Source organism: Carboxydothermus ferrireducens DSM 11255 (genome assembly GCF_000427565.1).
In the GTDB taxonomy this organism is placed as follows: Bacteria; Bacillota; Z-2901; order Carboxydothermales; family Carboxydothermaceae; genus Carboxydothermus; species Carboxydothermus hydrogenoformans.
The window spans coordinates 1-57,671 of sequence record NZ_ATYG01000019.1 but is presented as its reverse complement, the minus strand read 5'-3'; the positions used below and the strand labels follow the sequence as shown (position 1 = coordinate 57,671).

The window sequence follows — 57,671 nt, the reverse complement described above, 5'->3', positions numbered from 1 at the left end:
AATCTAAAGCTTCGGAAGCAAACACTTTGTTTATAGAATACTCAATAGCATATTCCTCAATGCCTTTAGCCACTTCAGCACCGGATTTGCCTTTAACATCACCTAAAATCTTATCCATCATTCCGGCAGTGCGATAAACCATACTTTCTGCAGCAAAAGTATAAGCTGCCATTCTGCCGATTTTGTTCTTAATTAAACCGAAGTTGGCAATTGGTTGACCAAATTGACTTCTTTCGGTTGCGTACTTAACAGCAGTACTTAGGGCTAATTTGCAGGAACCAGCACATCCAGCTCCAAGTTTAAACCGCCCGATATTTAAAATGTTAAAAGCAATTACATGACCTTTACCAACTTCGCCCAAAACGTTTTCCACCGGAACTTTGACATCTTCTAAAATAACCTGCCGGGTAGAAGACCCTTTAATACCCATCTTCTTTTCTTCCGGTCCGAAAGATACCCCGGGAAAATCCCGTTCCACGATAAAAGCTGTAAACTTATCTCCATCAACTTTGGCATAAACAATAAATACATCTGCAAAGCCCGCATTGGTTATAAACTGTTTGGTACCGTTTAAGATGTAGTATTTACCATCTTCACTTAACACAGCTTTAGTTTTTGCTGCCAGAGCATCGGAACCGGAACCAGGTTCGGTTAAACAGTAAGCTGCAAGTTTTTCACCGCTGGCAAGTCCGGGTAAGTACTTTTTCTTTTGTTCCTCAGTACCGAAATATACAATTGGTAAAGTACCTATACCGGTATGTGCCCCATGCGCTGTGGCAAAGCTACCCTGGCCAGAAACATTTTCTGTAACGATAACAGTACTTACTTTGTCCAGTTCCATACCACCATATGCTTCAGGAATATCTACCGACAAAAGTCCTAATTCCCCGGCTTTACGCAATAATGTTGGAACTACACCTTCAACTTGATTTTCTATTTCTTCACTCTTGGGCAATACTTCATTGTTAATAAAATCTTTAACCATTTTTGCCATCATGCGGTGCTCTTCGGTAAAATCTTCCGGTGTAAAAATCGATTGAGGCTCAGCATCTTTAATTAAAAATTCGCCACCTTTTAAAACTTCAGACATCATAAACCCCTCCCGTTTGAATTAAATTAATTCAAAGACTCCGGCAGCTCCCATACCGCCACCGATACACATTGAAACCACACCGTATTTTGCTTTACGCCGCTGCATTTCCGAAAGAAGAGTTGCCGTAAGTTTAGCACCGGTACAGCCCAGCGGGTGACCGAGGGCAATAGCACCGCCGTTGGGATTAACTTTCGCAGGGTCAATTTCTAAAGTTTTTATTACAGCCAGTGCTTGAGCCGCAAAAGCTTCATTTAACTCAAATACGTCCACCTGATCTAAGGTAATACCGGCTAATTTTAAGGCTTTAGGTATAGCTACCACAGGACCAATACCCATAATTTCCGGCTCCACTCCGCCTACGGCAAAGGAGCGAAATACAGCAATTGGTTTTAAGCCAAGCTCTTCGGCTTTTTCCGCCGACATTAATAAGGCTGCTGCAGCACCGTCACTGGTTTGCGAAGAATTCCCTGCTGTAACCGTGCCACCCTGCCGAAAAACCGGCTTTAACCGGGCCAGAGCCTCAAGGGTAGTATCAAAGCGCGGACCTTCATCTACTTCAAACATTTCGGTTTTCTCAATAACTTTCTTTCCGTCAAAGATTTTTTCAACTACCGGTACCGGAACAATTTCATCTTTAAATTTACCGCCCAATATTGCTTCCTTTGCTTTCATGTGGCTTTTATAGGCAAACTCGTCCTGCTCTTCCCGGGAAATATTATAGCGAGTAGCCACATTTTCAGCAGTAAGACCCATGCTGAGATAAGCATCGGGCATTACATTCATTAATTCCGGGTTGGGCAAAAGGTCATTTCCGCCCATCGGTACCATACTCATACTTTCGATACCGCCAGCTATTACCACATCGCTCATTCCGGTCATAATCTTCATTGCCGCATCGGCAATGGCATTTAAACCGGAAGAGCAAAAGCGGTTAACAGTAACACCGGGAACTGAGTAGGGCAAACCAGCTCTTAAAGCAACTACCCGTCCTAAATTCATCCCCTGTTCCGCTTCGGGAAAAGCACAACCAATGATAACATCTTCAATAATCTCCGGGTTAATTCCCGTCTGGTTGATAATTTCCTTTATAACCAATGCTCCCAGATCCTCCGGGCGAGTATTTCTTAGTTTTCCCCTGGGAGCTTTTCCTACCGGAGTTCTTAATGCTTTTACAATTACCGCTTCACGCATAGCATCACCTCCTAATTTCTAAGCGGTTTATTTTTAAGAAGCATATGGCGAATCCGTTCCTGTGTTTTCCGTTCGCCGGCTAAACTTAAAAACGCTTCCCTTTCCAAATCTAAGAGATACTGTTCAGTTACATAGGTTCCCGGATGGACATTTCCACCGGTTAAAACATAGGCAATCTTCTTGGCAATATGAGCATCGTATTCAGTGATGAAATTGCCTTCTTTCATATTGTGAATAACCGAAGCTAAAGCTGCATAACCAGAGGTGCCTAAAACTTTTACGGGCTTGGGAACCGGCGGACGGTAACCCATCTTCGACATATAAAGAACCCGTTCTTTGGCATCATGAATGAGATAATCCCGATTCATCGTGACACCATCACAGGGTCTCAAGAAGCCAAGTTTCTTAGCTTCCTGACCGCTGGTAGATACGCGTGCGGTTGCCGCCAGTTCAAAAGCTCTAAAGATAAACGGCTTGTAATCTACCGCTCCGGCTACTCTCCAGCCACCGGTATCGCTGGCGTATTCGGTCATGCGGTAGACCAACTCTTTAAGTCCGCCGCCAGCTGGTACCAGGCCTACTCCCACTTCAACTAAGCCCATGTACGTTTCCGCTGCCGCCTGAATACCATCGGAAGCCAAACAAACCTCGCAGCCACCACCCACAGTCATCCCAAAAGGTGCAGCTACCACCGGTTTGTCGCAGTACTTCAACGTTAAGAGGCTGTCCTGGAAGGTCTTTACCATGTAATCTAATTCATCCCAATCTTCATCTTCAATGGTCATGAGAATTAAAGCCAGGTTAGCACCCACGGAAAAGTTTTTGCCATCATTGCCAATAACCAGACCCCGCCAGTTCCTGCTGACCTCTTCGGTAGCTCTTCTAATCATGGAAAGTATGTCATCACCAATAGCGTTGCTCTTGGAATGGAATTCCAAGAGAGCCACATCATCCCCGATATCAATTAACGACGCTCCCTGATTTTCAAAAATAACTTTATTTTGAGCTTTTAAGTCCTTAATCACATAAAATTCTTTCGGCAGTTCAACTGGCTTATAATCTTCGGTAGCAAGATCAAAGTAGTAAGTCACGCCATTTTCATATTTGTAGAAACTCTTGTACCCTTTGGCCAGGAGCTTTTCCACAATCGGCGGAATTACTTCTCCTTCTTCCCTCATTCGGGCTACAGTTTTTTCTACCCCAATAGCATCCCAGGTTTCAAAGGGACCCAACTGCCAGTTAAAGCCCCAGCGCATGGCCCGGTCGATATTAACAATATCATCGGCAATTTCGGGAATCTTAGATGCAGCATACAGCAGGGTCTTTTTCATTATTCTCCAGACCAGAGCGGCCCCTTCATCTTTTCCAGAAATTAAGGTTTGCAGTTTGGCTTTTAACCCTTCCGCTGCTTTAGCCGCTTCTAACGATGGGTAATTAACTTTTTCCTGGGGCTTGTATTGGAGAGTTTTGACATCCAGGCTTAAGATTTCTTTACCTTCCTCGGTTTTAACTTTTTTGTAAAATCCCTGACCGGTCTTATCCCCTAAAAGCTTATTGGCAACCATTTTTTCTAAGAATTCCGGCACCCGGAAAAGTTCTTTTTCCGCAGGATCGGTAACATTATCATAAACGTTTTTCGCTACGTGAACTAATGTATCTAATCCAACCAAATCAGCGGTACGGAAAGTTGCACTCTTCGGCCGGCCCATGACAGGACCGGTAAGAGCATCGATTGCTTCTACAGTATAGCCTTCTTCTAAAGCTTTCATTATTTGTAAAATCCCGTAGACTCCAATGCGGTTACCGATAAAGTTCGGAGTATCCTTGGCAAAAACAATACCTTTGCCCAGTACCCGTTCGCCAAATTTAGCCATGAAATCCACTATTTCCGGTTTGGTCTCATTTCCCGGGATGATTTCTAATAGCTTCATGTAACGAGGAGGGTTAAAGAAGTGCGTTCCCAGGAACCGTTCCCGGAACTCTTTGGGCATGTGTTCAACCATTTTGTTCACGGAAATTCCGGAAGTATTGGTACTGATGATTGCCGTCGGCTTTAAATAGGGAGCAATCTTGGTAAATAAATTTTTCTTAATCTCAAGGTTTTCTACCACAACCTCGATAACCCAATCACAGTCCTTTAACAGGTGTAAATCATCTTCTAAATTACCAATAGTAATTAAATCAGCATTTTCCGGTACGGCAAAAGCCGCCGGGGATGCTTTTTTCGCCGCTTCCAATCCCCCTTTAACAATCCGGTACCGAACCTCAGGACTTTCTAAAGTAAGTCCCTTTTTTTCCTCTTCGGGGGTTAAATTAAACGGCACAATATCCAGCAAAACCACCGGGATACCGGCATTGGTTAAAAGTGCGGCAATACCACTTCCCATTATCCCGGAACCTATAACCCCTACTTTGTTAATCTTGTACACCCTCATCCCTCCTTGAGTTAAAATATGAATGAATACTCATTCATTATGCTGGTAAAAAAAGAAAACCTTCTTACTTTGTAATTATATTCTTAATTGCCGCAAAATTCAATATATTGTTCTAAAATTTTGATAATTTATTTCAAAAGTAAGTTACTTTAGTCTTTTATTATTCTACCTCAAGTATTTGGGGATCATAAGGTCCCATTGACGCAACAACGAAGCGGTCGTTAAATTTAGTAACCAAGATTATGTATTTATCATTTTTTTCGTTTTCATTTTCAAGTAAAAAATAAGTCCTATTTGAATCACCTCGAAGCTTAGATACATTAAAATCCTTTCCACCGCCAAAATTCAAATAATTACTTGCGGTAGGGTTACCGGTAGAGTCGGGAACCGGTAAATATTTATTTACCTTTTTTATATCGTTACTTTTTAATGCTTTGGCAAAAGCTTTTGCCAGTTCTTCCGGGGTTTGGGGATAAGAATTAAATGTAGTTTTGATTTTCATGGTTATATTATCAATAAAATTATTGTTGATGATTTTATCCAAAGGTGTATTTTCTAATAAACTACACCCACTTAAAGAAAAAAGGATAACCACTAATAGTATTACTCTTCCAGTACGATACATCATACTCACTCCTATAAAGTTTAAGAGCAGGGTCGGGTTTTACCCGACCCTGCAAATTATGCTTACGGCAACAAGTTGTTAGTTGCAGCATAAGTTGCTTCGTTAATAGTACCCATATCATCAAAGAGGTGATATGCGGTGGAATAGTAGCCAAGGAACTTCTCAGTATCTTCTCTGGTGAATACCGGAATATTACCGGTTGCCACACCTGCATCGTGACAGCTCATGCAGAGAGACTTAACCGGCAACTTAAGTTGATACTCGTACTTATCGCTGTGCGGATCGTGACAGACCATGCAGTCCATCTGGCCATTGACAAAGTGCTTGGACTTGTAGTAGAAGCCCTGGTGAGTATTGCTGTTATGGCAGCTACCGCAGGACTGAGCCTTGGTCGGTAAGCTAATACCGGTTAATGCACCATCCTTAGTTTGGAATGGCAAACCAACCCTTACAGCATAATTGTACTGCTTCCAGCCAGTGATGTTCTTGCTGCTGGGGGCTGCAACGTGGGCACTTCCGGGACCGTGGCAGGCCTCGCAGTTAATTTGTAATTCTACAACCCCAGTACCGTCTGATGCAGTAACAACGCCACCATTGGTAATAAGGGTGCGTAATGTAGCCTTTGGTGTTCCACCAGCATTGTAATAAAAGTCTGTTACGCCCTGTGGGAGTGAAATGTAAGGAATACCAACATTGTAAATCTGCTGGGCAACATCCGTTGTCAATGGAGTTGCTTTGGCAAAGGTATAGTTGTTAACTGAATGGCAGTTGATGCAGGTAAGCGTTCCACTCTTAGAAACTAATTCATACTTGCCTGTTGTCTTATTATATTCAAGTTCAGCTTTCCGTTGGTATGCACTTCCATCCCAAACCGCAACATAAGCTGCTTCATCCGGCTTACCCCAAAGGACAACATCAAAGGTTGATGTCTTTCCATTAATCGCATCCCAAATATAAACAAACGGAGCAGTGGTTTTTAAAGCCGGGTTATCGTTAAATACACTTAATAAAGCAACCGAACCCTTATACGCTCTCTCCGATGGAGCAGAATTCTTGTCAATATTGTAGTAGGTTGCCATATTGTTGTGGTAGGTTTCTTTAATACCTTCAGCATAAGCAGCGTGACATTCAACGCACTTAGCCGAGCCCACAAACTTGGCATTAGCTTGGGAAGTACCATCACTTACGTTAGCAGTTGGAGTTACAGCATTAGATTCGCCTGCATTGGCAGCATAACCTTCGTTAGCAGGACCTTTCCGGTGGCAGGTTTCGCAGGTTCCCATGTTGGGTGCCCGCTTTAACGCTGAAGAACCGGCAATCTCATCAATTACCTGACCGGACCAGTAATCATTGGTTAGTGTTCTTGTCCAGAAATCTTTAGATGTACCGTGAGCATAATGACAGGTGAGACAGGTCATGACATCGCCGTCACTCCGCTTTTCGTAGACCATGTTGGTTAACGGCAAGAAGGCTTTAAACTCGTCAACCTTAAAGCCAACCTGGTGCCGGTATGCTTCCGTATACTGACCGGTTAACTTATCCGAAGAACCGGTACTGGTAGCTATATTTCCGGTATCGGTGTTGTAATCGGTGTGACAAGCGCCGCAAAATTGATTGATTCCGTAAGTGTGCTGGACGAACTCGCTGGATTTTAGGTAGTCTTTTACTTCCATTTTGACCTTCAAAGCAGGATAGAAGTAAGCATACACTACTGTTACGCTTCCATTTTCCTGGAGTAATTTAATCTTGGTTTCGCCGCTGGTACCATCTAAAATATAGTCCACGCCTTCAGTTTTCAACTGCCCATTTACCCAAACCTGAGTCCCTTTGTTATATGGATAGCTTCTGACCCACTGGAATTTTTGGGCATTTTCATAATAACCTGTTACTTCATTATAAATGTACTCTATATTGGACTTATAGTTAAGGTAACTGTAAGCATTAACGTTGGGGTTTAAGATTCTGGCATTACCACCTAAGCCGTGGGGGCTGTGGCAGGATTCGCAACCAAAGGTAATGTCCCAGGCAGTTGCATTAGCTTTGTCCGGAGTATTGTTGATTTCATAATTACCGGTGGTATTTCCGCCAGGAGCTGCAAAAATTTGGACCGACCCAACCACGTTATGACGTGAAAGCGAAGATTCACTACCGGTTCCAAACATTCCCCCAAAAGTGGGATTTCCGGTATTAGCAATATAACCTTCTTCAACGTTATAGGTTGTACCAATAGTACCATCATGGCAGGCCATACAGGTATCATATACTGTTCCCCACTGCAAAAGGGTTTGGCCTACTGCGGTGTGAGTAGCATGGCAGGCTGCACAGGCGTCGGTATTTTTGGAGTAGTTGCTGTGAATGCGGTAACTGGCAGGATTTTGTTCATTGGGGAGGTAAATTTCATTGGGATAATAAGTTGTACCATCAGCATTAAATTTTGCTGGTGAATTATTATAGCCATAAACTGTTTTACTTGTAGGTGTAGGAATGTAACTTCCTGGGCCATAAACATCTTTATCGGTGGTTGGCACCAGCACCTGAGCGGCATAGGCCGTGGCGGTAAAAATAATTAGCATTAATACCGCCAGGATTAAAACAAGCCCTTTTCTCATGGTAAACCTCCTTGTTTTTATTACTACCCCAAGAAACCCGCTTCCTCTTCTCCTCTCCCCCCTTTCCGGAAGTAGACTGGGTCCCTCTGGGGCGGAATGCACCTCCTTGTGTAACTTTTCTCTTTTTAAACCCACTAATATATTTACGCCAATTGTAAATATTTTCCTCCTATTATTAAAAAAATTTTTAGTAAAACTATATTTAAAAAAACGACAAAACCCCTCACATCTTTTGACATGAGGGGAATAAAATAAACTATTTATTTGTATTTTCGCCACGCAATACCTTTTTCATTATTTTTCCGGTAGCATTTTTCGGGAGCTCCGGCAAAACCTCTACATAACGCGGAATTTTATAAGCAGCAAGTTTATCTCTTAAAAATTCGGAAAGTTCTTTGCGGGTAAGACTGTTATACCCTTCTTTCAAGGTTATAAAAGCTTTTACCGCTTCTCCCCGCACTCCATCCGGAACTCCCACCACCGCCACTTCCCTGACTGCAGGGTGATCAAGTATCGCCCTTTCCACTTCTGTAGGATAAACATTAAAGCCGCTTACTATTATTAAATCTTTTTTCCTATCCACAATATAGAGATATCCCTGTTCATCCTTTTTGCCCAGGTCACCGGTCAAAAGACCGCCATTTACCAGGACTTTTGCCGTTTCCTCGGGTTTATTATAATAGCCTTTCATGACGTTTTTACCAAAAACCATTAACTCGCCAACTTCTCCAGGAGGAAGCTCATTTAAGTTTTCATCTACTATTTTTACCTCCATCCCCGGCAGCACTTTGCCGATAGAGCCGGGAATTCGCGGCCCCCTTCTTGGATTCAATGTAACAATTGGAGATGCTTCGGTTAGCCCGTAGCCTTCGACAAGGGGAACCCCAAATTTTTCCTCAAAGGCATAAAAAAATTGCGGAGGCAGAGATGAGCCGCCTGATACGGCCAAATGTACTGAATTAAAGGCTTCCCTGGGTAAATATTCAAGAAGATATATAAACATCGAAGGTACACCCAAAAAAATCGTAATTTTTTCCGCTACCAGTACTTTCCCGATCTCCCGGGGATTAAAACCATCTTCAATGGTACAGGTTGCACCGGTATACAGGGGTGCCAGTAAACAGGCGGTCCAAGCAAAAGAATGGAATAAAGGCAGTACCGCCAGGTAGTTATCATTTTCATCAACTTCCGCAAAACGCGTAACCGAATCGGTATCAAAAATTAAATTTTCGTGGGTAAGCATGGCACCCTTGGGAAAGCCGGTAGTACCGGAAGTATACAGTATGGTACAAACATCATTATATGTTGGTTCAATAAACTTTGCCTCCAAGTTCATTATTTCCGAAGTCAAAGCTTCATTTAACACTATCACCATTTCTTCGGGTAACGGAAAACGCTCCTTTAATGTAAGCCAGATTTTTTCCTGAATTGCAACAAAACGGGCCTGAGCGTCACCAAAAATATATCTAATCTCTTCCGGAGCTAAACCCATGTTTACCGGTATGATAATACCCCCGGCTTTGACTACACCAAAATAAGTATAGACAAATTCCGGAGAATTACCTGAGACTAAGAGAACTTTATCTCCCGGCTTTAATCCTTTTTGCTGCCAAAAAACTGCATACTTTTCAATAATTTTCGCCATTTCCCGATAGGTTACTTTCCTTCCCCGATAACTTAAGGCCGGATGCTCTGGACGAAAATTATTTTTAAAAATTTCGTGCAAATACATTAACTTTACCTCCTTAGGATTTACATAATTTTTAAACGTGTAATCCCATCGCCAATAAATTTTGCTCCCAAAACAACTAAAAAAATGCCACAGATAAATATTATAAAAAGATAAGCCGTTTGTTTAAGATGTTTTCGACCGCGGGCAATCAAGTACGAAATAAAACCATACCAGCTAAAATCCGCAAGCAAGTGACCAAGTAAAAAGGCACCTACTCCAAAAACTCCAACAATCAGGGACCTGGTTAAATAGCTTAAACCAATCGTCGCCCACCAAAGGGACCAGTAGGGATTTGCCAAAGAAACCAAGGCCCCATTAAGCATTAACCGACCCGGCTTTTGGGGTATTGAACCACTTCCGGTTAAATCAAGGGAAATTTTTTTATAACCGGCATCTCTGGTCATGGTAAACCCAAAATAAATAAGCATCACCCCGCCCAATAGTCCAATGGCTCCAGAGACGTAAGAATTTGTAAGGATTTTCCCCAAACCCAAAAGTATTACCACCACAAGCGCCGTCTCTAATAGCGCATGTCCCAGGATTAAAAGCGGGCCTGCCCAAAATCCCCGCCGTAAACTCTCGTTGATGTTTACCGTTAGAAGCGGGCCCGGCATCATCGCCCCGGAAAAGCCAACAATAAACGCCGTAACAAACAGACCAAATACTTCCATCTCTTTTCCCCCTGTCTCTTAACATTAAATTTAATATTTATTATATTCTATATCTTATAAAAAACAGAGTTTTTCCGTCAAATCGTTTTTAAAAAACAAAAAAACCTGCATTGCTGCAGGCTTTTCTTTCAAGTGGTGCCGGAGACCGGAATCGAACCGGTACGGGCCTTTAAGGGCCCCCGGGATTTTAAGTCCCGTGCGTCTGCCAGTTCCGCCACCCCGGCGAATTTATAAAAAATTATTTGATTGTTTTCATTGTGGAGGCGGCACCCGGATTCGAACCGGGGAATAAAGGTTTTGCAGACCTCTGCCTTACCACTTGGCTATGCCGCCAGGTTAGATAAATAATGGAGCGGAAGACGGGATTCGAACCCGCGACCCTCGCCTTGGCAAGGCGATGCTCTACCCCTGAGCCACTTCCGCCCGTTTTTTGATGGTGCCACGGGACGGAATCGAACCGCCGACACGAGGATTTTCAGTCCTCTGCTCTACCAACTGAGCTACCGTGGCAAGCTTTATGGCGGAGCTGACGGGATTCGAACCCGCGATCTCCTGCGTGACAGGCAGGCATGTTAGGCCCCTACACCACAGCTCCGCATCTTTATCTGCCTGTCGGCCCAACCGACATTTATTATAATACATGACATTTACTTAGAAGTCAACTACTTTTTTTGAGTTTTTTATTTTTTCAATGTTTTGATATTACCTGGTAATATTAAAAGATAACAATGCCCGGCGCAAAATTTTGGCCGCCAAGAGCGATGTACGTTCCGAAGGATCATAGACGGGCAATACTTCAACTAAATCCATGCCAACAATATTTAAAGAACTAAGTTTTACAATGGCTTCCATTATCTCAATGCTGGTAGCTCCCCCCGGTTCCGGGGTTCCGGTTCCCGGGGCAAAGGCCGGATCTACCACATCAATATCCAGGGAAATAAACACCGGCTTTTGCCCAAGTTTTTCCAACGCTTTTTCTACACCCGCCAACACGTTTTGGCCAAGATAGTTTGATTTTTTTGTAATAAACTCCTTTTCCTCTTGGGTACCGGAACGGATACCGATATGATAAAGGTTTTGCGGCCCAATAATTTCCGCTACACGCCGCATAACCGTTGCATGGGAAAGTTTTTCTCCCTGATAATGATCCCGCAAATCCGCATGAGCATCAAAGTGAACTACAGCTAAATCGGGATACTTTTCGGCAAATTCCAGGATCACCGGATAAGTAATTAAATGTTCGCCACCGATAATTAGCGGAATTTTACCGTCACTCAACACTTTTTTCGTTACTGTCCGGATGCTGGTAAAGCTTTCTTCAATCCTGCCCAAAGTCAGCGCTACATCTCCCATATCGTAAAAGTTTACGTCATTAAGACTTTTTTCCAAATCCCAGTCATACTCCTCTAAACCAAAGGAAACCTGACGGATATGCTGGGGAGCCATGCGGGCACCTGGCCGAAAACTGACGGTAAAATCCATGGGAATACCAAATAAAACAAAGGCAGCACCTTCATAATTGTCGGAACTGCCCATAAAACCAGTAAATTTTTCAACAGGAAGCATTATCTCACCTTCTATTTGATTATCTCGGCAATAAAGTTTGGCAGCATAAAAGCCCCAAAGTGAACCTCAGCATTATAGTATTTATTGCTCGGATCAACAAATATATCTTCTTTTTTTACCGCCAGCGGGTCGTATTTCTTCGAACCTAAAGTAAAAGTCCAAACTCCGCTGGGATAGGTGGGAACAGTAGCAAAGTAAAGCCTGGTAATGGGAAAATTCTTTCCTATTCTTGTAAAAGAATTTTTAATTATATCTCGATTGAAAAAGGGGGATTCGGTCTGGGCCACCATAATCCCGTCATCTTTTAAGCTCTCATAAACTTTTTTATAAAAATCTTCACTAAAAAGTTCAACCGCCGGTCCTACCGGTTCGGTTGAATCAATGATTATGACATCATATTCCCCTTTATGTTCTTTTACATGTTTTATCCCATCCTCGACTCTTACTTCAACTTTAGGGTTCCCCATTAATGCAACGGCAATTTCCGGTAAATACTGCTTACTTACCTCAATTACTCTTTCATCAATTTCCACCAAAACTGCTTTTTTGACCTTAGGATGTTTTACTATTTCCCGAATAGTTCCGCCATCGCCGCCCCCAATTACCATAACCTTTTCAGGGTTGGGATGGGTATTTAAAGCCACGTGGGCAATCATTTCATGATAGACAAACTCATCTACAACCGTTGTTTGAACCATCCCATCTAAAACGAGCATTCGTCCAAACTGCAGAGTTTCAATTACAGCTAACTCCTGGAAAGGTGTTGTTTCCGTGTGCAATGTTCTGGTAATTTTACAGGTAATACCCACATTTGGAGTTTGTTTTTCGGTAAACCAGAGTTCCATCCTTATCCCCCTCTATTAGTACCAGAGCGGTACCGCGGCGAAAGCACAGCCGATTTTTTCAACCCTGTGTTCAGCAGACTTAATTATAGTTTTATTTAAAGCAATGCCCCTCACTTTAAAGGCTTCCTCTAACATTTGGGCAATTCTTTCTTCCGCCTCTTTGGCTGAACATTTACCCGAAAACTCCATAATTACCCCGAAATGATCAGCTTCTGAAATACCCACCCCTACAGCAGCAGCAATTAACTCACCGGGAGTGTCAGAAATTATTGCCCCATAAGCTGTTGGAACTAATGAACCCGGAGGAATCACAAGGTCATTATCCAGTTCGCAATTGGGCGGCAAAATTGAAGATACCCGCAGCAAGTTGACATTCCCAATCCGGGCTTTTAATAAGGCATTGTCAAAAGCATTTAATGCAGTTTCACCTTCCGCAGCGGCGGCTGTCACAAAGTATTTCTTTGGGGTTGGTAACATGTTTTTGCCTCCTTTTTTTAACTTTCCAAATTAAACAATGAATATTATAGCAAAAACCTGAAAAAAATAAACATCTTTTAACATTATTCTTAAAAATTTTTCGTAATGGCTTAATAACCCGTAAATCCGCTCCCGAATTGCCATAAAATGCACAGCTTTAACGCCTTTTCGTAAAACTCCCTGCCCCTTGCATCCATGTTTTGAGCCAGTTTAATAAACTCATTAATCTTAACCACCATAACGCTCCTGCTTTCCAATTGTATTGTCATAAAAAATTAGGGTACGAACCAGCTCTTCATGACTAAACCCCTGGGGGAAATTACCCCACTGTTCGCCAGTACGCGGGTCGTAATGCTCCGCCATTAATTTTAACGGACTTGCCGATTTTAAAGTCCTTTCCAAAAATTTCTCAGCTTTCTCCAAGCATCCCATTCTTAAATACTGACGGATTAACCAAAACGTACAAAGATAAAAGGGCAAAACTGCTCCTTCAAACCGCAAAACCGCGCCGTGAAAATTAAGCTTTTGCTCAATATACTTTACTGTATTTATCATTCTTTCGTCCATCGCAGGTAGCACACCAAACTCGGTTATTGCCAGAACCGAACTATCAGCAGGAGCATCAGGACCATAATGCTGGAGAAAAGCTTGCTTTTCTTCACTGTATCCCCGGGATAACAGATTTTCTTTTATTTCTCCGGCAATTTTTAGATATTCCCTGGCCCGGGGATAATCTTTTAATGCCGACGCAATTTTAGCCCCGGCGATCATTCCGGCATAACACATTACCTTGCCAAAAACCCACTGCCGTTTTTTATCCCTAAACTCCCAGATGCCGTGCTCCGGTTTATCCCAGTTGCGGGCAGTAAACTCTAAGGCTTTTTTTATTTTTGGATAGGCTTCGGCTAAAAAGTTCGCATCCCTGGTAAAAAGCCAGTGTTTCCACAAGCCATAAACGATATTCCCTTCATTATCGAGCTGCAGCTGTTCCGCCGCTTTGTTGCCAAAACGAATTGGTTTTTCCCCCTCGGGCCCCGATAACTCCGGCAAAATTATTTCGTAGGAACACAATCCTTCAATGGTATATAAGGGGTTTTCAAAGTGATCCGCTTTCTCTAAAAGTTTTAGAGAAAACTCATAAAACTTTCGGGATTCTTGATGAAATCCCGCCAGATCAAAGGCATAAGCGGTATAAAAACCGTCTCTTAACCAGCAAAAACGGTAGTCCCAATTATCCTCTCCATTGGGGTAGGCTGGAAACGAAGCGGTGGGAGCAGCAATAATAGCTCCCGTTGGTTCATAGGTTAAAAGTTTTAAAACCATTAAACTTCGCTCGTAAAACTCCTGCCAGGAAGCTGGAACATTTTTTAGCTCCTTTTTTGGTAAAAACCAGCGCTCCCAAAATGCCATTACCTCAAAAAGTTCTCTATCGCTTATCTTAACCAAAGCCTGATATGCCTGTTCCAAATTATTACCATAACTTAGCACAATCTGTAACCTGTCGTCGGAAATTTTCCTGAAATCAATAAAAAAACTCACTCCAGGCCCTTGCACCTGCCATTGCTGCTCAGTTTTTTTTACAGCAAACTCTAAGTGATTAAATTTTGTTAATTCTACCTCAACTTCAATTTTAGCCACGTCCCCAAAAACTTCGCGAACCAAGAGATTTTTTCCCCAGGGCATATAATCCACAACTCTATATTCCCCGGAATTAGAAACAATTATTGTTTCTAATACCGCTCCCTTTCCCAAATACCGTTGGTCTTTTGTAAAAGTCTTTTCCCCTAATTTAAGGGTTATTCCACCTCCAACTTGCGGCGATAGAGCTTTTGCAAATACTGGTAAGCCATCGAACTTAGGCAAGCAGAGCCAGCATATTTTGGCTTCGCTATCTATTAAAGCTGCTGTAATGCCATTACCGATAATTGCCCAACCCTTTTTCTCCATAAACCTCACCCTGCTTTCGCAAGCTTACCAGTAAATTAGTAAGTGGAGTCAGCCAAAGATAAAAAGCGTATAAAATGTAAGCTTTTGGGTTCACCTGTAAAGCCGCTCCTGATAAAATTGCTGCCATATTCCAGGGAATAAGTGGCGCTAAAACTACTGCCGAATCCGCTAAAATTCTTGAAAGTTCGTTAGCATTAGCCTTACGTTTAAACTCATCCCTAAGGGTCATTCCGGGAATCATTATAGCTAAAGCTTGGGTACAGGTCACCATTAAAAGCAATACTGCTAAAATCATTATGCCAAAGGTGAGGGAAAAATATGACTTAATATGAGCTAAAGGTCGAATTAACAAAGTAGTAAATACTCCCGTATTAATTAATATTCCTGCCATTGCTGATGCGACCAAAATAATCGAAACTAAAGATAAATACCTTAGCACGCCACCTCCCGCAAGGGCTTTAAGCCCCTTAGGAGCTTCAAAACCAGTAAATGACTCTAACAGAAGTTTTTGTATTGGAACCTTTTGATAAACAATTCCCAAAATAAAACTTAAAACTACATTTATAAAAAGGTTAATTTTTATGGAAACTCTAACCAACGCTAAAATAAGGAATAACAAAGGTAAGAGCAACAAAACCGGACTTAAGTAAAAGTTACTTTGTAACAGTTTTAAATAAGTAAAAGTTACTCCCGCTTCTTTAGTTGGATTTAACATGCCAAAAACAAAATAAAGAAAAATTGTAAGTACAAAAGGAAGGTAAGTAGTTTTTAACATAAGTTTTAGATTATCCTCAACCTTGGTGCCGGTAACTTCAGCCGTCAAATAAAGGCTGGTAGAAACCGGCGATATCCGGTCACCAAAAAATGCTCCAGCAACCACCGCACCGGCTATCATTTCCGGAGGCAAGTTAAGCCCCCGGCCAATTCCCATCAATACAACTCCTAAAGTACTAATGGTTCCAAGGGAAGTACCGATAACTAAAGATAAAAGAACACTTAATAAAAAAACCTCTACCAGGAAAAACTTTGGTTCAACCAACTGTAAACCATAATAAATCATGGTAGCAATGGTACCACCGGCTAACCAAAGAGCAATTAAAGCCCCAAGCAAGGTAAACATTACAATGATCGTCCAAACCGACTTAATTCCTTCTAACGCAGACCGATAAATAAATCGATAATCATAACCATCAATTAAAGCAAAAATTATTGTAAAGAAAAAAGCCAGTACCATCGGGTAAACCGGTGACAGGTTTAACACGGTTATCGCCAAGATTAAAGTAACAACTGCAATAAAAGGCGGTAAAAAAGTGAGTCGGGGTTTAATTGATGCTGTATCCGTCATTTTTAAGCTGCTCCTTAATTTTAAAACCGTTAGAAAATTGGTTAAGAGATATGTAAAAATTTTCTTGGGTAGTAGCAATTTTTAAACCTTCATATTTTCCATCTTTTAACAATATTATATTTTTAATCTCCTTTTTTGGAAAAACCTTTTTTCCTTCCTGGCTTTCATAAATTAACATTTCCGGAGTTACCTCAAAAGTTACTGAAAGTTTTTTAAAGTTTTTCCGAGAAACAAGCCAGACCGGAATATTTATGAGATATAAACTAAGCACAATTAAAACAAATGCAGATACCGAAATTAAGCCACTTTTAACCCCTTGAGAGTATAATACCCCGGCTAAAACCAAAGGTGTACCCAGTAATAATATTAACGATGACAAAAGGTATTTATCTATCCTACTCTTATTATCAAACTTCATCCTTACCCTCCTTTAACCTAAATATATCTTACTTCCGTTATCATTCCAATACCAAAAATATAAGAACGCAATTTAAAACCTCCCAGAGAACACGGGAGGCTAAAGGTACACCTAATAATTTACGCTTAAAGCTTTAATTAACATCGTGGCATAACTTCCCCGGGGTAAAAAGAATTTTAATTCTAATTTCAGCTTTCCCGGGTAAAGTTCATCTTTGGCAAGGTTTCCTACATGAAACCCTTCGGGAATTACCACCGCAGGTCTTAAAAACGATTTAAAATAAACCTTACGAATTTTTCTTAAATTAAAATCACCACTTTTCAGACCTTCCCGTTCCAGGACTTTAAAGTACTCCCGCCGCACTTCCTCGTTGGGGAAGGGAACTTTTTGGGCTGCTGTTGGCAGCATTAAACTTTTTAAATAATTAAAACTCTTTTTCGGCAGTGTTAAATAAAATAAATAGTCATCCACTACCCCCGGATACGCTCTTAGCTCAATTCCTTGATTTAAGAGGACTTCTTTTAATAAGTTATTGTAAAGGTAACCTTGATAAGCAGCAAAGTAAAGGGAAAGCTGTTCTTTAGGAATTAAATTTATCGCTCCCGCAAAGTTTTTTGGTTCCTTTTCTAATAAACTAAAAATTTCCCGTTCCACTCGAGTTTTAGAAGCTTCAAGACACATGGACCAATTACCCCAGTTAGCCATAAAAAACCTTTTTCTTTCTTTTGCTTCCTTTGATTCTTCGGGATAAATCGAGGTTAAATAAATCTTTAAAGCTCCATTAAGATGACCCAGCAATAATTTTTTGGCAAAAAAGCCTTGTTCTTTATCGTAACTTCCAAAGCGCTGGTCATCAAAGTAATTGGGAAAACCGTACTTTTTAACGTTTTCTCCCCTTTTTATCAGGTCGCGCCCCTCTTCTCCGGAAAGAGCCCGTAATGTTATCTCAAAATGATTTCCCGCGATTAATTCCGGGCTCATTGGAGAATTGAGATAACCCATTAAAGTCAACTTTAAATTTTTTTCCCGGGTCGTTAAATTTTTGGTAGCTCTGACTGTTATGTATTGAAAAGTATGGCCATAGCGGTCCTTCCTTCCGCCATAACCAATTTCCGAAAGCCTTAAACCGTTTTCGGCAGCAATTCTCTGCAAGGCATCTAAAGTATTCCAATAGCGTTTTTCTAAAAGATAAACTTTAAAATCTCCTTCTTTTAAGATTGGTGCCTTGATTTCCTCTTTGACGATAAAATCGTCAGGTTTGACTTTAAGCTTCATCCTGTGACCTCCTGTCTTCTTTCTAATTTTATCATAACCTGGCAATAAACAATTAAAAAATTGCTGTCCAAAGCAAAATTACATTGCAGCTTCCAATTATTGCCGTTAAAAACCAGCCCAAAATTAACAGATATTTATTGGCAATATTATTTAAAAACCAGAGGAGCACGATTAAAACAAACGGCAAAACAAAGCTCAAAACCACCTGACTTAAAAGCAAAAGCTCTATTTCACCTAGGCCTTTTAAAAAGAAATACAGCGCCGGGGTTATGATTATCATTTTTCTCGAAAGTGCCGAAAGATTTACGGGTAAAAACTTTTCTAAAAGATTTTGTCCCGCTATCGTACCCGTGAGGGATGAACTAAGGCCGCATAACACCAGAGCCAATCCAAAGATCAGTGCTGCCCAACCGTTTAACACCGGTTCAAGGGTATGATAGGCGAGCCTCAGGGAATCCACCGCTACTCCACAGTCATAGAACATATCTTTGGCCACAACAATCATCGCCGAATTAACCAAAAACGCCAGATTTAACGCAATTAAATTTTCTAAAAAAACCACTGGAAAATCTTTAGTAGTTATTATTCCCTGCTTTAGTTTTTCCGCTATCAAATCACTGTGCAAAAAAAGATTATGAGGCATAACGGTAGCCCCAAGCATACTCAGCACTACAAAAAGAAAATCACCATCCAGCTTGACACCTAAATTAATGAGATTATTAATCTTGGGTTTTAAAATTAACAGCTCCATAAGATAAGTAAAACCTATAGCAGCTAAAAAACCCATAATTAAAAACTCGACTTTGCGATTCCCCTGCCTTTCAAAAAAATAACCACAAACAACAAATACCACGGCGATTATAACGCTTTTTAAAAGATCCAACCCCAGAATTAAACTAAATCCCAGGGCTGCTCCTACGAACTCCGCCACATCGGTAGCCATTGCTCCGGTTACCGCCAACACTCCGTAGAAAGCGACCAGAGGTTTCGGTAATTTTTCCACAATATTTTCCGCCAGGCTTTTTCCGGTCTTTAAAGTTAAATAGGCAACCAACGATTGAAACAAAATAGCTAAAAAATTGCATAACAGCACCGTTATTAACATGATCGAACCATAACGCGAACCTCCAGCAAAATTTGCCGCCCAGTTTCCCGGATCAATATAACCAATGGAAACTAAAAAAGCCGGTCCCATAAAAGCGGTAAACTTGTAAAAAAACCTACTCCGGGCTTTTATCTCCAAAACCATTGTTCTCCCTCCAGTCGTCTACTATTTTATGACCGGAGGCTAAAAAAGGTTAAAGCCCGGCTTAAAGCCGGGCTATTAGCCTTTTACTTTTTTCTCCCCTTTCCATTCTAAGTTTCTTAGAACAAATTTTTGGATCTTACCTGTAGGGGTTTTGGGTAACGCATCAACAAACTCAATTTTCTTTGGAACCTTAAATCCAGCCATTTTCTCGCGACAATACGCTATTAATTCTTCGGGAGTAACCGAAGCCCCTTCCCTTAAAACTATAAACGCTTTAGGAACTTCACCCCAGCGCTCATCAGTAGATGCTACCACTGCTACTTCATATACCGCAGGATGGGAATATAAAACGTTTTCAACTTCAACCGAAGAGATATTTTCTCCACCAGAAATGATAATATCCTTGGAGCGATCCATTATTTCAATATACCCGTTAGGATGCATTACTGCTAAATCACCACTGTGGAACCAGCCGCCAGCAAAAGCTTTAGCCGTATCTTCGGGTGCTTTATAATATCCCGCCATCACACCGTTTCCTCGCATAACAATTTCTCCCATGGTTTTGCCATCAGCTGGTACATCATTCATTTCTGCATCCACAACTCTTACTTCACCGGTAGTAACCATAGGTACTCCCTGCCTTGCTTTGTAAATAGCCTTTTCCTCGGCGGATAAATTATCCCACTCGGGATGCCATTCGCACACGGTAAAGGGTCCATAGACCTCGGTTAAACCATAGACGTGGACAACCTCAACCCCGAGGCGTTCCATTTTACTAATAATTGTAGGTGAAGGAGCTGCACCAGCAATAAAGGCCCGAATTGGGTGGTTAAATTTTAAACCTTCCGCTTTTTTAGCAGCAGTCATAGCATTAAAAACAACCGGCGCCCCGCAGAAATTAGTTATTTTTTCCTTTTCGATAATTTCCAGGGCTGCTTCCGGTTCAAATTTTCTAAAGCAGTAATGAGTAGCACCTACTGCAGTTACGGCCCAGGTAAAACACCAGCCATTGCAGTGAAACATCGGTAAAATCCAGAGGTATTTAGAATACTGATTTAACCCCATCTCAATTACTTCTGAAAGACTGTTTAAATAAGCCCCCCGATGGGTATACTGTACTCCTTTGGGAAATCCGGTGGTCCCGGAAGTGTAATTTAAAGTTATAGGCTCAAACTCATCTTCAATAGGTATTGGTAAATCTTCCGGCTCTCCCTCCTGCAAAAATTCTTCATAATCCACCGCCGGAAGTTTAGTTTCCCTGGGAACCTGATTTATCATTATAATCTTTTGCACCGTTTCCAACTGGTCGTAAATAGGTTCAATTAAAGATGCAAGCTCCGAATCCACAATCAAGATTTTACTTTCGGAGTGATTTAAAATATACAGGATTTCATTGGATTTAAGCCGGGTATTAATGCTCACCAATACCCCACGTGCCAGCGGCACCCCATAATGTCCTTCCAAAAAGGGATGAATATTCGGGGCAAGATAGGCTACTTTATCCCACTTGCCAATACCATATTTTTTCAAAGCAGAGGCCAGGCGATTTACCCTTTCCTTAAACTCCCGGTAGGTAAATCTCCTCTCCCCATCCACAACGGCAGTTTTCTCCGGAAACACATAAGCTGCTCTTTTTAAAAACCAGAGCGGTGTTAAAAGTTGTCGATTAACTTCAATAGCCATAAATACTCCTCCCCCTTTTTTTAAAATATTTTTTGTTTTTTGAATATTTATATTATTTTATATTTTTATTTTTTTGTCAATAAATTCCTTAAGTGTATACAAAAAACCGGTACATTCGTACCGGTTAGAAAATAAACTTCCTTAATATTTGCCTTGCTTCCTTTAAACTTGTAGGTATTCCCAGTTTTCCTTCAAAATCCTCAAAAAGCTTTACCAGTAATGGTGCTTTTAACCCATTTTGTTCTAATAATTGGCGATTGGTTAAGATGCTTTTATCCCCTTCCGCCACCACACGTCCAGCATTCAAAACCACCACATAATCGGCCCATTCCAGTGCCCAGTCCAGGTCATGGGTGCTGACAATTACCGTTTTCCCCTCATTATTTAACCTGTTTAAAATAGCAGTAATTTCTTCCTGACCTCTTGGGTCAAGATAAGCCATGGGTTCATCTAATACCACAATGTCCGGCTCCATCGCTAAAACTCCCGCAATGGCAGCGCGCTTTTTCTGTCCCAAACTTAAATGATGGGGCGGTCTTTCTCTTAAATCCCACATATCCACGGCTTTCAGAGCTTCCTCAACCCGCCTTAAAATTTCCTTTTTATCAAGTTCAAGATTTTGCGGTCCAAACGCCACATCATCAAAAATGGTAGAAGCAAAAAGCTGGTCATCGGGGTCCTGAAAAACAAGCCCAACCTTTTTTCTAATCTCCCGGATATTTTCCTCATTAATAACTTTTCCGAAAATCTTCACTCGTCCTTTACTTGCGGTATAAAGGCCATTTAAATGCAAAAGTAAAGTTGATTTCCCCGCACCATTATGACCTAAAATAACCGTTTTTGACCTTTCCGGTATAACAAAAGATACTCCATCTAAAGCCTTATTTCCATCGGGATAAAAAAACGTTAAATTTTCTATTTCCACCGCTAAATTCATCCCAATAACCCCCAAATTAACCGCCAGGCAAGCCCATGATATTCAAAATCAAGTAACATTAAAACCCAAAACACTATCAACAAAAAAAACACAACATCCTTCCGCTTTATTCTTTTTTCCTCAAGTACCGGCCACCTGCCATTGAACCCCCGGGCCAGCATTGCCCGGTGAACCCTTTCACCTCTTAAATAAGCTCGATAAAAAAGCATGCCAATAGTCTGGCCCAAAATTTTAAAAGTTCTTTTATGCCATAAATTTTTACCTTCCTGAAAAAGCCGTGCCTTCCTTGCGGTTTGTGCTTTTTTCAACTCCTCGGAAAATAAAGCTAAATAACGTAACATAAACTCGATAGTACCTATGAACTCCTGGGGTAAACGTATCCGTGAAAGAGCCCACAGAAAATCCCGAAAACCAGTGCTTCCAAGCATTAAAGAAATAAACAACCAGATGGTAACAAGCCTAATTCCAATTACCGCTCCTTTTATAAGCCCGGTCTTGGAAAAAACAACCGGACCTAAAGTAAAAGCTACCTCTCCCGGAGTCACAAGCGGTAGCAGGATAAGAAAAATTCCAGCAAAAGCAAAAAAGTACAAAAACCGGGTAAGCAAAAAGTTTAAAGGCAAACGGGCAAGAAGCACCAAGGTAATTGCCAGCCATAAATTAAGAAATAGCGGTATAAAACTTTTTATGATGCTGCTTAAGACAATTAACAAAAAAAAGCCTGTAACTTTTATCCTTGGATCAAGTTTGTTAAAAATGCGACTTTGTTTTTTTATATCTTCCAGGTGCCAGTGACTTTTTTTCATTTTACACCCCTTTTCCATTATGACAAAAAAAAGAAAAATAGCCAATAAGCGAAGCTGCTTACCGGCCGGGAATTTTATCTAAAATGCCAAGGTTTAGATAATTTTACCGGCTTCCCAGCTTTTTCCCAATGAACCAGGCAACCCCAAAAGTCAGCAATGTACCAAAAACTCCGGCTACCCCTGTTGCCAACTTTTCGTTTTTAATACCAGGAAAAACATAATCGGCAGCCGGTGAAACTAAAATCGTCTTGCTCCTTTCTTCCAAACCAAAATCCTTAAGAACTCTATCTAAACCATCCGGATTAGCCGAAGCAAAAGGCGACAATAAAAGCGCCAGCAAAAGGGCAGTAACTAAACCAATTAATATTTTATTTTTCATTTATTGCTACCTCCTTTATCCCTTGAAAAAAGCCTACACCAAAAATCTTTTCCAGATACGTTACCGCTATTAAAGTAATAAACGCTTCGCCTAAACCAATAAAACTATGCCAGAAAAGCAAAGCCCCGGCAGCAACTTTAAAGGACAGCAACCCTGATAATGAAATTTCAACGGATGCTGCTAAAGCTCCAGCCACCACCGAAAGCCAGCTACCTCCAATTAACCCTAAAGTTTTCCCGGTTTTTCCTGGAATTATTCTCTGCAGCAATTGGTAAAACAAATACCCCGTAAAAACCCCTATTACCGCCATGTTAAAGACATTAGCTCCCAGAGCTGTAATGCCGCCATCCGAGAAAAATACCGCCTGAACAAATAATACCGTGGTAAGGGCTAAAACGGCATTCCAGGGACCAAGTAAAGCCGCTGCCAGCATTCCCCCCAGCAAATGACCTGAAGTACCACCAATAATCGGAAAGTTTAGCATTTGTGCGGCAAAGATAAACGCTGAAACCACCCCGAGCATGGGGATTTGCCGCTCTCCTAACTGCCCTTTGCTTTTCTTAAGCGAAAGCCCTACCACACCTGCTGAAACTCCCGCCGTAGTTATCAAAACTTCCGGGCTTAAAATTCCATCAGCAATATGCATAAAATCCCCTCCTGAATGTTTATAAAAACAAAAAGCCACCGAAACCGAGCTTCCTGCTCCCGGCCTTCGTGGCTTTTTTGTCCATTTATAAAATTGTCCTTTTTGTTAACAACAAATCGATGTTAAACCCTTCTGGGTTTTGTTTTCTAATGTAAATTATACTACATTTATTCCTTTTTTCCTTCTTAATATAAAAATATTTTTTTCACAAATTACCTTTCCACCAGTACCGCCATACCCATACCACCGCCAACACATAAGGTAGCGATGCCCCGTCTTAAATTCCTCCGTTTTAACTCATAAAGTAAAGTTACTATAATTCGGGCTCCGGTAGCTCCGACCGGGTGCCCAAGACCAATACCACTTCCCTTTACGTTTACCTTATTCCTATCTAACTCTAAAAGCTTTTCACAGGCAAGGTACTGGGCAGCAAATGCTTCATTTAACTCAATTAAATCAATATCCGTTAGAAGAAGCCCTGTCTTCTTTAAAAGTTTTTGAACCGCCGGCACCGGTCCATATCCCATTAACTCCGGCTCAACTCCCGCCCAGGCATAAGCTCTAATATAACCAAGCGGTTCCATACCATACTGCCTTGCCGTCTTCTCCCGCATCATTAAAACCGCCGCTGCCCCATCATTTAAACCGGAAGAATTCCCTGCGGTAACCGTGCCGTCTTTAACAAAAGTTGGAGGAAGAGCCGCTAATTTTTCTAAGGAAATATCCCGGCGCGGGTGTTCATCGGTCGTCACCAAGACTTTTTCTTTTTTGTTTTTAACTTCCACCGGCACAATTTCCTCGGTAAACCAACCATTATCTATAGCTTCAACGGCAAGTTTATGGCTCCTGTATGCAATTTCATCTTGTTCCTCCCGGGAAATATTATATTTACGGGCTAAATTTTCCGCCGTTACCCCCATTAAAATTTTATGCAGCGGATCAGTCAAAAGCTCCCAGAGAGCATCGGTCATCTCCCCGTGGGTAAGCCTCTGCCCCCAACGGGCGGTTTTTAACACAAAGGGAGCCGTACTCATACTTTCCACACCACCGGCAATAATTATGTCGTTATCGCCCAAAGCCAATTCCTGATACGCCGAAATAATCGCCTGCATCCCGGAACTGCACTGACGCTGCACGGAAAAACCGGTGGTTGTGTAGGGCAGTCCAGCCATCAAAGCCGCAGTCCGTCCCAAATTTGGCTCATCGGTATTCATCAGGCAGTTCCCCAGTATTACCTCGTCTACTTTTTCCAGCGGAAAGGGTAAATCCCTTATCAACTCCTTTATAACTGTCGCTGCTAAATTACCTGCAGATACATTTTTAAACTGTCCCCCAAAACTCCCGATAGGCGTCCGTTTAGCCCGGACAATCGCCACATCCACCAAGCCTAATCCCCCTTGTTTTAAATTTATGTCTCTTTTTATGTTAAATGACAATTTTAAATATTTCAACAATTTAGCTGAAAAAAATTAATAAACTTCACTGGTTATAGAAACGGGTATATCTATAGCTACCGGAGAAGTTGGTAATTCCATTTTCATTCCACCATCTTTTCGTTTCTGTATCGGCAAAAGGTAGTATTGATAATGGCTACCCGGAGTAACCTGAGTGTCAGCAAACGAACCTGTGGAGCTCTCCCCAACCATAAAGGTCGAACTATCTTCATTTATTCGGTATATTTGGTAAGTATATCCCGGTTTTGGTTGCCAGCTTAAAACAACCCCTTTGCCTTCAACATACACTGCCGTTAAATTACTGTTTTGGGTTGCAGGATTTGGAGGGGTTTCGGGAGAAATAGACTTAGGTTCTTTCCCCTTGGGGAAAACTTCGTCAACTACCTGTCCAGAAGGAGTTAAAGGCCCAGCAATTAACCCGGTTTTTTCATCGATACTTACCCGCACCAAATTTCCCGGGATGGTAAAAGGCTTTTCCCCGTGCAGTTGTACAAAGTAAGACACTATTTTACGTAAAATCACCGCAGGATACGATCCTCCAGTAACACCCCGTAAATAATGAAAACGGTCGGTTTTATCGTAACCCATCCAAACTGCCACCGAAATATCCGGAGTATAACCTACAATCCACGCGTCTTTGGTACCCTTCTGTCCCGGAGTTTTAAAGGGTACTTCGGTAGTTCCAGTTTTTGCCGCTAAAACACCCCCAAAATTTGCCCTTCTGGCCGTTCCTTTTTTTACGGTGTCAACAAGCACATCAGTAATTAAATAAGCTGTTTCTTCAGAAATCACTCTTTTTTCTTCTAAAGCATTTTTTCTTGGAATCTCATTTCCATCTTTATCAATGATTTTAGTAATGATATGGGGCGTCCTATATATTCCGCCATTGGCAAAAACGGCATAGGCAGCAGCCATCTGCAGTGGTGATGCTCCCCGCTCTAATCCCCCTAAAGCCAGTGACAGGTTTTTGTCTTTCGCAGTTAATTCAAAACCAAACCTTTGAGCGTATTCATACCCGGTGTCAACTCCAATCTCATTTAAAAGCTTTACTGCAGGTACATTTAAAGACTCTACCAGTGCTTTTCTTAAAGTTACTCTACCGTGATAAGTACCATCATAATTTTTGGGCTTATAATCACCAAAAACTACAGGTTCATCAACTATAAAATCAGATGGTAAATACCCCTTTTCAAAAGCCGGAGCATAATCAACAATGGGTTTAAAAGCAGAACCGGGTTGGCGGTACATCATAAAGCTGCGATTAAACCCACCAAATCTTCCATAATTCCGGCCTCCTATTAAGAAAACAATCCCGCCCGTTTCAGGGTCAACTCCCGCAGCGGCCCCTTGAACTAAAATTTCGTCGGTATTTGGTGGAAAATTCTGGGCATTAGCAAAGACTTTTTCCGCATACCTTTGGATTTCCCGGTCAATGGTAGTATAAATTTTATAGCCACCGGTATTTAATTGTTCCCGGGAAAGTCCAAAATCCTCCTCACTTTCCTGTAAAATTTTATCGATTACCGCCGCATACTGATTGCCCTGATTTTGAGCCTTAGGATTAATTTTTATTTCTTCCTTTTTAGCCTTCTCCGCCTCCTCCTGGGTTAAATAACCCTGCTCCACCATTTTATCCAGTACAAGATTTTTTCGACTTACCGCTGCATCATAATTTATGGTCGGTGCGTAATAATTTGGTCTCCGAGGTATTCCGGCAAGCATTGCTGCCTCTCCCAGGGTAAGCTTGGAAGCAGGTTTACCAAAATAATTCTGGGCTGCTTCCTCAATACCATAATTTCCATTCCCAAAGTAAATCACATTTAAGTACATTTCCAATATTTCTTTCTTGGTATAAACCCGCTCAAGCTGAATCGCCAAAAGAGCTTCTTTAATTTTCCGGGCAAAAGTTTTTTCCTGAGTTAAATAAACATTACGCACTAATTGCTGGGTAATGGTACTTGCCCCCTGCGCAAGGTCTTGCTTTAAAATATTAACTACAAATGCCCGCAAAATACCCAGGATGTCAATACCAAAGTGCTGATAAAAACGAGCATCTTCAATTGCTACAAAAGCCTGAGGAACATATGGAGGTAGTTCATCAATTTTTACATAAGTTCGGCGCTCGCTTCCCGAAATTTGGGTTAAAAAACGACCATTTTTATCATAAATCGCTGAACTTTGCTGTAAATTATAAAGCTTATCAAAATCTTTAGCAGATAGCGTAAAACTCGCACATCCATTAATAAACAAGCTAAATAAAATTAATAATGTAAGCAAGGAAAATTTTTTGCCAAGTACCTTACTCATACCCGTTTCCACCTTTCTCCTGCAATGATTTCTTTTTTAAATATAATAATACATCTTACAACATTTTTCGAACCAGTTTTCTTACTTGTAATTATTTCCAAAAATAAATTCTTGACACCGTTTAAATGTATCTATATAATAAATCTTGCGAGTCACGTCGGAGTGGCGGAACTGGCAGACGCGCACGTTTGAGGGGCGTGTGGGAAACCGTGTGGGTTCAAGTCCCACCTCCGACACCATAAAGAAAATTAACCCGTAAACCTTTAAAGGTTTACGGGTTTTTGTTTTAACATGACGTTACTATCTGCCGGTTACATATTCATATTTCCTCCACCCACCATTAATAATTCAGGATTTAACATACCAAAGATCATAGCTATATGAGCTACTGCTAAAAAAATTGCCACAAAAACCGCATGTAAAAACATCTTTTGTTCAGGAGTTTTATTTTTATAAATAGCACCAAGCTCCAAAAGTGCCATACCCATAAGTGGTACTACTCCGGAAAGATAAAACCCAACTGCAATAATATCTCCAATACCACGCCAACCGCCTTTTGTAGTTAATGGAATAACTGCATTAAAGAAAAGATAGATAAAAACTCCCAAGAAATAAAACCCACCTATGATTCCCGCAACTTTGTTAAGTTTTCTTATTCCACTACCAGTATCTCGCTTAAATAAGATAAACAATTCCGTAATCGCCACAGTTTCAGCCAAAATAACGGGTATGGCCATAAAAATGATTAAATTCCACGGCTGATTGGTAGCTAAAAGCTCCATATAATGAGTCATTGTCACCTTTTTCACCCTCCCTTCTACATTATGTAGTTCTAAGGTTAGATTAAAACAATTGTGTTACAAATTTGTTAAAAAAATGATGCAAAATTTACACATTTAATGCCAAATAAAAAACCGACGGAAAAATCCGTCGATAAAGGTTAAAATAAACGTTTTACCGGTTCAATACATTGAGGTATATCCACCTGGGGCGAGTTAACCAGAGACGATACTTCAAAAATATCCATTTCCTTTTCCGGGTAAGGAGTAAGTAAGCTTTTAATTAAATTTACATCTTTAATCCCCAAATCTAACCAAATTGAAATTGCCTCATGGTTCAATATTACTGGCATCCGGTCATGTATTGACCTGATAAGTCTGTTAGCCTCCGTAGTAATAATCGTACAGGAATACAACATTCGCCCTCCAGGATCTTGCCAGATATCATACAACCCCGCAAAAGCAAAGGGCTTTCGGTTTTTCAACACTATCCTATAAGGTATTTTCTTTCCTCCGCTCTTTTCCCACTCGTAAAATCCATCGGCCAGCACCAAACAGCGCCTTCGGAAAAGAAGATTTTTAAAACTGGGCTTTTGGTCAACTGTTTCCGCCCGCGCATTAATCATTTTCTGGCCTATAGCAGGGTTCTTGGCCCATGCCGGTATTAACCCCCAGCGAAATAACTTTAAACGCCGTCCTCCTTCCCAGATTACCACCGGTACATCCTGGGTGGGAGCGATATTATACCGGGGTTTTAAAGGAAAATCTATAGGTTCTAAATTAAAAAGTTTTTCTAATACCGTAAAATCTTCTGCCATGGAAAACCGTCCGCACATAATATCACCTTGACAAAATTACATAATATAAGATAATAAAGAAAAAATCTAAAAAGGAGTAACAGCATGAAATATCTCATCTTAATAATTTTGTGGCTTTTATTTTGCTTTCTTCATAGCTTTTTAATTCATCCTCCGGTGGAAAATTTTTTAAAAGACAAATTTTTCCCTAAAAGCTTTTATCGGATTTTTTATAATTTAATTTCCCTTTTTAGTTTTGTCGGTGCATATTTATATTTAAAAATTAACTTTTCCGAACCCAAACTTATAATCATTCCCCTTTGGCTAAGTACTATTTTTATAATAACCGGAATTTTGCTTATCCTCTGGAGTTTTTCCTGCTATAACCTCAAAGAATTTTTAGGTTTGGCTGCGCAAAATACCAAAAACCTTGTTAAAAAAGGGCCTCTAAAATATCTTCGCCACCCTTTATACTTAGCAGCTCTCCTTTTAATCTGGAGTGAAAGCTTTAATTTACCAAGACTTCTGGTAAATATAATTTTAAGCGGATATATCTTTATTGGTATTAAATTAGAAGAAAAAAAGTTAATTAATATTTTTGGCAAGGAATACGAAAGCTATAAAAAAGAGGTACCGGCTTTATTTCCGCTACCCCACCGTATTTTTCGTAAATAATTTTCCCTTTCTTTAAACTTTTTTGGGTCGACCCCGTTTTCTTGCTCCCTTTTCTTCAGGAGCTTTTTTATTTTTATTTTCCATTAACTCCAGAGTTTCTTTAATATCTTTTAAATTGTTAAGAATTTTTAAAAACTGTTTCTCGGTTTTCTTTAACTGGTTTTTTAAAAGATTATACTGCTTTTTGGCAATCAAAACTTTTTGCTCCGGCCTTCCCGGGGAACGCTTGCTGGAAATTTTATTAAAATCTACATCCGGCTGCAGCAAAATAATGGTATTTGGATCCCGGCGATTTTTCCCTTTCTTTATTTTTATAACACCATTTTCCGCTAATTTCTGAATTGCTGACCAGATATTAGGTCTTTGATACTTATAATCCCGACCCTCAAGAGCAATTTTCTGATTTATTAACTCCGTAATCTTTTCCAAAGTCATCTTAATTGTTTGTTCCGGAGCTTCCTTTAAAAGTTCTATAATATAATGCTTTGCTGTTTTTCTACTTATATTGTTAGCATTATTTGCGGTATTTTTATTTTTTTGAGTTTCAGAAATATTAATATTCGCGCTCTCCTCGGTTATTTTTGTAGCCTTCTTTCGAGGCATTTTTTCACCCCTTTCGTTTTATTATAATTATATTATCACTATTCTATTAAAATTTTAAGTAGCAGAAATAATTTTTTAAGAAAATTTTTTATTTTTTGTTTAACTTTGTAGTTGACTTTTTTTACTTTACAGGTTATTTTTAAATAAAAGGTTAACTTTGGAGGTGTTTAAGTTGACAATTAAGACAGTCATTTATGCTGCTTTATTAGCGGCCGTTACCGCAGTTTTAGCCCAGATTGCCATACCTTTACCCGGAGGAGTCCCCTTTACCCTCCAGGTCTTTGCTGTTTTTCTTGGAATCTTTTTGCTGGGAAAAAAATCTTTTTGGGGAATGCTCACCTATCTCCTTTTAGGGGCAATAGGTCTGCCGGTCTTTGCTCAAGCTCGCGGTGGCATAGGCGTTATCTTAGGCCCAACCGGCGGCTACTTGCTGGGATTCGCTTTAAGCGGATTAATCGGGGGGTTTATTGTTGAGCGCAGCAACTTTAATATCTGGGGTAAAATCCTGGCAGTTCTTGTTTCTCTTATTCTCATCTATTCCCTGGGAACAATCCAGCTGGCTTATGTCTTAAAATTACCATTAAGTAAAGCCATCGCCGTTGGTGTTAAGCCTTTTGTCCCTTGGGACATAATAAAAGGTGTCATGGCCATATTACTGGCAACACATCTTCAGAAAGCTCTAACCAACGCTGGGGTTAAATTAAATGGTTAAGCTAAGGCCCCATCATCTGCTATGTTTTTTAGGTTTCCGGGGCTTGGGCTATAACGACCACTTTACCCAAAACTTTTCCCAAATTCGCACCAAAATTCTTAAAAGCCCCGAGCTTCTTCTTGAGCTTGAAACCCAGCCCGACGACATCTGTAAAAACTGTCCCGAACTCATCAACGGTTTATGTCGCAGCAATGATAAGGTAAGTAAAAAAGACGTATTTCTAATAACTTTTTTTAATACCAAGGCAATTGCCGTTGAAGATGCCTACAAAAAAATAAAGGCCCTGGAAGAGCGTAAATTTAACGCTCTCTGCCAGGACTGTGAGTGGTATCCCTTAGGTTTTTGCCTTGAAGGTTTCCGCAAGTTAAAAAGTACTTCTTTATTTCCATAAGCCCCGGGAGTTTTCCCGGGCTTCTTTTTGGAACTTTACAAACAGCTTGGAGTATTTTACATTGGGAGGAACAGTCATCACCTGAGCATACCCCTCCAGCAAAAGATGGGCATTAAACATTTTAGCCCGAACTTCCTCTTCAGTAACCTTAACTGGCTTTTTTAACCAGACATAAGCTAAATCTCGTCCGTATTTATCTTGCTTTTGCACATCATACTCTAAAAAAATAATCCGGCCCTTGTAGAGAACTTTTTTGGTATAATTGAAAGCTTCTTTCCCGTAAGGCTGTTCCTTAATCCCAAGTTCCGGATGGGAAAGTTCCGGTGTATTTACCCCAATCATTCTTACCCTTATTTCTTTACCGGAAGATAATTTAACTTTTACCGTATCGCCGTCACTAACTTTTACTACTTTAGCCGGAATAAAATTTGTTGCAGCATCGACATCTCCGGCACACCCCTGAAGAAAAAGTGCAAAAAGTATAAAAATAAACCAAATTACCTTAACTCGTACCCTTTTCATCTCCTTCACCTTCTTCTACAATTTTAGTGCAAAAATTTCCGCAAATCACCTTTTGCCCATCCTCGCTAAAATAACGGGATAAAGCCCAGAAAGCTTTTCTTGTAAACTTCACCGGAAGATTATTAACAGTGGTATAAGGAATCCGGTTTTTAAAATAAACCGGCCCTTCCATGGGAAACAATAATCCACCTTTTAATTTTAAATACAGCCAGCTATCTTTTTCCACAACCCCTTCTGCAAAATACGGAGCATCCTCAACACAGATCTTTTTTTCTTCACCGTTATAAACCAGATAATAATGCCCATTTTTATAGGTCAAACTTTTATAAAATAACTCAATGACCTTCTCATTTATTATTTGTTGTCCTGCGTAATACCAGTTACCCTCTTTATCCAGCAAAATCTTAATATTTACCACCCCGTCTTAATACAAAAAGCGGTATACTTTATAATTCCATAAAACCTTTTTGACAAAGGCTTTTGTTTCATTAAAGGGATAAAGGTTGGGATTTTCTGCAACGTTTTTTTTCAGCCAAGTATCCATATTGGCAACGCCCGCATTGTAGGCACCTAAAGCTAACTCCAAATTACCATAGCGGTCAATTAAATACTTTAAATAAAAAGTCCCCAAAACCAAATTTTTTTCGGGGTCTAAGAGTTCTTCCGGTTTTGCCAGAGGTTCATTAATCTCCTTGGCCAGCCAGAAAGCAGTCTCCGGCATTATCTGCATTAAACCCATGGCTCCTTTTTTGGAAATAGCCCTGGGATTAAAATTACTTTCCGCTTTTACCACTGCCGCCACTAATAGCGGGTCAACCCCGGCAAAAGATGCGGCATCGTAAAGTTTATCGCTGTATTTTATGGGATACAATATTTTACCCCAAAAGGGAAAAAGCAAAATGGCAACCAGCAAAACTGTCAGCGTTAAGGAAAAACCATTTATTTTTTTGACCAATCTTTCCACTTCCATTTCTGCAAAATGGTTAAAATCTGCTCCCGGGTAGATTCGATACTTCCGCTGTTATCAATCACCACATCCGCCAGTTTCACTTTTTCCTCTAAAGGCATCTGGGCCCGAATTCTGGCAAGAGCTTCGTCCCGGGAAAAACCATTCCGGGCCATAAGTCGCTTTAACTGTTCTTCTTCGGGAACGTAAACCACCCAAATTTCATCTACCAGTGAAGTCATTTTTGCCTCAAAAAGTAACGGGATATCTAAGACAATCCAGTCAATCCCCGACGAAGTTAACTCCTTTATTTTTTTTCTTATTTCCTTTAAAACTTCCGGATGAGTAATGCTGTTTAAAACCAAAAGCTTTTCCCGATTTCCAAATACAATCTTTCCCAGTTTAGCCCGGTCAATTTGTCCATCTTCCGTTAAGATATTTTTACCAAAAGTATCAATTACCTTTTGATATGCCGGATGTCCAGGGGTCAATATATCCCGGGCAATCCGGTCAGCATCGATAATCGCAAAACCCAGTTCCTGCAGGATCCGGGAAACAGTGCTTTTACCGGACGCTATACCTCCGGTAAGTCCAATGACCGGCAATAACAACACCCCTAACTTAAATTATACGTGAAACTCCCAAAAAAATTAAAACCAATGAAGCTAAGTAGCGGGAATAATTTTTAATAAAACTCACCTTTCCATTTAACTTACCGATAACCAATCCTGAATAAAAAAGGCAAAACTTAATTAACCCCACATTTAGCATCGTTAAAATAACCGGGTAACCGGATAAACTTAAACCAATTCCAGCCCCAAAAGCATCTAAAGCAAGGGCCACACCCAGCAAAACTGCCTCTTTATAAGACAGTACCCCCGATTCATCCCGATCGGCTAATTGCGGAGAGCGCAAAATTTGAAAGATTAAACCAAAAATTTTAACACTAAAAACCACTTCCGGGTCTATAGAAGCCCTTTTCTCTTCTTTACCCCCGGAAAAATATACATACAAACCGATGGCAATAAGTAAAAACGACCCCGAATAGCGGGTAAAACTATCCGGAACAAAAAAGTTTATAAATTTTCCTAAAAGCATGGCAAGCCCAATGATCAAAGCAGAAGTGCTGCTTACCACCAGTACCGACAGGGTCGGAACTTTCAATCCTCTTAGCCCATAAGCTAACCCTGCACCAAACCCGTCTACACTAAGAGCTAAAGCAAACAACGCTAAATAAAATTCCATCGCCGGCACCTCCCCGTCTTTTTTAAATTATTTAAAGACGGTAAAGAAGGTGCCTGTCTCCCCTTTATTTCTGGCAGTGCGGACAGTAGTGGGTACTGCGACCGGCGTGACGTTCGCGGATTAGGACATTATTACATCTAACACAGAGTGAACCATTTTTCCCGTAAACCTTTAGCAGGCGTTGAAAGCTCCCCTGCTGATTTTCCGCATCAACATAATCTCTAATAGACGTCCCCCGGTACTCAATCCCCAGGGTTAAGACTTTCCGTATAGCCTTAAATAACTCTTCTGCCTCATCTTCCGATAAGCTGGCGGCTATCCTTTTGGGAGAAAGCCCTGCCTCAAATAAGATTTCATCAGCGTAAATATTACCAATACCCGCAATTATTTTTTGGTCTAATAAAACGGCCTTAAGATTTTTCTGTGACGCCTTTAGTTTTGTTTTTAAATACTCAGGAGTAAACTCGTCTTCTAAAGGTTCAGGACCTATTTCCGGCATCTCAAAAGAAAAGCCACCAAACTGGCGTATATCATTAAAATGTAACTCTAAATCGCCAAGATCAAAAATAGCATGGGTATGTTTATCTTTCGGCGAACCTTTGGGCAGTATTAAAAGTTTCCCGGTCATCCTCAAATGAACCGTTACCGTTACCTTTCCGGAAAGATCTATCAGTAAATACTTCCCCCGGCGTTTTAAAGCTACTATTTCTTTTCCCACAACGCACCGGGTAAATTCTTCTACCGAAACATTTTTAATAATTTTTGGAAGATATACTTCTACCCGGTAAATTGTTTTTCCCAAAATTTTTGGGGCAAGGGTTCTTTTAATGGTTTCTACTTCTGGAAGTTCCGGCATAATACCCTCTCCTTACTTCGCTTCATACCAGTTTTTGCCTGCACCAACTTCAGCGATTAAAGGCACTTTCAGTTCAACCACCGACTCCATAACCCCTTTTACCAGCGCTTTTACCTCTTCCAGCTCTTCCGCCGGCACTTCTAAAACTAACTCATCGTGCACCGAAAGAAGGAGCCGGGACTTAAGCTTACGGGCTTTAAGTTCTTTTTCTACATTAATCATTGCAAGCTTAATAATATCGGCAGCCGAGCCCTGAAGGGGAGTATTCATGGCCGTCCTTTCGCCAAACCCCTGAACCGTGCGGTTTTTTGAAGATAGCTCAGGAATATAGCGTCTTCGCCCAAATAAAGTGGTCACATAACCCTTTTCTCTTGCCGTACGGACAAGTTCATCGAGATACTCCCGCACTTTGGGATAGTTGGCAAAATAATTTTTAATGTACTTACCGGCAACCTCCCGGGGAATCTTTAAGTCTCTGCCTAAACCAAAATCACTAATGCCATAAACAATGCCGAAGTTCACCGACTTGGCATGAGCGCGCATCTCGGGAGTAACTTCTTCCAAAGATACACCGAACACCTCGGAGGCTGTTTTCCGGTGAATATCCTCCCCTTTTTGGTAAGCTTCAATAAGCTTGGGCTCTTCGGAAAAATGGGCAAGAAGCCTTAATTCAATCTGGGAATAATCCGCCGAAACAATATAATCATACCCCGGTGAAGGTATAAACATCTTGCGTAATTTCCGACCGAGTTCCAACCGGATGGGAATATTTTGGAGATTGGGCTCCGAAGACGCCAGGCGTCCGGTTAAAGTACCGGTCTGGTTAAAAGTAGTGTGAAGTTTACCGGTACGCTCATTTATTAATGGCATTAAGCCGTCAGTATAAGTGGATTTTAACTTCATAAGCTGCCGGTAATTCAATATTTTGCCGATAATTTCGTGGTAAGGCAAGAGCTCTTCCAAAACCTCCGCATCGGTAGAGTAGCCCGTCTTGGTCTTTTTAATTACCGGCAGCCCAAGTTTTTCAAAAAGAATAACTCCCAGCTGCTTGGGCGAATTTAAGTTAAACTCTTCCCCCGCCAGCGCATAAATTTCCCGGATTAACTCTTCAATTTGCTCTCCCAGCTCCAACGACATCTCTTTTAAAGCTTCCCGGTCAACCTGAATGCCGGTATGCTCCATTTGAGCAAGAACTGGAGTTAAAGGAAGTTCTATTTCATAAAATAACCTTTCCTGCTCCTGCTCAAAGATTTTTTTCATCATTTCTTTTTTTAAATAAAACAACCCTCTAATGTTTAAAGATACATCTTCATACACCGGTAAGTCATACTTTAGATAAAGCCCCTTGAGGCCGGGATTTTGGTCGGCCGGGTTTAAAACATAAGCTGCAATCCGCGCATCAAAACAAACTTCGGGAAAAGTCAGACCTTTTTCTAAACAGACATGATAAATTCCTTTGGCATCGTCGGTAATAATTTTTTTATTCCTAAATATTTCCTGTATTTCATTCAGCCGGTCTAACGAGTAAAACTTTGTTTTTTCCCCGTCATCAACGTAAAATCCATCACTAAAAACTACTGCAATCTGTCCTTCCGTTTCTACAGTTTCAAATTGCACCAAATCTTTACCTTCCTGGTATTCTTTCTTTATTTTTGGTTCTATTTCTTTTAAAAAGCTTTTAAACTCAAGGCGAAGAAATAATTTAGCAACTTCTTCATAATTAGGTTCTTTCACTTTTAAATCTTCCAGGGAGATTTCTAACGGTATTTCCCGCAGGATTGTAGCTAATTGTTTCGATATTTTTGCTAAATTTTCGTGTTCGGCAAGCTTTTCTCTTAATTTAGGTTTTAACTCATCTTTATGGGCCAAAACTTCTTCCACTGAGCCATAAGTTTTAATTAAATCTAAAGCAGTTTTCTCCCCAATCCCGGGAACCCCGGGTATGTTGTCCGAGGGATCTCCCATTAATCCTTTAACATCCACAAGCTGTTTGGGTTTTAAGCCGTAGCTTTCTAAAATCGCAGCTAAATCCATTTTAACCAGTTCGGTAATGCCTTTTTTGGTAAGGTATACCACCGTTTTTTCATCTACCAGTTGCAGCATGTCCCGGTCAGCGGTATAAATCACCACTTCATGTCCTTGCCCCGCAAAAACCCTTGATAGGTGGCCGATAATATCATCGGCCTCATAACCGTCAAGTTCAATATAGGGCACATTTAAAACCTTTAATACTTCCCGCACCAGGGCAAACTGGGGTACAAGCTCATCCGGGGCTTCTTTGCGGTGCCCTTTGTATGCAGTAAACTGCTTGGTGCGAAAGGTTTTCCGGCTAACATCAAAGGCTACCGCTAAATATTCGGGTTTTTCATCTTTTATTACCCGAAAAAGCATCGTTAAAAACCCGTAAACCGCCCCGGTAGGCTCTCCTTTAGTAGTTTTTAAGGGCGGAAGGGCAAAAAACGCTCTATGTAATAAACTATTTCCATCCACCAGGACTACTTTTCCCATAATTACCTCCAAAATAATAATTTTAAGTTTATTGTACCAAATAAAGCTGACTGGTAAAAGAAAAAAGCTGCCCAAAAAGGACAGCTTAAGTACCGGACTTTTTCTTTTTAAAGCGGTAGACGAAAAATATTATTAAAAGTAAGAGAATTAAATACGGCAGTAAATAAATTAAAAGGAAGAAAAGTTTTATTAAAACCGTAAAAAAGTTGTTAAAGGCGTTTATAAACTGTTCTTTTATCTTTTTACCTAAATTTTTAAACAGCGAATCTTCCCCGATTTGCGCTGCTTTTTCCTTTACTACCTTTAAATTTAAAGTCGAATAAGCTACATTTTGCTTTAAATCTTCAAAAGAAGCTTTAGTAATCTCTAATTCTTCGGTCAGCCGATTTAGCTCTGCCCGTACTGCCAAAATTTCTTCGACTTTTTGAGCTTTGATAAGCAACGCCCGAACTGCCTTAATCTCCGACTCCAGGTTTTTGATCCTTATTTCCATATCCCGGTAAGCTTTGGTTACATCTTCGGCATTTTCACTGTAACTTTCCAGTTCTCCCTGCTTTTTTAGATCATCAACAAAGCTTTTTAGCTTATCTGCCGGAATCATTAAAGTCAATTCCCGGATTTCTTTTTCTTCCCGGGAAAATTTCACATAGCCGTTAACGCGACCAAGCTCCTGGGCAAGCCAGCGGTTAAAATCTTCAAGATTTTTCACTGTCAGCTTGCCGGAAGCAGTTTTTACAATCTTCCGCTCAGGAGAAGTAGTTTCACCCCCGCTGGTTGCCGGCGTATATTTAGCGGGACGCTTCTGGGGAACCACCCCGGTATTTAGTTCACCGGTTACACCAAATTCGAGTGCTCCTCCCATTACACCAGCATCCGCTTCTTTTTCCTGGGATACTTTTGAGGCTTCACCTTTTGAAAAAAGTGTTAGCCCCGATAAGCTTATCGCCGTAAGTCCCAGAGCACATATTAAAACTACCGCCACAGCTACCGCAACCCACTCAGACCAGATTAAGCGGTTTAAAATATTTCGTTTATATTTAATTTTATCTTGAACTTTTTCTTTCAGTGGTGTATCTGGCTCCAGAAAGGGCAACATCTTCAAAACCGCCCCCATATCTACATACTGCCCGTATGCCTCCCGGCACCCGGCACAACTTTGAAGATGCCTTTCGACCTGTTTCTTTTCTTCGGCGGTTACTTCCCCATCAATATAAGCGGAAAGAAGTTCTCTAACTTCATTACACTCCACTGTCCATCCCTCCTTCCCCTTGCTGCATTAAAAGTTTTCTTAATTTCTCCCTTGCTCGAAAAATACGGTTTTTCACGGTACCAAGATTAAGAGAAAGAGCTTTGGCTATCTCTTCATACCTTAATCCATACTGCTCCCGCAGGAGAAGAACAAGCCTTAAATCTTCCGGTAAGGTTTGCAAGGCCTTTTCTATGTTTAATATCTCCTGCCGGTTAAAAAACTCTTCTTCAGGGTTTAAGGCCTTTTTGTAAAATTCTCTTTCATTAAACTCTTTCTGAATACTCATTTCTCGTTTTAGCTGACGCAGCCTATCAAAACAGGTATTTGCCGCCACCCGGTAAAGCCAGGTAGAAAAAGCCGCTTCCCCCTGATAAGTGTTAAGCTTTTGGTAGACTTTTAAAAATATTTCCTGGGCCAAATCCTCCGCTTCTTCCCGCTGGCCGCAAATTCTTAGAGCTAAAGAAAAAACCTTTTTCTCATACTTTTCCACTAAATAACCAAAAGCCTCTTTGTCACCCCTTTTGGCCTGCTCCACCAGGTAAAGGTCGCCGCTCACCTTAATCCCCCTTTTTCCTTTCTACCCCTTTTTGACGCTCCTTTATTAAAAAAGTTTCATCCTCGACCGCTAATTTTTAAAATTTTAGCCCGGGTCACGGTTTTATTTCCGTATTTATGGTTTAGCCTATCGATTATCGGATAAAGATTTTCCCGCCGCAGATCTTCGCCAAACAGTGATATTTGCCGCCCTCCTCCTACCGGTACTAAAGGAATAGCCGTAACCCCAACTAATCTTACCGGTAGTTCCCCGTGGTAATTTTCTAAAAACAGCCTTTTGGCTTCCCGGTATAACACATCATCCATCCAGGTCGGCTCAAAAAACCTGCTGTGCCGGGTATAGGTTATAAAGCTTGAAAGGCGAATCTTAACGCTAATTCCGCCGGCATAAAATCCCTCCCGGCGAAGCCCCCTGCCCACTGCCATAGTAAGCCCCAAGAGCTTTCCTAAAAGGTAATCCACATCACTGCTATCCTTTTGCAAAGTAATTTCTTTGCCTAAAGATTTCGGTACTCTTTCCGGAATTACCTCCCGAAAATCAATTCCCCGGGACAAATAATATAAGTTCTGCCCCAGAACTCCGAACTTTTTCCTAAGAAAAAATTCCGGCAGTTCCCAGAAATCCTGGACAGTTTTAATCCCCATGTCATTAAGTCTCTCTTTCATTTTTTCCCCTACTCCCCAGAGCATCTCCACCGGTAACGGTGCCAAAAAATCCAGCACTTTGTCTTCCGTAACCTCACAAAAACCATCCGGTTTGTTTACTTCCGAAGCTAACTTGGCTAAAAATTTATTGGGAGCAACCCCTACCGACGCCGTCAGGCCTGTCTCTTCAAATATCCGCTTTTTTATCTTTTTCCCAATTTCAACCGCTGGTCCAAAAAGCTTTTGACTACCGGTAACATCAAGATAAGCCTCATCCAACGACACCGGTTCTACCAGAGGAGTGTATTCCCGAAAAATCCTGAAGATTTTCTCCGATACTTCCTGGTATTTTTTATGGTTTCCGGGAATAAATATGCCGTGCGGGCAAAGTCTTGCCGCTTCCCATAAAGACATCGCCGACCTTACTCCAAACTTCCGCGCTTCATACGATGCCGCTGCCACTACCCCCCGCTCTCCCGGAACTCCACCCACAATCACCGGTTTTCCTTTAAGCTCCGGATTATCCCGCTGCTCCACTGCTGCAAAAAAAGCATCCATGTCCACATGAATAATTACCCTCTTTTTCATCTTTCTCACCCTCGATTTTAGTACATATGTTCGATTACATTATAAAAAAATTTTTCGGGCAAAACAACCTGCCCGAAATAATTTTCCTGTTGCAAAATAAAAAGAAGTTTACTATAATAAGTTTTGCAGAGTTTATGGACAGTGCCGAGATGGTGGAACTGGCAGACGCGCCGGACTCAAAATCCGGTGGGGTAACACCCGTGCGGGTTCGACTCCCGCTCTCGGCACCATATTTTTACAATATTTAATAAAATATCAGCACTAAAAATCCGAGGTATATATACATACCTCGGATTTTCGCTTATTATAAATTACTCCATTAAAGCTAACTCTCTTTTAATAACCCGAATTTCCATTTCATGATTGCCCGTAATCCCGGCTAAAGCAGAAATGCTTTTCTTGTTTTGCTGGACATCCTTGGAAATGCTTCTAACTACAGCTTCTATAATATCCATCCTATTATTCATTTCCGCTTTTAGCTCTACAAATTGCCGGTCGGTTTGCTCCCGGTGAGCTTGCTGAATTTCGGCCAGCAGTTGAAGTTTTCGATTATTTTCCTCAATCAAGGCAGCATTTTTTGCAATATCCTGTTTCATTCCTTGCATTTCTTGCTTTATGTCTTGAATTTCTTGCTGCATTCCCTGTATATCCTGTTTTATACCTTGAATTTCATACTTTACTCCGTGCATATCTTGCTTTAAAACACTAATCTCTTCTTTTACTCCTTGCATATCTTGTTTTAAATCATTAATTTCCTGCTTCATATCCTGCATGTCTTGTTTTAGATCATTAATTTCCTGCTTCATACCTTGCATGTCTTGTTTTAAATCATTAATTTCCTGTTTCATACCTTGCATATCTTGTTTCATGTCATTCATATCATCCTTTAAACCCTGCACATCCTTTGCTATTTGCTGTAAAATCCCCAGTATCTGGTTTTCCATAAAAGTCACCTCTGAAGATAAATTATAAAACTTTATAAAGAAGCTTTCTATTCTTAATTTTCTTCCCTGGTACCAGAAGCTTTTAAAGCTTCCTTTTCTCTTTTTAGACTTTTAATTTCCCGATTAAGCCTGAAATAAACTCCAGTCCCCAGTAAAATCACTGTAAAGGCTCCAGCCAGGGCTGAGAGAAAAATCACCAGAACCAGGGGAATTTGCGGTAAACTCCAGAATAGAAACTTTATGGCTACCGCCGTTTGGTTTTGAAAAGCAAAAATAGCAATAACTATGGCAAAAATTAACGCCACCACAAAATAAAGCTGTCCTTTAGACATAAAAGCACCTCACTCACATAGTTTTAATAATTGCAAAAATTGGTAGTTGCCATTTCTTCCCTTGGTTAAATTATAAGTCTCCTTCAAACCCGCTACAATGGTTTTCAATTATTTTTTCGAAGGAGAATTTATCTCCTGCTTCTCCTCTCCCACCAGGAAGAGCTGCGGGCAAAATAAAGTTTATAACCTTACAATCCAAAACGCATTTACACCAAACCAATTTCAAAAAAATCGACTCCAGCCTCTACCCGTAATATAATATCATTGGGAAATAATATACGGGGTGATTTGATTGGCTAATATTTTTGAAGACTTTTCAAAAGAGTTTTACCAGCTTCTGAAAAATTTTATTAAAAAGCAGGTTTCTCAGGAATCCGACGTGGAAGATATACTTCAGGAAGTAATGATTAAGATTTATAAAAACATTGATAATTTAAAGGATTGCAGGAAGATTCAGGGATGGGTCTACCAAATTGCAAGAAATACAATTATCGACTATTACCGGAAGCAAAGTAAATCTATCTTTCTCCATGACAACCTTGTGTTTTACTCGAGTCCCGTTGAGTCTACATTTAATAAGGAAATTGCTCAGTGCTTAAAAAATATGATTGTTCATCTTCCCGACCCATATCGCCAAGCAATTTTACTCACCGAATATCATGGTTTTACCCAAAAAGAAGTTAGTGAAAAACTTGGTCTTTCTGTTTCAGGAGTAAAATCCAGAGTACAGCGGGCACGCAAGATGCTTAAAAATATGCTTTTAAACTGCTGCAACCTGGAATTTGATCGACTTGGCAATATAATTGATTACCAGCACAGAAGTTCAAACTGCAAATATTGTTGAAAAAAAGACGTAAGGCAGATGCGTCCTTTTTTCTTTTTCACCGTCTTAATAAATAAAAAAGGTATTTTTAGGAGGTTGATTAGCATGGATGTAAGCAAAAATATTTCAAATTGCTGTAATGCAGGTAATAAAAGCTGTTGTGGAGATAATAGCAGTACAGTAAAAAGCAACAAAAATAGTACACGTTTAGTCATTGACTTTTTGTACCTTGACCTCAATGTTTGCGAACGGTGTCAGGAAACAGATAATACTTTAGAAAGTGCAATTGATGATGTAAAACATGTTTTAGAAATGGCCGGCATTGAGGTTGTGGTAAATAAAATAAATGTCATTAATGAAGAATTAGCTAAAAAATATCGCTTCGTCAGCTCTCCCACTATCCGAATCAATGGAAAAGATATTCAACTTGAGGTTAAAGAAAATAGCTGCCAGTCCTGCGGGGATTTATGCGGCGATGAAATCAACTGCAGGGTTTTTGTATATAAAGGTCAGGAGTACACCTCCCCTCCAAAGGAAATGATTATAGAAGCAATTTTACGAGAAGTATTTGGCGGAAATGAAAAAGAAAACCAGATAGAAGATAAACCGGAAGAAGAATACGTACTTCCAGAAAATTTAAAACGATTTTACGAAGGCTTAAAAATCAAATCAAAAAACTACTGCTGTTAAACTCTTAAGAAAAGAAAAAAGCCTTTGGAACATTCCCAGAGGCTTTTTTCTTTATTTAATTACCCTTTCCGCCATTTTAACTACAAAAATAGCATCATTTATGGCTTTTTGGGCATCCTGCAGGGTATATTCTTCGGTTGGAATAAAATCTATATCTCCATAAAAGGCAAATTCCCGCTCTTTTCTGAGCCACTTAGAAATTCGTATAATCTCGGGAATATCAGGTATTACTTCTCCTGGTAATTTCTCTTTATGGTCTGCAAGTAATGGACTTACATCATGTTGTTTGGGCGGGTCAATTCCTATTTGTCTGAGCATACCTTTAACCGCCAACTCAACAATCTCCTGGGCTTCACGAATAACATCGGAATAGGCTTCTTCTTCGAGAAGTACATTTAGGATTTTCAGGCGTTTTTGCGCTTTTATGAGATAACTTTTGGCCAGGGTTTCATTGGTCATAGTTCAATAACCTCCCCATACCGGTAGTCCTTTTTCAATACCCAGTACCATCCTCCACCACGGTAAATTTTTTCGGCCCCCAATCTTTGGAGTTTTTCCCTTAAAGAACTTAAATAATTTTTAAAAAAATCTTCTTTATCATACAAAATTTTTGCATCGTCTATCATGTCTAAAAAAAGAAGGCTTCCTTTTAATACTTCATCTTTTTGTTTAATCACAGGAGAAAGATAAGTATCTATTCCCTCATTTTTTAATTTATTTAAAAGGGGCTCAATTTTTCTTTCAACTTCTAAAAATTCTTCAACTCGAGCTATTCTACCCCGGGGAAGGTCCGAGGCAATAATTAGTAAATCTATATCCGAATCAGGCCTGAAAGTACCTCTGCCTACCGAACCAAAAACCGCCAGGGTAATAAGCCTTTCACCATAAAAATCTTTTACTTCCTTTAAAAGATTATCAAGAATAATATCAAAATATTTTTTATACATCAAACCACCCCAAAAGTATTGTGGTTTCAACTTCAAACTACCATAATTTTCATTTATTAGCAAGTAATTAAAACTCAATCGCTTCCTGTTCAAGCCTTATATTTAAGGCTAACATCATTTCAATAACCGTCCTAAAATCCTGATAAACCGGGTCTTCCAGGACTTTTGTAAGTTTACGCCGGTAGCTTTCCGAAAGCTTCATCCCCCGTTCCTTATATTTTAAAAGAGTATCCAAATCCATCCAGAGCGGCTTAAAGGGAATACCCGTTTCCCTTTTTAACTGTAAAAAAATATTAAAACCGCCCAGGTCAATATCGCCCCAGTGGTAAAAATCAATATTAAATCCCCGATTTAAACAATAATCATAAATTTTTCTTAAAAATTTTCGCTCCATCTTCCCGGCAAAACCCCCAAGATAAAGCACTACATCCTCCGGATAGCTTCTTACATACTGGTAATAGGAAGTTAAATTTTCTACCGTCACCACCCGCTGAGCTGCAAAATCGGCAATTTCCAGCTGCAGGGCAAGTCCTGCCGGAAAAGCTACATCATAATTAAGCCCTCTAAGGTCAAAGAGCCGTCCATCGGGGTATTTAAGGATAACGGGACCGGCAAGGTGAAGGTAGACCGGGTTATTAACCACCCCAAACTCGGAAAAAACGGCATCCCCGGATACCTCAATATCTTTAAAGTAGTATTTTTGCAAAAGGGCGGCAACTTTGCGCTCCACTTTTAAAAAAAGTTTACTATCGCCGAGATACCGCTGGCTAAAAACCCTTTTGGGAATTTCTTCGTTATTTTGGGAAAGAGCGTTTAATACGGCAACTATTATTTCTGCATCGTCATCAAATAACGGCTCTATCAACATATCTTTTTTCAGTTCCCCGAGCCATTCGGGAAAATCGTTTAAATTAGCCCAAAGCTTACGGTAGTGTTCTTCCTTTTCCTCCGGTTTTTGCCGGGAAAGCTTTTCATAAAGAAGCTCTGCTTTTTCAGGATTTAACTTAACATGCCTTAAAAGATTATCTTTTTCAAACCGCTCCCATACTAAGGTGATAAACCCTTCCCGCTCCCAGTCTTTAAGGGCTGCATGAAATAAAGCTTTAAATTCCCCATCGGTAAAATAGCGGGGAAAGTTATTTTCGGCAATTTTGATAAGCGGCCTTTTCCCCTGTTCATATTTCTCTAAAAGCTCCTCTAACAGCTTTTTAACCGCTGGCGCTTCCAAGCCTTATCCCTTCCTTGGAGCCATCATAATAAAATTCCTCCACAAAACTCTGGTCACCGGCGCGTAGTACCAACAAATTGGTTTCCACATGAGGAGCAATCAGAGCAAGCTTATCCGAAGGCACGGCAATAATAGGCTGCAAGCCGTAAAATTTCATAAACCTTATGCTTGACTCCACCCTATCGGCATCCATCCGGTTAAAAGCTTCATCAAAAAGCATCAGCCTTATAGTGCTGTCCCCCCGGTGTATCCGGTAAAGCTGGACAAAAGACGCCACAATTGCCACATAAAAAGGCGTCTGCGTTTCTCCGCCGGACTTTAAACCGTAGACTTTGGAGTAATGGGAAATGGTTCCATCACCGTGGAGAATCTCAATATCATAGGTTAAGTAGTTCCGGTAGTCGGTTAAGCGGTTTAGAAACTCCCCGGCCTCTTTATCCCGGTGTAAAAACCCTTCAAACATCTCGTCCATTACTTCTTTAAACTTTTCCCGGAGTACCCCGCTAAAAAGGCTTGTCTCCCCGGGAGTTAACTTATCCACTTCATCGATAAGCTCCATGTATTTTTTATACTCCGGAGCATTTTCGTACCTGAACCGGTATTCATCCTCTCCAAATTTTATGCCCCGCAAAGCAGCATTTAACTCCCGGAATACCCCTTTAGCTTCTTCAATGCTTTCTTTAAGCTTATGCACAAAGTGGGATTTAAACTCTTCCTCCGCCTGGGCTTTCGCCCGCTCCATCCGCTCTTTATAATCCGGAAGCTCACTTTCGGCAAGTTTTCTGTATAAATCAAGAAAATCGGTAATATCATCCCCGGTTATACTGCCGCCAAAAGCATACTTCTGGTTAAATTTACTTCTTAGCTCCGTTAAATCCGCCCGAAGATTATTAATCCTGGTCTCAAGACCTTTTAAACTGCTTGAGAAATTCTGGGCAATTTGTCCTGGGCTTTTTCCTTTTAATTCTTCCTCAAAACGTTTTTCCCCATCACCAACCAAATCAGGATTTTGGGAACAAAACTCATCGTACTCCCTCCGGGCAGATTCAAGTTCTATCTTAAGCTGTTTTTCTTCCCCGGCTCTAAATTCAAGTTCTTTTGTCACCATTCCCACCCGTCCCTGAACTTTATCTTTCTCTGCTTCCAGAGCTTTTTCTTCCACCACAAGTTTGGCATGACTTTCTTCCAGCGCTTTAATTCCAGAAGTATCGATACTTTCCCTTTCCCGGGAAAGTTTTACTATTTTTTCTTCAATTTCCGCAAGCTTCAAAAGCTCCATCAAGCGGTCCTCTAACAATGCATACTCCCGGTCCTTTTCATCCCGTGCTCCTGAGAGTTCCTCCTGGCGTTCGGTAAGCTTAAACTTCTCCCGGTATAACTTATCAAGTTCCTGCTCTAATTCCCTGAGCTCCTGTTCTCTTTTCTCGATCTGCTTTTTAATAGCCCGGCTGCCGATGTAGGGAATTTCGTAAACTTTAAAATCAATTTGCCGGGCAGTATGATTTTGATAAACCATGCAGGTCGGGGTTATCGACCGCGGATAAAGTTTTAACTGCCCCTCGTGTTCGCACTTTATTACCCGGCCCATTAAAAACTGGGCATATGCCAGAGCGTAGGGATTCTCGCTGGTAACTTCTTCCGCCAAAGAATTTTTCTCAATTTGTCCTAAATACTTTTTCACCCGGCCGGTATTGACAATCCCCACCCGGGAAATTCGCCGCTCCTTTTTATACCGCTCGTAAATGGCAAGAGCCCGGTCAAAATCCTCCGGCGGCAGGATGATATCAAACCTCTGGGTATTTAAATATCCCTCCACCGCATTCTGCCAGCGTTCATCCTTGACCTCAAGTAACTCCGCTAAGATTTTCGGCTCCACTTCTTTTTTCGCTTCTTCCCGAAACTTTTCCTTTAAAAGATTAATTAACGCCCCCACTTCCGGAGGATAGGTATGCTTGTTTTGCTTTAAACCATCAAGGATTTCTTCGATTTCCTGTTTTAAGGCCTTTTTAGTAGAAATCTCGGCTTCTATCCGGTATAGCTCCTGTGCCGTTTGTTCTTTTAAATTTTTCCGAAAGTTTATAAGCTCCGGTAAAAGCGCTTTTACGTCTTTTAGCCTTAAATTTAAGACCATTTCTTTTAAAATTTCTGCCTGGCTAAAACCGTATTTTTCATATAATGCTGCTTCATTCTGTAAAAAAGTCTGGACTTTTTCCTGTAAGGTTTTTAACCTTTTTTGTTCCGCTTGGAGCTCTTTAATTTCTTTCTCAATCTCCGTTAACCTCCGGTACGCCGAATTTTCCCAGAGGGCTTTATTGACATTATCCTTTTCTTCCCGTACCTCTAACAACCTTTTTGTAAGAATGTTTAGCTTTTCCTCAAGCTTTGCCTTTTCACCGGCAAGCTCTTCTATCCTCCCGGTAAGGCTTTGATACCTCTCCTGTAAATCAGCAAGATTTCCCCGTAACACCAGGTAGCGATGCAGGTTCCGGGTCGTTATGTCTTTTTTTAGCTGTTTATGTTTTTCTAAGATTACTTCTAAATCGTGTAATTTTCTCTCGGTTTCTTCGGCCAGAACCAAAAACCGGTCATATTGCTCCAGGTTTTCTAAAAGATTTCTTAAATCGATTTCCCTGGGCTCTAACAAATATTCATAAACAAATTCCCGGATGTCCTTAATCGATTTAAAGGAAATGGCCTTAACAAATAAAGAGAAAAACTTTTCATGGATGTGGCCAAGTTTGGTCCGCAGCTGATGTTTATACGCATCTTTGGCCAAAAGCTCTGCATTTTTTAAAGCCCCCATTTTGGCGCGAAACTCCGTAATATTCCTTGGCCGCTGATCAACAATGAAGTAGTCATCGTTTATAGAAGCATTATTTATGATAAAAAACTGTTCTTTTAAAGTATCATCGCTGTAGGCATCAATTACTACCCCTACCAAAAACGGCTCCTTTTTCTTATGGTCAAAAAACTCAAGGCAGATAACGGAAGTTACGTCACCGGTTCTTAGTACCCGTTTCCCCAGGGCCCCATCGGCCCCGGTTTTACAGCGCACATACCCCAGTAAATCCCTCTTGGAGTGTTCTTCCCCTGCCGATGAATTAAAGCGCACTTTCCTCTGGTCCGCCACCAGAACATACTGGATAGCATCCAATATGGTTGATTTACCGGAACCGTTATCCCCGGTTAAAAGAGTTGCCCCTTTTAGTTTAATGGTTTCATTTTGAAAATAATGCCAGTTTATAAGCTTTATACCCCTGAGCTCTTTAAAATTTTCAGCTTTCATCGGCTTCTTCCTCCGCTTCTCTGCTCTTCAAGCTCTCCAGATACGCCCGCAAATCTTTATCGGTCAGAACTACCGCCAGAGTTGGAAGCAAGACTATTCGCGTCTCGGGAAAAGTTTGTGCTCCATCGGGTAGGATTATCAGCCGGTAACGGGAAAACAGGGAAAGACATTCGCGAAGAGATTTCTTATCCAAAGGTTTATCTTTAATTCCCAGTTCCCGAAATCTCTCCTGAATATCAAACACCGTCACCAGTGGATTTTCCGCAAGAGATAGCTCCCGCCGCTTTTCCTCATAAAGGGTTCGTAAAATTAAGAGTACTAAACTTTCCACTAAATTTAACCTAAGCTTGTTAAAATCACTGCTACCTGCCGCCTGGTAAATCCTCTGGGCTGCAAAGTGCACCAGTTCCCAGCCGGCAAGCTCTAAAAAAGCTCGCACTTCTTTTTCATGCTGGTAGATAAAATAATAGTCTTTTCTATCCTCTTCAAGGTCCCGGATCACAAAATTTTGCGTAAGAAGCTTATTTACCGCCCGGGTAAATTCTTCCCGGGTTTTGGGTGAATAATCCTTGATTAAAAGAAGCTCTTCCATTTTTTCCCTTCCTTACAATCTTAATGTTTTTAAAAGCAAAAGGTCCTTTTTGCACTTTTTCTCCGGCAAAACGCCGCTTGTCTTCTTTAATAACATAAGCTGCTTTTTTATGGCGAAAATAGGCATTTAAGTAAATTAGCTTAATAAAATCCTCCAAGTTTTCCACCAGCTCCACCGCTTCCACTTCATCCCGGCCCCGGGCTTTTTCCAGGAAAAATTCGTTTATAACCTCGACCGAATACCGCTCCCTTACTTCTTCCAGTGTTTTCCTTAAAAGTTCTTTTTTCTTCTCCAGTGGTAATTCCACAAGCTTTTGTTCCGGCCGGTGTTCGCTGGCCGGTTTTCTTGGTTTATAAAGGGGATCATTATTAAAAAATTTAAATTCATTAAGTTTTACAGGTAAAGCATGTTCTAAATAATCTTTTAATGATAGCTCTTTTTGCATTACCTGTCCGGCGATATAATCTAAAATATCTATAAGCGTCCTGGTTAAATCCCGGTCAGTTTCCAATAGATACTTAAGCTGCCGGTAAGAGCTTTTGGCATAAAGGGCGTTATACCGGTCAATTTCCTCCAGGTAAAGATCAAGCTCCCGGTAGGCAGTTCTGATAAACGAAGTTTTTTCGTAAAACTCCTGCCGAATAACTTCTTCCGGCTTTTCTTTATCCCGCTCCCGGTAAAGATTGATAATCTCATCCACATATTCGCTTTCCCATTCGTTAATTTTGTTAATAATTGCCGGACGGTAGCGGGAAACATGGTCGGAAGTTTTCAGGCGGTGGTAGTTCTGGTCGATAATGTTCTGGGTATATTCTTCAAAGTGGAGGATTAGAAGTTCTTTTGCCGATGTTTTACTTACCGCTTCTTTGATATAGCCTTTAATGTTGTCTCTTAGCGTCTTTAAGCTATTTAAAAGATTCCGGGTTTCCCGGTAAGCGCTATCTAAAGCTAAATCTTTCTGCAATTCGGCTTCGGGAGAACACAATGCACTGTAAGTAGCAAAAACATACCCCCGGTACTCTTCCGTTTGCCGGTTGGCTATTTTCTCCAGGGCTTCTAACATAACCCGGGCAGGCTCCGTAATCGTCACATACTGCTGGTAGTCATTATCCTCTTCTAAATTAAACCAGCCCACATCAACGGAACAAAGCCTTCTTAAAATAAAATTGGCCCGTTCCCGGGCGCTTCCTATCTCCTCTTCGCCCTCTTCGGGAACAAAATCCTCCCGCTCTTCAAGAACATCGGTTATTAAAGCGATAACATCCTCCCGCTGAAGCCGAAAAGGAGTTTGCTGGTAAAGTTTATAGATTTGTAAAAGTAAATCGGCGTAAATCTCCCGGTTGGGCCCGGCCAGTATTCCAAAAAATCTTTCCGGTACTACCGAAAATAACTTCATTCTCTCTTACCCCAAATGTATGATTTTTTTTATATCATAACAAATTCTCAGGAAATTTCCAAAAGAAATGTAGTTTAAGCTTTTTAATTATATAATTCTCCAGCTTTCGACTTTTACCTGCAAAAAATTAAACGTAAACTTAAATCTAAAGGTATGCTTTTGTGATACATTGTGTTATAATATAACCAAGGCCTAACTGTTATATGATATAAAAAGAGGGATTTATTTGAAGATAAAACGTATTGACTGGACTCCAGATAGAATTAACCATATCGCAAGGCATAATATTTCTCCTGAGGAAGTTGAGGAAGCTGCCTTTGATAGCCCTTGCGTTATTCAGGTTCTAAAACAAGCCGATAGAAACCCTGAGCAAAAGATTTACCGTCTTCTTGGTCGTACATCTGAAGGAAGATATATTGTCTTTATTTTTATCTATGAAGGGCATGGAGTAGCTTATCCTGTTACAGCAAGGGTTATGACCCCAAAGGAAAGGAGGTATTACCTTGAAAGACTCTCGTGATTTTATCGAAAAAACCGCCCAGTTTTTTGATAACATTGATACTCAAGATTTGGAATGGGAGGATGCAACAATAAAATTTGAACGTCCTGAAATGGTTCATGTTTCCGTCCGTATCCCTAAAGAGGATCTAATTGCAATTAAGAAAAAGGCCAAACAATTAGGCATTGGTTACTCTACCTATATCCGTATGGTCTTAAGAAAAGAAATTTCTAAATAAAAACCAGCCGCATCGGCTGGTTTTTATCGTTGTTATTTGTCCAATTTTAATTTTTGTTTTTGTGCGATTTATATTGACATTTTTGTGCTATTTTAAGTATACTAATATTAGATATTGAGCTATTTTTTAAAGTGAGGTGAAAAAATGATAATATCTGCCACCGAATTTAAATCCAAAATTGGTAAATACCTTAAGCTTGCCGAAAAGGAAGAAATCATTATTACCAAAAACGGCAAACGTATTGCTAAGCTAACAAGTGCTGTAGAAGACAAAACTGCTATTGTTAAATCTTTAATAGGTATTTTGCCTCATACCATATCCGAAGAGGAAGCAAGAGAGGAGCGCCTTTCAAAACATGAACGTCTTGATTGACACTAACGTTATTTTGGATGTACTTGGCAAACGCGAACCTTTTTTTCAGTACTCAACGTCAATTTTAATGTTGGCCGCTAAAAATAAAATATCAGCTTCTATAACTGCTAATAGTTTAACTGATCTACATTATTTATTAAAAAAATACCTTAAAAACAATGAACAAGTAAAAAATGCTCTTAAAAGTTTAATAGACATTTTAGATATTGTTGACATTACAAAAAACGATTGTCTAAAAGCTTTTGATTTACCCATGGACGATTATGAAGATGCTCTTCTTGCGTTTTGTGCAAAACGTGTTAAAGCTGATTATATCATTACCAGAAACATAAAAGACTTTCTAAATTCACCCGTAAACCCAATTACCCCGGAAGATTTTATCTCACGCTTTTTTGCCGAAAAAAATATTTGATACTTTCTAAGATTTACTTTAAATATTCCTCTAACATCTCCACTTCAACCACCGGAGCTTTACAGCTAAAGTTTTCACACACGTAAACCGTAGCCCTTTCTCCAATAAGAGACTTTTTATCCGCAATATGCGGTATTATTTCCCGGATCTCTTGCCCCGCACCGCCTATCGGGTGGAAAAGCAGTACCGAGTTTGGCAAATACGCCAAATTTATTTTTTCGAGCATCGCCCGGGTGTCTTCTCCATCTGGCTCTCCTGCAATCACTATCTCTTTGACAGGCCCCAGGTAAAATAAATACGCCTGCAGAAAAAAGGAGTAAGCAGAAGGCATTTCCGACACTTTACCGGCAAAAGCAGATAAAATTTCCTCGGCTTTTTGAAGAAACTCATCCTCCCCCAGCACCCGACCAAGCCGCAAAAGGTTTAACGCCGCCACCGAATTTCCCGAAGGCACCGCTCCATCGTAGATTTCCTTGGGCCGGGTGATTAACTCTTCGCCATCGGCCCCGGTAAAAAATAACCCCCCGTGTTTTTCATCCCAGAAAAGTTTTAGCATCTCCCTTGTGAGCTCTACCGACAATTTTAAATACCTTACTTCAAACGAAGCCTCGTAAAGCTCAATTAATCCCCAGATAAGAAAAGCGTAATCATCCAGATACGCTAAAACTGCCGTCTCTCCCTCCCGGTAGCGGGCTAAAAGCCGACCATCGTCCCTTCGAAGCTTTGAAAAAATAAACTCTGCTGCATTTTGAGCCATATTTAAGAGTTCCTGATCCTGCAGTACCCTTGCCCCTTTGGCCAGCGCTGCAATCATTAACCCATTCCAGGAAGTTAAAATCTTATCATCCTTATGCGGCAAAACCCTTTTCTCCCGCTCCTGATAAAGTTTTTGCCGCATTCTATCTAAACTATCGGTTAATTCCTCCAAGCTTTTTCCAACCTTTACTTCCATTGACTCCAAATCAGTATGTATTAAATTAGGTATATTCTTACCTTCAAAATTGCCTTCCGGGGTTATATCATACACCCGGCAGAATAACTCCCCCTCCTCCGGACCAAGAGCTTTTTTTACCTCATCCGTCGTCCAGACGTAATATTTACCCTCAACCCCTTCCGAATCGGCATCTTCCGCGGAATAAAACCCTCCTTCGGGTGATGTCATTTTTCTTTTGACATAGGTAAAAACCTCTCGGGCAACCCTGGCATATTTTTCTTTTTTCGTCGCTTGATAAGCTTCCAGGTAGGTATACGCTAAAAGGGCATTGTCGTACAGCATTTTTTCAAAATGCGGCACCAGCCACTCCCGGTCAGTGGAGTAACGGTGAAACCCGTATCCTACATGGTCATAAATCCCGCCCCGGGCCATCGCCTCTAAAGTTTTTTCCGCCATAAAAAGAGCTTTTTCTTCCCCGGTCCTCTTCCAGTACCGGAGCAGAAAAATAAGATTATGAGGAGTGGGAAACTTGGGCGCTGGCCCAAAACCGCCGTATTCGCTATCAAACCTTCCCAAAAACTCCCGGTAGGCTTTTTCTAATACTTCTTCGGTTAAATCTCCTTTTTTACTTTGCGGCATCGCCTGCATAAATTCATAAAGTCGCTTACTTATTGTAAGAAGTTGCTCCCGGTCAGTCTCCCAGAGTTTTGCTATTTCTGTTAAAATCTCCATAAGTCCCGGACGGCCCCACTTAGACCTTTTGGGGAAATACGTCCCGGCAAAAAACGGTTTTTTCTCCGGAGTCATTATTATGGTAAGAGGCCAGCCTCCCTGTCCCGTCATTGCCTGACAGGCGGTCATGTAAATCTGGTCCACATCCGGCCGCTCTTCCCGGTCTACCTTAATGGCCACAAAGTGCTTATTTAATAAATCTGCCACCTCTTCATCCTCAAACGACTCCTGCTCCATCACATGGCACCAGTGGCAGGTAGAGTAACCAATAGAAAGAAAAACCGGCTTATCTTCCATCAGCGCTTTTTTAAACGCTTCATCTCCCCAGGGATACCAGTCCACAGGATTGTACGCATGCTGCAAAAGATACGGCGACTTTTCGTGGATTAAGCGGTTGGGTCGTCTCATCTTTTTTCACCACCAGGAAAGTTTTAAAGTTAAAAATCTTGAGTAAGGTTAAATCAAATTAAACATTGCTAAAATTGACATTAATAAATTTGAACTTGCGTGAAACAGCCACCCGGGAATTATCGAACCACCTGCTCTTTGTTCATTTATCCATCCTATAATCCAACCAACACTTCCTGTGATTGTAACTATTATAATTATTCCCCATAAACCCACGAAAGAATAAAAAATAAACCCATGTAAAAGCCCAAATAATAATGCTTGACTAAAATTTGCTATAGTAAATCCAAATTTTGCACTAAGGCGCTTATTAATAAATCCTCTGAACAGTATTTCTTCCGAAAGGCCTGTTTGGATAAAAGAATAAATTAAAGCTGGAAGGAATACTGCTCTACCTTTTCCTGAAAATTGTGATATTGCCAAATTTGATGAATCAACAAGCTTAGGTAAAATAATAATTGTTGGCAGAGAAAATAAAACAATACTGCTCAAAAACAATGTAAAAAATTGTTTTTTATTTGTTATTAATGGCTTTTTAAACCCAAGCCAGTGTAAAAAATTCTCTTTTTCTCTTGCCGTTATTAACCACCATATAAACGGAACTAATGAAAAAACTACTACTTGAAGCAACGCATTAAATAATGATGAGATTGTATCTATAATTAATCATCTCCCCTTTAGTAAAAATTTCTTTGTCGACAGCAAACCAAGGTTTTTTACATTAATAAAACCACTTTGTCGGCAGCAAGAATATTTAATGCACAATTAAATTATAATTATCTTTTTTCCCTTGCCTGCTTTTCGGCAATTTTTTTATAAAATTCTCCTTTGATTTCCCGATTTTGTTTTAAAAGCTTAGCTGGCACCTCTTCCCCTCTAATATTAAAAAATATATCATTATGACATTTTTTGTTTTAATTTATTCCAATTCTAAAATCTTACTAATTTCCTGGGGTTTGATATTATAAATTTTCCCATTAACTCTAAAACAATTTCTTTTGAGTACCTCAATGCTAATTCCATTAAGTTCAAAACTGTCTTGTCGTCTTCTTAACTTATACCCTTTCTCTTTCTTGAGCTTTTTTAATTCTTTATATAATTCTAATTCACAATAATTTCTTAAGCTTAACTCATGAATATTTTCTGCATTTGTTAATAAATAATAGGTCGTATAAATATGCGTCCGAATGCCATAATCATCCACGGTTTGTATAGGGGGGTCCAAATTTTCTATACTTTCCAATTCAAATCTAATGTATAATTCTTCTTTAGTTGATGGTAACTCTTGACACTCATTTCTTTTGTAGGTTCGAAAACTCTTTATACGACCATAATAATATATTCCTGCATCCTTTCCAAAACTTTTTGCCGACTGGTAAAAAGCTATATATTCTATTCCAGGTCTTACATTCGCCAAAGTGGATACTGGTATATGATAAAATTTATTGTCAAGATAGGCTTCTAAATGTTTTTTGTCTTTCACATTCCCAATTAGAACATTTCGATACTTAAACTTGATAAAACTATCGTCAATAGCTTCATGAGATAATATCCTTGATGTCGATTCTATATCAGATTCTTCTATAATGCTTTTTATATGCTCTTTTAGTAAGCTATAACTTCCAGGTAGCAAAGGAAAGGCACCAATGTTAACTTTTTCTATGCTTTTATAAAACTTATGATTTACAAATTTTTTCTCATCACTATAAGGAAACATTACATAAGCACCAAAGGTTTTATATTTAAATTGCATTGTTTCAGGCATTTCTGCTACAATAGCATCCCTATATCTATGCATAGCATTAATATCTTCTTCTAAAGGCCCTATTTCTTCATTATTAATTTCAACTCGATATTTTGCATCAAAAATGAACATCCTGTTTATTTTGCCTTTTTTGTTTAAACAAAGTACGGTATCGGGCTTTTGGTCACTTGTAGGTAGGTTAGTAAATATTTTATTATAAAATAATTCTATTTCTTCACCATTTTCGTTAACGTATTTCATTACAGATGTGTCATTTTGTAATAAATTAAAAACTAACCCATTATCAGTAACTTTTATAATTCCGTAATTTTTAACTTTGTACCCCAATTCTTTTATTATTTTATGAATCGTTAAATAACACCAAATTTCATAAAGCTTCCAAATCCTTTTAGGTGTAATATTATAAATATCTTCACTTATGCTAAGTCCTTTTTTTAACAGAATCCAATAAAAATATACTTCTTTATAGCCAAGCGCCATTTGAAAAACTAAAGTCATACTTTTATTTTTATTTAGCTCACTTATATTTACATAAAAGGTGCGTAAATGGTAAGTAATTTGCTTTTCCACTTCATTAAGAAAATTAAGATATTCATTAACAATATTGCTTTGTTTTCGCTCGATATTTTGCTTAGCAATATTACCTTTTATCTTTTTAATTCTTTTAATTAAGTTTTGTAAGATATACTTCACGTATTGGTTTTCAAATATGTCAAAAGTAATGTTTTTCTTTAACTCAATTATCTTAAACGGCAAGTATTTTTTCCCATTGACTGCAATAAAGCCATTTTTGTCTTCAAAAAGATTTTCTGGCTTCTTGCCTAAAAATTTGCTTGTTTTCGAAGATACTACTTTTGCTTTGTCCGCATGTTTTATCGTTTCCTGGAGAACGATATTATGTTTTGGATACTTTTCTATTCTTTTTAGAGCCCTATTGAAATTATTAAAAACCCTCTGCAAGATTTTGATAAATTCAAAATTACTTTGATATTTTGTTTGACTAACCGTAGCTTGATGAAAAGTACTTCCCAATAATTCATAGGCTAAGGCTGCCATCTCTTCGTTTATTTCCTGCAACATAGCTTTGTAATCTTGATAATAATCCATTTTAGCCGGGAAAACTTCAATGGTAAGCGTTAATAATATGTTTCTACTCACATAAAATAACCGTCCAATGCTCAGATTTCGTGGCCAAATAGAAAAGGAATTTGTTTAGATAATGGCGAATAATTGGAGAAAAAATCTAAAGAAGGAGAAAAAGGAAAAGTCTTCGAGTAAGGTTTACGGAGCTGACACTCCCCTTACCGAAGAC

General features: G+C 40.1%; 56 protein-coding genes and 7 tRNA genes (1 of these 63 running past the window's edge). 11 read left to right on the top strand and 52 right to left on the bottom strand.

What is annotated here, in order from left to right; genetic code table 11:
- The 28 genes from CARFE_RS0108080 to CARFE_RS14730 form a co-directional block, all read right to left on the bottom strand.
- Nucleotides 1-1,093, bottom strand: partial view of an acyl-CoA dehydrogenase family protein gene (locus tag CARFE_RS0108080; protein WP_281170182.1) — the 5' portion only. The gene continues 653 nt to the left of window position 1, outside the view; 1,093 of the gene's 1,746 nt are visible here — the first part of the coding sequence; it begins with the start codon at nt 1,091-1,093; the stop codon falls past the left edge of the window.
- Between the two features lie 18 nt (nt 1,094-1,111).
- Nucleotides 1,112-2,284 carry a thiolase family protein gene (locus tag CARFE_RS0108075; protein WP_028052388.1) on the bottom strand — a complete coding sequence of 391 codons (1,173 nt, stop codon included), beginning with the start codon at nt 2,282-2,284 and terminating at the stop codon, nt 1,112-1,114.
- 11 nt (nt 2,285-2,295) lie between these two features.
- The gene (locus tag CARFE_RS0108070) at nt 2,296-4,719 is read right to left on the bottom strand and encodes a 3-hydroxyacyl-CoA dehydrogenase/enoyl-CoA hydratase family protein (protein WP_028052387.1); all 2,424 of its coding nucleotides are present in this window, start codon (nt 4,717-4,719) and stop codon (nt 2,296-2,298) included.
- A gap of 160 nt (nt 4,720-4,879) precedes the next feature.
- Nucleotides 4,880-5,344: a hypothetical protein gene (locus CARFE_RS0108065; protein ID WP_028052386.1), complete on the bottom strand. Its 465-nt coding sequence runs from the start codon at nt 5,342-5,344 to the stop codon at nt 4,880-4,882.
- A 62-nt stretch (nt 5,345-5,406) separates the two neighbouring features.
- Nucleotides 5,407-7,953 carry a cytochrome c3 family protein gene (locus CARFE_RS0108060; RefSeq protein WP_084138873.1) on the bottom strand — a complete coding sequence of 849 codons (2,547 nt, stop codon included), beginning with the start codon at nt 7,951-7,953 and terminating at the stop codon, nt 5,407-5,409.
- Between the two features lie 256 nt (nt 7,954-8,209).
- Nucleotides 8,210-9,685: a long-chain-fatty-acid--CoA ligase gene (locus CARFE_RS0108055; protein WP_028052384.1), complete on the bottom strand. Its 1,476-nt coding sequence runs from the start codon at nt 9,683-9,685 to the stop codon at nt 8,210-8,212.
- A gap of 20 nt (nt 9,686-9,705) precedes the next feature.
- The gene (locus tag CARFE_RS0108050) at nt 9,706-10,356 is read right to left on the bottom strand and encodes a LysE family transporter (RefSeq protein WP_028052383.1); all 651 of its coding nucleotides are present in this window, start codon (nt 10,354-10,356) and stop codon (nt 9,706-9,708) included.
- Between the two features lie 133 nt (nt 10,357-10,489).
- Nucleotides 10,490-10,580 (bottom strand) — tRNA-Leu (locus tag CARFE_RS0108045).
- A gap of 34 nt (nt 10,581-10,614) precedes the next feature.
- Nucleotides 10,615-10,689: transfer RNA gene (locus CARFE_RS0108040), tRNA-Cys, on the bottom strand.
- A gap of 15 nt (nt 10,690-10,704) precedes the next feature.
- A tRNA-Gly gene (locus CARFE_RS0108035) sits at nt 10,705-10,779 on the bottom strand.
- Between the two features lie 11 nt (nt 10,780-10,790).
- Nucleotides 10,791-10,866, bottom strand: a tRNA-Phe gene (locus CARFE_RS0108030).
- Between the two features lie 8 nt (nt 10,867-10,874).
- Nucleotides 10,875-10,951: transfer RNA gene (locus CARFE_RS0108025), tRNA-Asp, on the bottom strand.
- Nucleotides 10,952-11,058: 107 nt separating this feature from the next.
- Nucleotides 11,059-11,922, bottom strand: a complete 864-nt coding sequence (speB, locus tag CARFE_RS0108020; RefSeq protein WP_028052382.1) for an agmatinase — start codon at nt 11,920-11,922, stop codon at nt 11,059-11,061.
- Between the two features lie 11 nt (nt 11,923-11,933).
- The gene (gene speE, locus CARFE_RS0108015; protein ID WP_028052381.1) at nt 11,934-12,767 is read right to left on the bottom strand and encodes a polyamine aminopropyltransferase; all 834 of its coding nucleotides are present in this window, start codon (nt 12,765-12,767) and stop codon (nt 11,934-11,936) included.
- A 15-nt stretch (nt 12,768-12,782) separates the two neighbouring features.
- Nucleotides 12,783-13,244: a pyruvoyl-dependent arginine decarboxylase gene (locus CARFE_RS0108010; RefSeq protein WP_011344520.1), complete on the bottom strand. Its 462-nt coding sequence runs from the start codon at nt 13,242-13,244 to the stop codon at nt 12,783-12,785.
- Nucleotides 13,245-13,354: 110 nt separating this feature from the next.
- Nucleotides 13,355-13,483 carry a hypothetical protein gene (locus CARFE_RS16710; protein WP_257020539.1) on the bottom strand — a complete coding sequence of 43 codons (129 nt, stop codon included), beginning with the start codon at nt 13,481-13,483 and terminating at the stop codon, nt 13,355-13,357.
- The gene (locus CARFE_RS0108000) at nt 13,473-15,191 is read right to left on the bottom strand and encodes a glycoside hydrolase family 15 protein (protein WP_028052380.1); all 1,719 of its coding nucleotides are present in this window, start codon (nt 15,189-15,191) and stop codon (nt 13,473-13,475) included. The genes CARFE_RS16710 and CARFE_RS0108000 overlap by 11 nt, the downstream gene beginning before the upstream one ends.
- Nucleotides 15,160-16,536, bottom strand: coding sequence for a Na+/H+ antiporter NhaC family protein (locus tag CARFE_RS0107995; RefSeq protein ID WP_028052379.1), 1,377 nt, complete (start codon nt 16,534-16,536; stop codon nt 15,160-15,162). Before CARFE_RS0107995 ends, CARFE_RS0108000 begins: the two co-directional genes overlap by 32 nt.
- Nucleotides 16,514-16,954: a hypothetical protein gene (locus CARFE_RS0107990; protein WP_028052378.1), complete on the bottom strand. Its 441-nt coding sequence runs from the start codon at nt 16,952-16,954 to the stop codon at nt 16,514-16,516. Before CARFE_RS0107990 ends, CARFE_RS0107995 begins: the two co-directional genes overlap by 23 nt.
- Before the next feature lie 111 nt (nt 16,955-17,065).
- Nucleotides 17,066-18,274 carry a tRNA pseudouridine(13) synthase TruD gene (gene truD, locus CARFE_RS0107985; protein ID WP_257020540.1) on the bottom strand — a complete coding sequence of 403 codons (1,209 nt, stop codon included), beginning with the start codon at nt 18,272-18,274 and terminating at the stop codon, nt 17,066-17,068.
- A 7-nt stretch (nt 18,275-18,281) separates the two neighbouring features.
- The gene (locus CARFE_RS0107980; RefSeq protein ID WP_028052376.1) at nt 18,282-19,478 is read right to left on the bottom strand and encodes an Nramp family divalent metal transporter; all 1,197 of its coding nucleotides are present in this window, start codon (nt 19,476-19,478) and stop codon (nt 18,282-18,284) included.
- 75 nt (nt 19,479-19,553) lie between these two features.
- Complete coding sequence (locus tag CARFE_RS0107975) at nt 19,554-21,161, bottom strand: acyl--CoA ligase family protein (protein ID WP_028052375.1); 1,608 nt, start codon at nt 21,159-21,161, stop codon at nt 19,554-19,556.
- Nucleotides 21,162-21,285: 124 nt separating this feature from the next.
- Entirely contained in the window at nt 21,286-22,098 is an 813-nt protein-coding gene (locus CARFE_RS0107970; protein WP_028052374.1) for an ATP-binding cassette domain-containing protein, read from the bottom strand.
- Complete coding sequence (gene cbiQ, locus CARFE_RS0107965; RefSeq protein WP_011344529.1) at nt 22,095-22,904, bottom strand: cobalt ECF transporter T component CbiQ; 810 nt, start codon at nt 22,902-22,904, stop codon at nt 22,095-22,097. Before cbiQ ends, CARFE_RS0107970 begins: the two co-directional genes overlap by 4 nt.
- A 103-nt stretch (nt 22,905-23,007) precedes the next feature.
- Nucleotides 23,008-23,283 carry a PDGLE domain-containing protein gene (locus tag CARFE_RS0107960; RefSeq protein ID WP_011344530.1) on the bottom strand — a complete coding sequence of 92 codons (276 nt, stop codon included), beginning with the start codon at nt 23,281-23,283 and terminating at the stop codon, nt 23,008-23,010.
- A complete protein-coding gene (locus CARFE_RS0107955) occupies nt 23,273-23,929 on the bottom strand; it encodes an energy-coupling factor ABC transporter permease (RefSeq protein WP_028052373.1) in 657 nt (218 codons plus the stop codon). The genes CARFE_RS0107960 and CARFE_RS0107955 overlap by 11 nt, the downstream gene beginning before the upstream one ends.
- Nucleotides 23,930-24,141: 212 nt before the next feature.
- The gene (locus CARFE_RS0107950) at nt 24,142-25,311 is read right to left on the bottom strand and encodes a thiolase family protein (RefSeq protein ID WP_245570767.1); all 1,170 of its coding nucleotides are present in this window, start codon (nt 25,309-25,311) and stop codon (nt 24,142-24,144) included.
- A gap of 87 nt (nt 25,312-25,398) precedes the next feature.
- Nucleotides 25,399-27,690: a transglycosylase domain-containing protein gene (locus CARFE_RS14730; RefSeq protein ID WP_051250235.1), complete on the bottom strand. Its 2,292-nt coding sequence runs from the start codon at nt 27,688-27,690 to the stop codon at nt 25,399-25,401.
- Nucleotides 27,691-27,846: 156 nt separating this feature from the next.
- Between CARFE_RS14730 and CARFE_RS0107940 the strand changes: the two genes are divergently transcribed.
- A tRNA-Leu gene (locus CARFE_RS0107940) sits at nt 27,847-27,929 on the top strand.
- Between the two features lie 72 nt (nt 27,930-28,001).
- Here CARFE_RS0107940 and CARFE_RS0107935 read toward each other — a convergent pair.
- Both CARFE_RS0107935 and CARFE_RS0107930 read right to left on the bottom strand, forming a co-directional pair.
- On the bottom strand, nt 28,002-28,499 hold the full coding sequence (locus CARFE_RS0107935) for a DUF6803 family protein (RefSeq protein ID WP_245570766.1): 498 nt from the start codon (nt 28,497-28,499) through the stop codon (nt 28,002-28,004).
- A 131-nt stretch (nt 28,500-28,630) separates the two neighbouring features.
- Nucleotides 28,631-29,305 (bottom strand): SOS response-associated peptidase, encoded by a 675-nt coding sequence (locus CARFE_RS0107930; protein WP_028052370.1) that lies wholly within the window; start codon nt 29,303-29,305, stop codon nt 28,631-28,633.
- 66 nt (nt 29,306-29,371) lie between these two features.
- Between CARFE_RS0107930 and CARFE_RS15615 the strand changes: the two genes are divergently transcribed.
- On the top strand, nt 29,372-29,941 hold the full coding sequence (locus tag CARFE_RS15615; RefSeq protein ID WP_028052369.1) for a methyltransferase family protein: 570 nt from the start codon (nt 29,372-29,374) through the stop codon (nt 29,939-29,941).
- A gap of 12 nt (nt 29,942-29,953) precedes the next feature.
- Here CARFE_RS15615 and CARFE_RS0107920 read toward each other — a convergent pair whose 3' ends face one another.
- Entirely contained in the window at nt 29,954-30,544 is a 591-nt protein-coding gene (locus tag CARFE_RS0107920; protein ID WP_028052368.1) for a hypothetical protein, read from the bottom strand.
- A 172-nt stretch (nt 30,545-30,716) separates the two neighbouring features.
- On the opposite strand from CARFE_RS0107920, the gene CARFE_RS0107915 reads away from it, so the two are divergent.
- Together CARFE_RS0107915 and CARFE_RS0107910 are read left to right on the top strand one after the other, a co-directional pair.
- The gene (locus CARFE_RS0107915; RefSeq protein WP_028052367.1) at nt 30,717-31,256 is read left to right on the top strand and encodes a biotin transporter BioY; all 540 of its coding nucleotides are present in this window, start codon (nt 30,717-30,719) and stop codon (nt 31,254-31,256) included.
- Entirely contained in the window at nt 31,249-31,647 is a 399-nt protein-coding gene (locus CARFE_RS0107910; protein ID WP_028052366.1) for a DUF1284 domain-containing protein, read from the top strand. Before CARFE_RS0107915 ends, CARFE_RS0107910 begins: the two co-directional genes overlap by 8 nt.
- On the opposite strand, the gene CARFE_RS14720 is transcribed toward CARFE_RS0107910, so the two are convergent.
- From CARFE_RS14720 to dinB, 10 genes are all read right to left on the bottom strand, one after another.
- On the bottom strand, nt 31,636-32,169 hold the full coding sequence (locus tag CARFE_RS14720) for a thermonuclease family protein (RefSeq protein ID WP_011344540.1): 534 nt from the start codon (nt 32,167-32,169) through the stop codon (nt 31,636-31,638). The genes CARFE_RS0107910 and CARFE_RS14720 overlap by 12 nt on opposite strands.
- Complete coding sequence (locus CARFE_RS0107900; RefSeq protein WP_028052365.1) at nt 32,150-32,569, bottom strand: DUF1285 domain-containing protein; 420 nt, start codon at nt 32,567-32,569, stop codon at nt 32,150-32,152. The genes CARFE_RS14720 and CARFE_RS0107900 overlap by 20 nt, the downstream gene beginning before the upstream one ends.
- Before the next feature lie 24 nt (nt 32,570-32,593).
- The gene (locus CARFE_RS0107895) at nt 32,594-33,124 is read right to left on the bottom strand and encodes a lytic transglycosylase domain-containing protein (protein WP_028052364.1); all 531 of its coding nucleotides are present in this window, start codon (nt 33,122-33,124) and stop codon (nt 32,594-32,596) included.
- Nucleotides 33,109-33,729: a dephospho-CoA kinase gene (gene coaE / locus CARFE_RS0107890; protein ID WP_028052363.1), complete on the bottom strand. Its 621-nt coding sequence runs from the start codon at nt 33,727-33,729 to the stop codon at nt 33,109-33,111. The genes CARFE_RS0107895 and coaE overlap by 16 nt, the downstream gene beginning before the upstream one ends.
- Before the next feature lie 7 nt (nt 33,730-33,736).
- Entirely contained in the window at nt 33,737-34,360 is a 624-nt protein-coding gene (gene ytaF / locus CARFE_RS0107885; RefSeq protein WP_028052362.1) for a sporulation membrane protein YtaF, read from the bottom strand.
- A gap of 64 nt (nt 34,361-34,424) precedes the next feature.
- Entirely contained in the window at nt 34,425-35,216 is a 792-nt protein-coding gene (gene mutM, locus CARFE_RS0107880) for a bifunctional DNA-formamidopyrimidine glycosylase/DNA-(apurinic or apyrimidinic site) lyase (protein ID WP_028052361.1), read from the bottom strand.
- Nucleotides 35,217-35,228: 12 nt separating this feature from the next.
- Nucleotides 35,229-37,724 carry a DNA polymerase I gene (gene polA, locus CARFE_RS14715; protein WP_034541897.1) on the bottom strand — a complete coding sequence of 832 codons (2,496 nt, stop codon included), beginning with the start codon at nt 37,722-37,724 and terminating at the stop codon, nt 35,229-35,231.
- Between the two features lie 85 nt (nt 37,725-37,809).
- Complete coding sequence (locus CARFE_RS0107865) at nt 37,810-38,973, bottom strand: DUF4349 domain-containing protein (protein ID WP_028052360.1); 1,164 nt, start codon at nt 38,971-38,973, stop codon at nt 37,810-37,812.
- Nucleotides 38,963-39,529 carry an RNA polymerase sigma factor gene (locus CARFE_RS0107860; RefSeq protein ID WP_034541895.1) on the bottom strand — a complete coding sequence of 189 codons (567 nt, stop codon included), beginning with the start codon at nt 39,527-39,529 and terminating at the stop codon, nt 38,963-38,965. Before CARFE_RS0107860 ends, CARFE_RS0107865 begins: the two co-directional genes overlap by 11 nt.
- A gap of 56 nt (nt 39,530-39,585) precedes the next feature.
- Entirely contained in the window at nt 39,586-40,761 is a 1,176-nt protein-coding gene (gene dinB, locus CARFE_RS0107855) for a DNA polymerase IV (protein ID WP_028052358.1), read from the bottom strand.
- A gap of 143 nt (nt 40,762-40,904) precedes the next feature.
- Here dinB and CARFE_RS0107850 point away from each other — a divergent pair.
- Nucleotides 40,905-40,991, top strand: a tRNA-Leu gene (locus tag CARFE_RS0107850).
- 81 nt (nt 40,992-41,072) lie between these two features.
- On the opposite strand, the gene CARFE_RS0107845 is transcribed toward CARFE_RS0107850, so the two are convergent.
- Nucleotides 41,073-41,705, bottom strand: a complete 633-nt coding sequence (locus CARFE_RS0107845; protein ID WP_028052357.1) for a coiled-coil domain-containing protein — start codon at nt 41,703-41,705, stop codon at nt 41,073-41,075.
- A gap of 53 nt (nt 41,706-41,758) precedes the next feature.
- The gene (locus CARFE_RS14710; protein ID WP_034541894.1) at nt 41,759-42,037 is read right to left on the bottom strand and encodes a LapA family protein; all 279 of its coding nucleotides are present in this window, start codon (nt 42,035-42,037) and stop codon (nt 41,759-41,761) included.
- Nucleotides 42,038-42,329: 292 nt separating this feature from the next.
- Here CARFE_RS14710 and sigZ point away from each other — a divergent pair, with 292 nt between their 5' ends.
- Nucleotides 42,330-42,881 carry an RNA polymerase sigma factor SigZ gene (gene sigZ, locus CARFE_RS0107830; RefSeq protein WP_028052356.1) on the top strand — a complete coding sequence of 184 codons (552 nt, stop codon included), beginning with the start codon at nt 42,330-42,332 and terminating at the stop codon, nt 42,879-42,881.
- 84 nt (nt 42,882-42,965) lie between these two features.
- A complete protein-coding gene (locus CARFE_RS0107825) occupies nt 42,966-43,550 on the top strand; it encodes a DUF2703 domain-containing protein (RefSeq protein WP_028052355.1) in 585 nt (194 codons plus the stop codon).
- A 51-nt stretch (nt 43,551-43,601) separates the two neighbouring features.
- On the opposite strand, the gene CARFE_RS0107820 is transcribed toward CARFE_RS0107825, so the two are convergent.
- From CARFE_RS0107820 to CARFE_RS0107795, 6 genes are all read right to left on the bottom strand, one after another.
- On the bottom strand, nt 43,602-44,009 hold the full coding sequence (locus tag CARFE_RS0107820) for a HEPN domain-containing protein (protein ID WP_028052354.1): 408 nt from the start codon (nt 44,007-44,009) through the stop codon (nt 43,602-43,604).
- Complete coding sequence (locus CARFE_RS0107815; protein ID WP_028052353.1) at nt 44,006-44,497, bottom strand: nucleotidyltransferase domain-containing protein; 492 nt, start codon at nt 44,495-44,497, stop codon at nt 44,006-44,008. The genes CARFE_RS0107820 and CARFE_RS0107815 overlap by 4 nt, the downstream gene beginning before the upstream one ends.
- Before the next feature lie 67 nt (nt 44,498-44,564).
- The gene (locus tag CARFE_RS0107810; RefSeq protein WP_028052352.1) at nt 44,565-45,725 is read right to left on the bottom strand and encodes a DUF2220 domain-containing protein; all 1,161 of its coding nucleotides are present in this window, start codon (nt 45,723-45,725) and stop codon (nt 44,565-44,567) included.
- Nucleotides 45,706-49,011 carry an ATP-binding protein gene (locus tag CARFE_RS0107805; protein ID WP_028052351.1) on the bottom strand — a complete coding sequence of 1,102 codons (3,306 nt, stop codon included), beginning with the start codon at nt 49,009-49,011 and terminating at the stop codon, nt 45,706-45,708. Before CARFE_RS0107805 ends, CARFE_RS0107810 begins: the two co-directional genes overlap by 20 nt.
- Nucleotides 49,001-49,603: a DUF4194 domain-containing protein gene (locus tag CARFE_RS0107800; protein ID WP_028052350.1), complete on the bottom strand. Its 603-nt coding sequence runs from the start codon at nt 49,601-49,603 to the stop codon at nt 49,001-49,003. Before CARFE_RS0107800 ends, CARFE_RS0107805 begins: the two co-directional genes overlap by 11 nt.
- A complete protein-coding gene (locus CARFE_RS0107795) occupies nt 49,533-50,999 on the bottom strand; it encodes a Wadjet anti-phage system protein JetA family protein (protein WP_028052349.1) in 1,467 nt (488 codons plus the stop codon). The genes CARFE_RS0107800 and CARFE_RS0107795 overlap by 71 nt, the downstream gene beginning before the upstream one ends.
- Before the next feature lie 226 nt (nt 51,000-51,225).
- On the opposite strand from CARFE_RS0107795, the gene CARFE_RS0107790 reads away from it, so the two are divergent.
- From CARFE_RS0107790 to CARFE_RS0107775, 4 genes are all read left to right on the top strand, one after another.
- Nucleotides 51,226-51,519 carry a BrnT family toxin gene (locus CARFE_RS0107790; RefSeq protein WP_051250233.1) on the top strand — a complete coding sequence of 98 codons (294 nt, stop codon included), beginning with the start codon at nt 51,226-51,228 and terminating at the stop codon, nt 51,517-51,519.
- Nucleotides 51,503-51,736: a CopG family antitoxin gene (locus CARFE_RS0107785; RefSeq protein ID WP_028052347.1), complete on the top strand. Its 234-nt coding sequence runs from the start codon at nt 51,503-51,505 to the stop codon at nt 51,734-51,736. The genes CARFE_RS0107790 and CARFE_RS0107785 overlap by 17 nt, the downstream gene beginning before the upstream one ends.
- Before the next feature lie 144 nt (nt 51,737-51,880).
- Nucleotides 51,881-52,108 carry a type II toxin-antitoxin system Phd/YefM family antitoxin gene (locus CARFE_RS0107780; protein WP_028052346.1) on the top strand — a complete coding sequence of 76 codons (228 nt, stop codon included), beginning with the start codon at nt 51,881-51,883 and terminating at the stop codon, nt 52,106-52,108.
- A complete protein-coding gene (locus CARFE_RS0107775; RefSeq protein ID WP_028052345.1) occupies nt 52,092-52,520 on the top strand; it encodes a PIN domain-containing protein in 429 nt (142 codons plus the stop codon). The genes CARFE_RS0107780 and CARFE_RS0107775 overlap by 17 nt, the downstream gene beginning before the upstream one ends.
- 13 nt (nt 52,521-52,533) lie before the next feature.
- Here the strand turns inward: CARFE_RS0107775 and CARFE_RS0107770 are convergent, their stop codons facing one another.
- The 3 genes from CARFE_RS0107770 to CARFE_RS0107755 form a co-directional block, all read right to left on the bottom strand.
- Nucleotides 52,534-54,594, bottom strand: coding sequence for a thioredoxin domain-containing protein (locus CARFE_RS0107770; protein ID WP_028052344.1), 2,061 nt, complete (start codon nt 54,592-54,594; stop codon nt 52,534-52,536).
- Between the two features lie 48 nt (nt 54,595-54,642).
- Complete coding sequence (locus tag CARFE_RS0107765; RefSeq protein WP_051250232.1) at nt 54,643-55,224, bottom strand: CPBP family intramembrane glutamic endopeptidase; 582 nt, start codon at nt 55,222-55,224, stop codon at nt 54,643-54,645.
- 289 nt (nt 55,225-55,513) lie between these two features.
- On the bottom strand, nt 55,514-57,517 hold the full coding sequence (locus CARFE_RS0107755) for a restriction endonuclease-like protein (RefSeq protein WP_028052342.1): 2,004 nt from the start codon (nt 57,515-57,517) through the stop codon (nt 55,514-55,516).
- Between the last annotated feature and the right edge of the window lie 154 nt (nt 57,518-57,671).

Excerpts from the sequence above, each read along its gene's own strand:
- CARFE_RS0107815 (WP_028052353.1), bottom strand. The coding sequence starts at position 44,497 with ATGTATAAAAAATATTTTGATATTATTCTTGATAATCTTTTAAAGGAA.
- CARFE_RS0107980 (WP_028052376.1), bottom strand. The coding sequence starts at position 19,478 with ATGGTTTTGGAGATAAAAGCCCGGAGTAGGTTTTTTTACAAGTTTACC.
- CARFE_RS0107845 (WP_028052357.1), bottom strand. The coding sequence starts at position 41,705 with ATGGAAAACCAGATACTGGGGATTTTACAGCAAATAGCAAAGGATGTG.
- CARFE_RS0108060 (WP_084138873.1), bottom strand. The coding sequence starts at position 7,953 with ATGAGAAAAGGGCTTGTTTTAATCCTGGCGGTATTAATGCTAATTATT.
- CARFE_RS0107920 (WP_028052368.1), bottom strand. The coding sequence starts at position 30,544 with ATGCCTCGAAAGAAGGCTACAAAAATAACCGAGGAGAGCGCGAATATT.
- CARFE_RS14730 (WP_051250235.1), bottom strand. The coding sequence starts at position 27,690 with ATGAGTAAGGTACTTGGCAAAAAATTTTCCTTGCTTACATTATTAATT.
- ytaF (WP_028052362.1), bottom strand. The coding sequence starts at position 34,360 with ATGGAATTTTATTTAGCGTTGTTTGCTTTAGCTCTTAGTGTAGACGGG.
- CARFE_RS0107960 (WP_011344530.1), bottom strand. The coding sequence starts at position 23,283 with ATGAAAAATAAAATATTAATTGGTTTAGTTACTGCCCTTTTGCTGGCG.
- CARFE_RS0107955 (WP_028052373.1), bottom strand. The coding sequence starts at position 23,929 with ATGCATATTGCTGATGGAATTTTAAGCCCGGAAGTTTTGATAACTACG.
- speE (WP_028052381.1), bottom strand. The coding sequence starts at position 12,767 with ATGGAACTCTGGTTTACCGAAAAACAAACTCCAAATGTGGGTATTACC.
- CARFE_RS0108010 (WP_011344520.1), bottom strand. The coding sequence starts at position 13,244 with ATGTTACCAACCCCAAAGAAATACTTTGTGACAGCCGCCGCTGCGGAA.
- CARFE_RS15615 (WP_028052369.1), top strand. The coding sequence starts at position 29,372 with ATGAAATATCTCATCTTAATAATTTTGTGGCTTTTATTTTGCTTTCTT.
- CARFE_RS0107800 (WP_028052350.1), bottom strand. The coding sequence starts at position 49,603 with ATGGAAGAGCTTCTTTTAATCAAGGATTATTCACCCAAAACCCGGGAA.
- CARFE_RS0107995 (WP_028052379.1), bottom strand. The coding sequence starts at position 16,536 with ATGACGGATACAGCATCAATTAAACCCCGACTCACTTTTTTACCGCCT.
- cbiQ (WP_011344529.1), bottom strand. The coding sequence starts at position 22,904 with ATGAAAAAAAGTCACTGGCACCTGGAAGATATAAAAAAACAAAGTCGC.
- CARFE_RS0107975 (WP_028052375.1), bottom strand. The coding sequence starts at position 21,161 with ATGGCTATTGAAGTTAATCGACAACTTTTAACACCGCTCTGGTTTTTA.
- CARFE_RS0107780 (WP_028052346.1), top strand. The coding sequence starts at position 51,881 with ATGATAATATCTGCCACCGAATTTAAATCCAAAATTGGTAAATACCTT.
- CARFE_RS0107770 (WP_028052344.1), bottom strand. The coding sequence starts at position 54,594 with ATGAGACGACCCAACCGCTTAATCCACGAAAAGTCGCCGTATCTTTTG.
- CARFE_RS14710 (WP_034541894.1), bottom strand. The coding sequence starts at position 42,037 with ATGTCTAAAGGACAGCTTTATTTTGTGGTGGCGTTAATTTTTGCCATA.
- CARFE_RS0107820 (WP_028052354.1), bottom strand. The coding sequence starts at position 44,009 with ATGACCAATGAAACCCTGGCCAAAAGTTATCTCATAAAAGCGCAAAAA.
- CARFE_RS0107825 (WP_028052355.1), top strand. The coding sequence starts at position 42,966 with ATGGATGTAAGCAAAAATATTTCAAATTGCTGTAATGCAGGTAATAAA.
- CARFE_RS0107795 (WP_028052349.1), bottom strand. The coding sequence starts at position 50,999 with ATGAAGTTATTTTCGGTAGTACCGGAAAGATTTTTTGGAATACTGGCC.
- CARFE_RS0107990 (WP_028052378.1), bottom strand. The coding sequence starts at position 16,954 with ATGAAGTTTGATAATAAGAGTAGGATAGATAAATACCTTTTGTCATCG.
- CARFE_RS0107970 (WP_028052374.1), bottom strand. The coding sequence starts at position 22,098 with ATGAATTTAGCGGTGGAAATAGAAAATTTAACGTTTTTTTATCCCGAT.
- CARFE_RS0107805 (WP_028052351.1), bottom strand. The coding sequence starts at position 49,011 with ATGAAAGCTGAAAATTTTAAAGAGCTCAGGGGTATAAAGCTTATAAAC.
- CARFE_RS0108055 (WP_028052384.1), bottom strand. The coding sequence starts at position 9,685 with ATGTATTTGCACGAAATTTTTAAAAATAATTTTCGTCCAGAGCATCCG.
- CARFE_RS0108065 (WP_028052386.1), bottom strand. The coding sequence starts at position 5,344 with ATGTATCGTACTGGAAGAGTAATACTATTAGTGGTTATCCTTTTTTCT.
- CARFE_RS0108000 (WP_028052380.1), bottom strand. The coding sequence starts at position 15,191 with ATGGAGAAAAAGGGTTGGGCAATTATCGGTAATGGCATTACAGCAGCT.
- polA (WP_034541897.1), bottom strand. The coding sequence starts at position 37,724 with ATGGGAAAAGTAGTCCTGGTGGATGGAAATAGTTTATTACATAGAGCG.
- mutM (WP_028052361.1), bottom strand. The coding sequence starts at position 35,216 with ATGCCGGAACTTCCAGAAGTAGAAACCATTAAAAGAACCCTTGCCCCA.
- CARFE_RS0107930 (WP_028052370.1), bottom strand. The coding sequence starts at position 29,305 with ATGTGCGGACGGTTTTCCATGGCAGAAGATTTTACGGTATTAGAAAAA.
- CARFE_RS0108070 (WP_028052387.1), bottom strand. The coding sequence starts at position 4,719 with ATGAGGGTGTACAAGATTAACAAAGTAGGGGTTATAGGTTCCGGGATA.
- dinB (WP_028052358.1), bottom strand. The coding sequence starts at position 40,761 with ATGAAAAAGAGGGTAATTATTCATGTGGACATGGATGCTTTTTTTGCA.
- CARFE_RS0108050 (WP_028052383.1), bottom strand. The coding sequence starts at position 10,356 with ATGGAAGTATTTGGTCTGTTTGTTACGGCGTTTATTGTTGGCTTTTCC.
- CARFE_RS16710 (WP_257020539.1), bottom strand. The coding sequence starts at position 13,483 with ATGGTGGTTAAGATTAATGAGTTTATTAAACTGGCTCAAAACATGGAT.
- CARFE_RS0107910 (WP_028052366.1), top strand. The coding sequence starts at position 31,249 with ATGGTTAAGCTAAGGCCCCATCATCTGCTATGTTTTTTAGGTTTCCGG.
- speB (WP_028052382.1), bottom strand. The coding sequence starts at position 11,922 with ATGCTTCCTGTTGAAAAATTTACTGGTTTTATGGGCAGTTCCGACAAT.
- CARFE_RS0108075 (WP_028052388.1), bottom strand. The coding sequence starts at position 2,284 with ATGCGTGAAGCGGTAATTGTAAAAGCATTAAGAACTCCGGTAGGAAAA.
- CARFE_RS0107775 (WP_028052345.1), top strand. The coding sequence starts at position 52,092 with ATGAACGTCTTGATTGACACTAACGTTATTTTGGATGTACTTGGCAAA.
- CARFE_RS14720 (WP_011344540.1), bottom strand. The coding sequence starts at position 32,169 with ATGAAAAGGGTACGAGTTAAGGTAATTTGGTTTATTTTTATACTTTTT.